56 protein-coding genes (2 of these 56 running past the window's edge) are annotated in these 55946 nt (G+C 72.6%); 22 read left to right on the top strand and 34 right to left on the bottom strand.

The window, feature by feature from the left end; genetic code table 11:
* The 7 genes from ADK67_RS13110 to ADK67_RS13080 all read right to left on the bottom strand — a co-directional run.
* Positions 1-913, bottom strand: partial view of a thioesterase family protein gene (locus ADK67_RS13110; RefSeq protein ID WP_053716683.1) — the 5' portion only. It extends 50 nt beyond the left edge of the window; only the first 913 of its 963 coding nucleotides appear in the window; the start codon lies at positions 911-913; the stop codon falls past the left edge of the window.
* Between the two features lies 1 nt (position 914).
* The gene (locus ADK67_RS13105; protein ID WP_053716682.1) at positions 915-1616 is read right to left on the bottom strand and encodes an alpha/beta fold hydrolase; all 702 of its coding nucleotides are present in this window, start codon (positions 1614-1616) and stop codon (positions 915-917) included.
* Positions 1616-2848, bottom strand: coding sequence for a beta-ketoacyl-[acyl-carrier-protein] synthase family protein (locus ADK67_RS13100; protein ID WP_053716750.1), 1233 nt, complete (start codon positions 2846-2848; stop codon positions 1616-1618). Before ADK67_RS13100 ends, ADK67_RS13105 begins: the two co-directional genes overlap by 1 nt.
* Positions 2849-2891: 43 nt before the next feature.
* Positions 2892-3155 (bottom strand): acyl carrier protein, encoded by a 264-nt coding sequence (locus tag ADK67_RS13095; protein ID WP_053716681.1) that lies wholly within the window; start codon positions 3153-3155, stop codon positions 2892-2894.
* 101 nt (positions 3156-3256) lie between these two features.
* The gene (locus ADK67_RS13090; protein WP_053716680.1) at positions 3257-4021 is read right to left on the bottom strand and encodes an AfsR/SARP family transcriptional regulator; all 765 of its coding nucleotides are present in this window, start codon (positions 4019-4021) and stop codon (positions 3257-3259) included.
* An 8-nt stretch (positions 4022-4029) separates the two neighbouring features.
* Positions 4030-4737, bottom strand: a complete 708-nt coding sequence (locus ADK67_RS13085; protein WP_231648160.1) for an AfsR/SARP family transcriptional regulator — start codon at positions 4735-4737, stop codon at positions 4030-4032.
* A gap of 279 nt (positions 4738-5016) precedes the next feature.
* Positions 5017-5394, bottom strand: a complete 378-nt coding sequence (locus ADK67_RS13080; protein ID WP_231648159.1) for a histone-like nucleoid-structuring protein Lsr2 — start codon at positions 5392-5394, stop codon at positions 5017-5019.
* A gap of 540 nt (positions 5395-5934) precedes the next feature.
* Here ADK67_RS13080 and ADK67_RS13075 point away from each other — a divergent pair.
* Positions 5935-7623, top strand: a complete 1689-nt coding sequence (locus tag ADK67_RS13075) for a DEAD/DEAH box helicase (protein ID WP_053716679.1) — start codon at positions 5935-5937, stop codon at positions 7621-7623.
* Between the two features lie 98 nt (positions 7624-7721).
* On the top strand, positions 7722-8822 hold the full coding sequence (locus ADK67_RS13070) for an NAD(P)/FAD-dependent oxidoreductase (RefSeq protein ID WP_053716678.1): 1101 nt from the start codon (positions 7722-7724) through the stop codon (positions 8820-8822).
* Positions 8823-8831: 9 nt separating this feature from the next.
* On the opposite strand, the gene ADK67_RS13065 is transcribed toward ADK67_RS13070, so the two are convergent.
* Positions 8832-9296 carry a MarR family winged helix-turn-helix transcriptional regulator gene (locus ADK67_RS13065; protein WP_197289422.1) on the bottom strand — a complete coding sequence of 155 codons (465 nt, stop codon included), beginning with the start codon at positions 9294-9296 and terminating at the stop codon, positions 8832-8834.
* Between the two features lie 56 nt (positions 9297-9352).
* On the opposite strand from ADK67_RS13065, the gene ADK67_RS13060 reads away from it, so the two are divergent.
* Positions 9353-10252 (top strand): LLM class flavin-dependent oxidoreductase, encoded by a 900-nt coding sequence (locus tag ADK67_RS13060; protein WP_053716677.1) that lies wholly within the window; start codon positions 9353-9355, stop codon positions 10250-10252.
* On the opposite strand, the gene ADK67_RS13055 is transcribed toward ADK67_RS13060, so the two are convergent.
* On the bottom strand, positions 10245-11519 hold the full coding sequence (locus ADK67_RS13055) for a carboxylesterase family protein (protein WP_082403433.1): 1275 nt from the start codon (positions 11517-11519) through the stop codon (positions 10245-10247). The genes ADK67_RS13060 and ADK67_RS13055 overlap by 8 nt on opposite strands.
* Positions 11520-11538: 19 nt before the next feature.
* Here ADK67_RS13055 and ADK67_RS13050 point away from each other — a divergent pair, with 19 nt between their 5' ends.
* From ADK67_RS13050 to ADK67_RS13040, 3 genes are all read left to right on the top strand, one after another.
* The gene (locus ADK67_RS13050) at positions 11539-12960 is read left to right on the top strand and encodes a pyridoxal phosphate-dependent decarboxylase family protein (protein WP_053716675.1); all 1422 of its coding nucleotides are present in this window, start codon (positions 11539-11541) and stop codon (positions 12958-12960) included.
* 175 nt (positions 12961-13135) lie between these two features.
* On the top strand, positions 13136-14077 hold the full coding sequence (locus ADK67_RS13045) for a P1 family peptidase (RefSeq protein ID WP_053716747.1): 942 nt from the start codon (positions 13136-13138) through the stop codon (positions 14075-14077).
* Positions 14078-14088: 11 nt separating this feature from the next.
* Entirely contained in the window at positions 14089-14652 is a 564-nt protein-coding gene (locus ADK67_RS13040) for a DUF4865 family protein (RefSeq protein WP_231648158.1), read from the top strand.
* On the opposite strand, the gene ADK67_RS13035 is transcribed toward ADK67_RS13040, so the two are convergent.
* The 4 genes from ADK67_RS13035 to ADK67_RS13020 form a co-directional block, all read right to left on the bottom strand.
* Positions 14630-17947: a tetratricopeptide repeat protein gene (locus tag ADK67_RS13035; protein ID WP_053716673.1), complete on the bottom strand. Its 3318-nt coding sequence runs from the start codon at positions 17945-17947 to the stop codon at positions 14630-14632. The two genes, ADK67_RS13040 and ADK67_RS13035, sit on opposite strands and share 23 nt — an antisense overlap.
* A gap of 109 nt (positions 17948-18056) precedes the next feature.
* Positions 18057-19382, bottom strand: coding sequence for a GGDEF domain-containing protein (locus ADK67_RS13030; protein ID WP_082403432.1), 1326 nt, complete (start codon positions 19380-19382; stop codon positions 18057-18059).
* Positions 19383-19749: 367 nt separating this feature from the next.
* Positions 19750-20904: an MFS transporter gene (locus ADK67_RS13025; protein ID WP_053716672.1), complete on the bottom strand. Its 1155-nt coding sequence runs from the start codon at positions 20902-20904 to the stop codon at positions 19750-19752.
* A 105-nt stretch (positions 20905-21009) separates the two neighbouring features.
* Complete coding sequence (locus tag ADK67_RS13020) at positions 21010-22206, bottom strand: MFS transporter (protein WP_157620242.1); 1197 nt, start codon at positions 22204-22206, stop codon at positions 21010-21012.
* 99 nt (positions 22207-22305) lie between these two features.
* Between ADK67_RS13020 and ADK67_RS13015 the strand changes: the two genes are divergently transcribed.
* Positions 22306-23250, top strand: coding sequence for an RNA polymerase subunit sigma-70 (locus ADK67_RS13015; RefSeq protein ID WP_269435994.1), 945 nt, complete (start codon positions 22306-22308; stop codon positions 23248-23250).
* Between the two features lie 209 nt (positions 23251-23459).
* Here ADK67_RS13015 and ADK67_RS13010 read toward each other — a convergent pair whose 3' ends face one another.
* Positions 23460-24086: a DJ-1/PfpI family protein gene (locus tag ADK67_RS13010; RefSeq protein WP_053716670.1), complete on the bottom strand. Its 627-nt coding sequence runs from the start codon at positions 24084-24086 to the stop codon at positions 23460-23462.
* 17 nt (positions 24087-24103) lie between these two features.
* On the bottom strand, positions 24104-25078 hold the full coding sequence (locus tag ADK67_RS13005; RefSeq protein ID WP_053716744.1) for a DJ-1/PfpI family protein: 975 nt from the start codon (positions 25076-25078) through the stop codon (positions 24104-24106).
* Positions 25079-25155: 77 nt separating this feature from the next.
* Here ADK67_RS13005 and ADK67_RS13000 point away from each other — a divergent pair, with 77 nt between their 5' ends.
* The gene (locus tag ADK67_RS13000) at positions 25156-25905 is read left to right on the top strand and encodes an aminotransferase class IV (protein WP_053716669.1); all 750 of its coding nucleotides are present in this window, start codon (positions 25156-25158) and stop codon (positions 25903-25905) included.
* 48 nt (positions 25906-25953) lie between these two features.
* Positions 25954-26841: a hypothetical protein gene (locus tag ADK67_RS12995; protein WP_157620240.1), complete on the top strand. Its 888-nt coding sequence runs from the start codon at positions 25954-25956 to the stop codon at positions 26839-26841.
* 10 nt (positions 26842-26851) lie between these two features.
* Here ADK67_RS12995 and ADK67_RS12990 read toward each other — a convergent pair whose 3' ends face one another.
* Together ADK67_RS12990 and ADK67_RS12985 are read right to left on the bottom strand one after the other, a co-directional pair.
* Positions 26852-27301 (bottom strand): Lrp/AsnC family transcriptional regulator, encoded by a 450-nt coding sequence (locus tag ADK67_RS12990; protein WP_197289421.1) that lies wholly within the window; start codon positions 27299-27301, stop codon positions 26852-26854.
* The gene (locus ADK67_RS12985) at positions 27298-28425 is read right to left on the bottom strand and encodes a M24 family metallopeptidase (protein ID WP_053716667.1); all 1128 of its coding nucleotides are present in this window, start codon (positions 28423-28425) and stop codon (positions 27298-27300) included. The genes ADK67_RS12990 and ADK67_RS12985 overlap by 4 nt, the downstream gene beginning before the upstream one ends.
* Positions 28426-28752: 327 nt before the next feature.
* On the opposite strand from ADK67_RS12985, the gene ADK67_RS12980 reads away from it, so the two are divergent.
* A complete protein-coding gene (locus ADK67_RS12980) occupies positions 28753-29694 on the top strand; it encodes a 5'-3' exonuclease (RefSeq protein WP_053716742.1) in 942 nt (313 codons plus the stop codon).
* Between the two features lie 244 nt (positions 29695-29938).
* Here the strand turns inward: ADK67_RS12980 and ADK67_RS12975 are convergent, their stop codons facing one another.
* The 3 genes from ADK67_RS12975 to ADK67_RS12965 form a co-directional block, all read right to left on the bottom strand.
* Positions 29939-31150 carry a GNAT family N-acetyltransferase gene (locus ADK67_RS12975; RefSeq protein ID WP_063797586.1) on the bottom strand — a complete coding sequence of 404 codons (1212 nt, stop codon included), beginning with the start codon at positions 31148-31150 and terminating at the stop codon, positions 29939-29941.
* Positions 31151-31262: 112 nt separating this feature from the next.
* Positions 31263-31958: a DUF4333 domain-containing protein gene (locus ADK67_RS12970; protein ID WP_053716665.1), complete on the bottom strand. Its 696-nt coding sequence runs from the start codon at positions 31956-31958 to the stop codon at positions 31263-31265.
* A gap of 127 nt (positions 31959-32085) precedes the next feature.
* Positions 32086-34851: a DEAD/DEAH box helicase gene (locus ADK67_RS12965; RefSeq protein ID WP_053716664.1), complete on the bottom strand. Its 2766-nt coding sequence runs from the start codon at positions 34849-34851 to the stop codon at positions 32086-32088.
* A 152-nt stretch (positions 34852-35003) separates the two neighbouring features.
* Here ADK67_RS12965 and ADK67_RS12960 point away from each other — a divergent pair, with 152 nt between their 5' ends.
* Positions 35004-35489 (top strand): hypothetical protein, encoded by a 486-nt coding sequence (locus ADK67_RS12960; protein ID WP_053716663.1) that lies wholly within the window; start codon positions 35004-35006, stop codon positions 35487-35489.
* Here ADK67_RS12960 and ADK67_RS12955 read toward each other — a convergent pair.
* From ADK67_RS12955 to ADK67_RS12925, 7 genes are all read right to left on the bottom strand, one after another.
* The gene (locus ADK67_RS12955; protein ID WP_053716662.1) at positions 35473-36357 is read right to left on the bottom strand and encodes a diacylglycerol/lipid kinase family protein; all 885 of its coding nucleotides are present in this window, start codon (positions 36355-36357) and stop codon (positions 35473-35475) included. The two genes, ADK67_RS12960 and ADK67_RS12955, sit on opposite strands and share 17 nt — an antisense overlap.
* A 44-nt stretch (positions 36358-36401) precedes the next feature.
* Positions 36402-37352, bottom strand: a complete 951-nt coding sequence (gene tatC, locus ADK67_RS12950; RefSeq protein ID WP_082403431.1) for a twin-arginine translocase subunit TatC — start codon at positions 37350-37352, stop codon at positions 36402-36404.
* A 120-nt stretch (positions 37353-37472) separates the two neighbouring features.
* Complete coding sequence (gene tatA, locus ADK67_RS12945; protein WP_053716661.1) at positions 37473-37820, bottom strand: Sec-independent protein translocase subunit TatA; 348 nt, start codon at positions 37818-37820, stop codon at positions 37473-37475.
* Positions 37813-38079, bottom strand: coding sequence for a bacteriophage holin (locus ADK67_RS12940; RefSeq protein WP_063797585.1), 267 nt, complete (start codon positions 38077-38079; stop codon positions 37813-37815). The genes tatA and ADK67_RS12940 overlap by 8 nt, the downstream gene beginning before the upstream one ends.
* A gap of 18 nt (positions 38080-38097) precedes the next feature.
* Positions 38098-39069, bottom strand: a complete 972-nt coding sequence (locus ADK67_RS12935) for a helix-turn-helix transcriptional regulator (protein WP_053716660.1) — start codon at positions 39067-39069, stop codon at positions 38098-38100.
* Complete coding sequence (locus tag ADK67_RS12930; protein WP_053716659.1) at positions 39066-40052, bottom strand: helix-turn-helix transcriptional regulator; 987 nt, start codon at positions 40050-40052, stop codon at positions 39066-39068. The genes ADK67_RS12935 and ADK67_RS12930 overlap by 4 nt, the downstream gene beginning before the upstream one ends.
* A gap of 173 nt (positions 40053-40225) precedes the next feature.
* A complete protein-coding gene (locus ADK67_RS12925; RefSeq protein ID WP_053716741.1) occupies positions 40226-40732 on the bottom strand; it encodes a GlcG/HbpS family heme-binding protein in 507 nt (168 codons plus the stop codon).
* 138 nt (positions 40733-40870) lie between these two features.
* Between ADK67_RS12925 and ADK67_RS12920 the strand changes: the two genes are divergently transcribed.
* On the top strand, positions 40871-41836 hold the full coding sequence (locus ADK67_RS12920) for a sensor histidine kinase (RefSeq protein ID WP_231648157.1): 966 nt from the start codon (positions 40871-40873) through the stop codon (positions 41834-41836).
* Complete coding sequence (locus tag ADK67_RS12915; RefSeq protein WP_053716658.1) at positions 41833-42462, top strand: response regulator; 630 nt, start codon at positions 41833-41835, stop codon at positions 42460-42462. The genes ADK67_RS12920 and ADK67_RS12915 overlap by 4 nt, the downstream gene beginning before the upstream one ends.
* Here ADK67_RS12915 and ADK67_RS12910 read toward each other — a convergent pair.
* The 3 genes from ADK67_RS12910 to pafA all read right to left on the bottom strand — a co-directional run bounded on the left by ADK67_RS12910 (position 42449) and on the right by pafA (position 45323).
* The gene (locus ADK67_RS12910) at positions 42449-43324 is read right to left on the bottom strand and encodes an SRPBCC family protein (protein WP_053716657.1); all 876 of its coding nucleotides are present in this window, start codon (positions 43322-43324) and stop codon (positions 42449-42451) included. The two genes, ADK67_RS12915 and ADK67_RS12910, sit on opposite strands and share 14 nt — an antisense overlap.
* Positions 43317-43874, bottom strand: a complete 558-nt coding sequence (locus tag ADK67_RS12905) for an ArsR/SmtB family transcription factor (RefSeq protein ID WP_053716656.1) — start codon at positions 43872-43874, stop codon at positions 43317-43319. The genes ADK67_RS12910 and ADK67_RS12905 overlap by 8 nt, the downstream gene beginning before the upstream one ends.
* Positions 43875-43964: 90 nt before the next feature.
* Positions 43965-45323 (bottom strand): Pup--protein ligase, encoded by a 1359-nt coding sequence (pafA, locus tag ADK67_RS12900; protein WP_053716655.1) that lies wholly within the window; start codon positions 45321-45323, stop codon positions 43965-43967.
* A gap of 80 nt (positions 45324-45403) precedes the next feature.
* Between pafA and ADK67_RS12895 the strand changes: the two genes are divergently transcribed.
* Together ADK67_RS12895 and ADK67_RS12890 are read left to right on the top strand one after the other, a co-directional pair.
* Positions 45404-46837, top strand: coding sequence for a diacylglycerol/lipid kinase family protein (locus ADK67_RS12895; protein ID WP_231648156.1), 1434 nt, complete (start codon positions 45404-45406; stop codon positions 46835-46837).
* Positions 46838-46875: 38 nt separating this feature from the next.
* Complete coding sequence (locus ADK67_RS12890) at positions 46876-47772, top strand: bifunctional helix-turn-helix transcriptional regulator/GNAT family N-acetyltransferase (RefSeq protein ID WP_053716738.1); 897 nt, start codon at positions 46876-46878, stop codon at positions 47770-47772.
* A 66-nt stretch (positions 47773-47838) separates the two neighbouring features.
* Here the strand turns inward: ADK67_RS12890 and ADK67_RS48905 are convergent, their stop codons facing one another.
* Positions 47839-48357: an RICIN domain-containing protein gene (locus ADK67_RS48905; RefSeq protein WP_053716654.1), complete on the bottom strand. Its 519-nt coding sequence runs from the start codon at positions 48355-48357 to the stop codon at positions 47839-47841.
* Positions 48358-48511: 154 nt separating this feature from the next.
* On the opposite strand from ADK67_RS48905, the gene ADK67_RS50770 reads away from it, so the two are divergent.
* The 6 genes from ADK67_RS50770 to ADK67_RS12855 all read left to right on the top strand — a co-directional run bounded on the left by ADK67_RS50770 (position 48512) and on the right by ADK67_RS12855 (position 53982).
* The gene (locus ADK67_RS50770; RefSeq protein WP_157620236.1) at positions 48512-48808 is read left to right on the top strand and encodes a helix-turn-helix domain-containing protein; all 297 of its coding nucleotides are present in this window, start codon (positions 48512-48514) and stop codon (positions 48806-48808) included.
* A gap of 60 nt (positions 48809-48868) precedes the next feature.
* Positions 48869-49636, top strand: a complete 768-nt coding sequence (locus tag ADK67_RS12875) for an IclR family transcriptional regulator (protein ID WP_053716652.1) — start codon at positions 48869-48871, stop codon at positions 49634-49636.
* A gap of 103 nt (positions 49637-49739) precedes the next feature.
* Positions 49740-50450, top strand: a complete 711-nt coding sequence (locus ADK67_RS12870; RefSeq protein ID WP_053716651.1) for an MIP/aquaporin family protein — start codon at positions 49740-49742, stop codon at positions 50448-50450.
* A 12-nt stretch (positions 50451-50462) separates the two neighbouring features.
* Entirely contained in the window at positions 50463-51953 is a 1491-nt protein-coding gene (gene glpK / locus ADK67_RS12865; RefSeq protein WP_053716650.1) for a glycerol kinase GlpK, read from the top strand.
* Positions 51946-53487, top strand: a complete 1542-nt coding sequence (locus tag ADK67_RS12860; protein WP_053716649.1) for a glycerol-3-phosphate dehydrogenase/oxidase — start codon at positions 51946-51948, stop codon at positions 53485-53487. Before glpK ends, ADK67_RS12860 begins: the two co-directional genes overlap by 8 nt.
* A gap of 42 nt (positions 53488-53529) precedes the next feature.
* Positions 53530-53982 (top strand): acyl-CoA thioesterase, encoded by a 453-nt coding sequence (locus tag ADK67_RS12855; protein WP_053716648.1) that lies wholly within the window; start codon positions 53530-53532, stop codon positions 53980-53982.
* Positions 53983-54025: 43 nt separating this feature from the next.
* On the opposite strand, the gene ADK67_RS12850 is transcribed toward ADK67_RS12855, so the two are convergent.
* A complete protein-coding gene (locus tag ADK67_RS12850) occupies positions 54026-54370 on the bottom strand; it encodes a hypothetical protein (RefSeq protein WP_053716647.1) in 345 nt (114 codons plus the stop codon).
* Positions 54371-54624: 254 nt separating this feature from the next.
* Here ADK67_RS12850 and ADK67_RS12845 point away from each other — a divergent pair, with 254 nt between their 5' ends.
* A complete protein-coding gene (locus tag ADK67_RS12845; RefSeq protein WP_197289420.1) occupies positions 54625-54870 on the top strand; it encodes a hypothetical protein in 246 nt (81 codons plus the stop codon).
* Between the two features lie 56 nt (positions 54871-54926).
* Here the strand turns inward: ADK67_RS12845 and prcA are convergent, their stop codons facing one another.
* On the bottom strand, positions 54927-55742 hold the full coding sequence (gene prcA, locus ADK67_RS12840) for a proteasome subunit alpha (protein ID WP_053716646.1): 816 nt from the start codon (positions 55740-55742) through the stop codon (positions 54927-54929).
* Positions 55743-55797: 55 nt separating this feature from the next.
* A protein-coding gene (gene prcB, locus ADK67_RS12835) for a proteasome subunit beta (RefSeq protein ID WP_053716645.1) crosses the window boundary here: on the bottom strand, positions 55798-55946 show its 3' portion. Its footprint extends 700 nt past the window's final position; the window shows 149 of its 849 coding nt (coding positions 701-849); its start codon lies beyond the right edge, outside the window; its stop codon occupies positions 55798-55800.

Below are 55946 nucleotides of genomic sequence, written 5' to 3'. Positions count from 1 at the left end.
CGATGAGGCGGTCGTCGAAGTCGACCAGGCTCCAGTCCTTGCGGTTCTCGATCACGGCCCAGCCGTGCGTGATGCGGCCGGTCGCGGTCGGCACCAGCTCGCCGTCGCGCAGCACGTAGCAGTCCATCCGGGCGGTGAAGGTGAACTTCTTGAAGACCTCCTCCACGGTGAACACCGTGTAGAGCGTCTCCTCCATGTTCGCCTCGCCGAGGAACGTGATCCGCGAGTGCGGCACGACCGGGATCCAGTTCTGCTCGTCCAGCAGCGTCTTGATCGACGCGCCGCGGTCCTCGACGAACAGGTCCAGGATCTCCTCCATCTGGCGGAGGTAGCCGGACATCTGCACGCGCTCGGTGAAGTGGCAGTAGAAGTACGGGATCCGCCACGCCCAGGCGAACGCGTTCTTGCCGGCCGTGAGCAGGTCCAGCGGGTCGGCGTCACCGACCGCGAGCGGCTCGAGCGCGCCGACCTTGTCCAGCACGGCCGCGTCGGGCGTGCCGATCGCGTCCACCACGTGCGGCAGCAGTGCCGCGGGCGCGGGCTCGGCGTCGAACCCGTGCGGGTCGAGCCGGAACGTCACCGACACCTTCGACTTGACCGCCTTCACCGTCTTGCCGTCCCGGTCCACGGTGAGCTCGACGAGGAGCTTGAGCGGCCCGTCGCCCTCGACCCGCTTGACCGTGGCCTGCGCGAGGTCGTCGATGTGGAACGCGGTGAGGATCTTGGTGTCGAGGTCGGTGATGTCGGTGCACAGCCCGTGCCGCTCGTAGAGCGCGCCGGCCGGGAACCCGCTCTGCCGCAGGTGGTCGAGCACCGCTTCCTCGACCATGTAGTTGACGTGCTTGAAGCCGATCCAGGTGCAGATGTTCGAGCCCTCGTAGCGGGGCCGCAGCGAGACGGTCGTCGTGGTCACGTCAGCTCCAGTGTTCGTCGAAGAAGTCGCGGACCAGGGCCGCGAGGCGGTCGGGCTGTTCGATCATCGGGAAGTGGCCGCACCCGTCCAGCAGCTCGAACCGGCCGCGGGGCAGGGCCTTGGCCAGGGCGCGGCCGTCGTCGGGTCGGGCGGCGATGTCGTCGACGCCGCTCACCACGAGCACCGGCGCGTCGACCCGGGACAGGTCCAGGAACGGGGTGCGCAGGTAGGTCTGGAACCACCGGGTCCAGCCGTACGGGCCGACCTGGTCGCGCAACGCCCGGGCCAGCCACTCGCGCTTGGCCTCGGGGAAGCGGGCGGTCTCGCCGACGCGCAGTGCCTCGGTGAACGTGCGGTGGAACTCGTTGAGGTAGAAGGAGATCGTGGGCCAGTCGAAGTCGGTGGGCTCGGGCCGGTAGAACGGGCACACCAGCACCGTGGGACGCGGCGGCACGCGGCCGTCGGCGTAGCACTCCAGCAGCAGGTTCGCGCCGAGCGAGTGCGCCACCACGACGTCGTGCCCGGTCGACACGGCGTCGACCACGAACCGACCGGGGTCGGGCTCGTGGCTCCACGCCTGGTCGGCCATGCCGTGCCACGGCAGTTCCGGCTTGTCGGCGGTCTGCGGCAGGTCCAGCGCGTCCCACACCGCCGCCTTGCCCGCCAGGCCGTGCAGGAACAGCGCCCGCTGGGCGTCGACCATCAGACCGTGTCCCGGTACCGGCCCAGGATCAGCACCGAGTTGTTGCCCGCGAACGCCAGCGCGTTGTTCTGCACCACGTTCAGCGTCGCCGGCCGCGCCTGGTTGGGCACGCAGTCCAGCCCGACCTCCGGGTCGGTCTCGGTGTGGTTGATGGTGGGCGGGATGAAGCCCTCGGTGATCGCCAGCGCGCACGCCGCCGACGCCAGCGCCGACGCCGCGCCCATCGAGTGGCCGAGCATCGACTTGATCGACACGGTGGGCGGCGGCGCGTCGAACACCTGCCGGATCGCGCCGGACTCGGTGACGTCGTTGGCCTTGGTGCCGGTGCCGTGCGCGGAGATGAAGTCGACGTCCTCGGGCTTGACGCCCGCGTTGCGGTGCGCCAGCTCGATGCACCGGGCCAGGCTGTCCCGGTCCGGCGCCACGGGGTGGTTGGCGTCGCAGTTGAGGCCGTAGCCCAGCACCTCGGCGTAGATCCGGGCGCCGCGGGCCAGCGCGGACTCCAGCGACTCCAGGACCAGGATGCCGCCGCCCTCGCCGGTGAGGATGCCCTTGCGGTCCTTGTCGAACGGCGCGCACACCTCCGGCGCGATCGTGCCGAGGCGGTAGAAGCCGGTGAACGTCTTGCGGCACACCGCGTCCGCGCCGCCGACCAGCGCGACGTCCACCTCGCCCTCGCGGATGGCGTCGAAGCCGTTGCCGATGGCGTAGTTGCCCGCGGCGCACGCGGTGGGGATGGTCACCGCCTCCACGTCGGTCAGCGCCAGCTCGCGCACGATGCTGGACGACAGGCGACCGGCCGTGGAGCGGCGCGCGACCACCGGGTTCCACGACTCGGGGCCGTGCTCGAGCTGCTGGGCGACGAGGTTGTCCAGGTCGCGCGACTCGGCGTCGGTCGTGCCGACGGACACCAGGGCCCGCTTGCCGCGCAGCTCGTCCAGCGTGAGGCCCGCGTCGCCGACGGCCATCCGCGCCGCGGCGGCGGAGAACTGCCCGGCCCGGCCGAGCTCGTCGGGGTCCACCCGCTCCAGCCACGCGGCCGGGTCGAAGTCGGTGACCTCGGCGCCGTTGGCGTGGCTGAAGCCGGTGGTGTCGAACGAGGTGATGGGCGTGATCCCGCTGCGACCCTCGCGCAGGCCCGCCAGGAACTCGGTGACGCCGATGCCGATGCTGGTGACCACGCCAAGTCCCGTGATCACCACCCGGCGCGGCTGCCGCCCTCCGTCGTGCATCGTGTCCTCCAAGTCCGGTGCCGGACCGCTCGACGGGAACCGGTTACTTGGCGGCTTGCGCTTCGGCGACGACCGCGATGACGCCCTCGAGGTTGACCATCCGGGTCAGCTCGGCCTGGTCGATCTCCACGCCGAACGTGCGCTCCAGCGCCGACAGGATCTCGATGGCGCCGAGCGAGTCGGCGTCGTGGTCCTCCTTGAAAAGGCTCGTGTCGGTCATCTCCTCGGCGTCGATCTCGAGGATTTCCGACACGATCTCCTTGATCTTCGCCTTGCCGTCCGCGTCGATCTGCACCGAACTGGTCACTGGGCACCTCCGGGAACACGGGTTTCTGCCTACCGGTTCCCAGAATGCTTTTCGGGGCTATATGCGGCCTATGCGGCGGGCTATACGGCCCCTCGCCCGCGCTACACCGCGACGCGGCGCGGCGAGGCCAGCACGGGGTCCGCGGTGAGGATCGCCAGGTGCACCTCGCGCAGCAGCGAGCCGGGGTCGATGCCCAGCTCGTCGGCGAGCATGCGGCGGCCCTCCTCGTACAGCACGAGCGCGTCGGCCTGCCGGTCGCAGCGGTAGAACGTGGTCATGAGCTGGGCGCGGAACCGCTCCTGCAGCGGGTGCCTGCGCACGAGCTTGGTCAGCTCGGGCAGCAGCTGGGCGTGCCTGCCCAACGCCAGGTCGGCCTCGATGCGGCTCTCCAGCGCGGCGATCCGCGCCTCCTCCAGCCGCGGCGCCTCGGCGTCCGCCAGGTGCTCCGACACCCCCGTCAGCGCGGGGCCGCGCCACAGCCGCAACGCCGCCCGCAGCAGCCGGGCCGCCTCCTCGTACTGGCCCGCGGCGAGCGCGGTCTGGCCCTGCGCCGCCTGCTCCTCGAATTCACGCAGGTCGAACGCGCACTCGGTGAGCCGCAATTCGTAGCCGCGGGAACGGCGGGTGATGCCGACCTCCCGCCGCAGCGTTTTGCGCAATCGCGAGACGTAGGTGTAGATCTGCGCGTTGAACGTGGCGGGCGGGTGGTCACCCCACAGGAAATCGCTCATCTGGGTGTCGGAGACAGCGCCGTTGTCGGCGAGCAGCAACGCGGTGAGGACGGTGCGCGGTTTCGACCCGTCCAGCGGCACCTCCTGCCCGTCGTGGAGCACTTCGACCGGCCCCAAGACCCGGAACTCGAGCACTTCGCCTCCTACAGCAGTACCTGGTCGTGGACGAGGATCGCCTGGTAGAGCCGTCGCATCGCGCGGCCGGGCTCCAACCCGAGCTCGCTCGCCAGGCGCCTGCGCGTGTGGTGGAAGACGTCCAGCGCCTCCGTCTGCCTGCCGTTGCGGTAGAGCGCGACCATCAGCTGCTCGCTGAACCGCTCCCGCTCCGGGTACTCGGCCGCGAGCTGCTTGAGCTCGGACACGACGCCGCGGTCCTCGCCGTTGGCGAGCTTGGCCGCGATGAGGTCCTCGCGGGCGCTGAGCCTGCGCTCGTCGAGCCGGGCGGCCTCGATGCGGAACCGCAGGCCGTCGCTCACGTCGAACAGCGCCGGTCCGTGCCACAGCCGCAGGGCGCGTTCCAGCAGGTCGATCGCTTCGTCGGGGCGTTGCAGCACGAGCGCCGAACCGCGGTCGGCCAGTTCGCGGAACAGGTGCGCGTCGACCGCCGCGGCGGGCAGGTCGAGCACGTAGCCGCTGCTCACCGTGCGGACCAGGCAGTCGCCCGGCACGTCGGCGAACTGCTCCAGCAGTTTGCGCAGCCGCACCACATTCGCCTGCAGCGCGTTGCGGGCGTTTCCCATCTGTTTACCCGCCCACAATTCCTCGACCAACTGGTCGAACGGAACGGGGGTGCCCGGTGAAAGCGCCAGCAGCGCGAGCAGGGTGCGCACCTGACGAGCGGCCACACCCATCCGACGATCCTCACGTGCGAGGGCGACAGCACCGAGAATCTGCACCTGCATGGTCACGACCCCCAGTCTCTAGACGACGCAGAGCGCGCTGTAGCCGGTCGCCGAACCCGAAATCTCCCGACTAAAGCGTTTGACATGTTGCCCAGCCCGCCTCGATGGGGGGAAATATCATTTGAACCACTCGGGAGGTGTCGTCGCGGTATGCCTCCGATCGGGGCAGCGCCGGACTCCGGCTGCTGTTACCGTGCTCGCCGAACTTGGGCCCGACGGCGGTCACGGTCACGGCGCGTCACGACGGCCTAGCCGCTTCGGGTGATCAGGTGTCCGGCGGGACCCGTCGGCTCCCCTTCGGCCGGGGTGGGCCCGCTCGTAGGCCTCCAGCACGATCTCGGACAGCCTGCCGCGGTCGGAGATCCGGTAGCCGTGCTCGCGCGCCCACTGCCGCACGACCTGCGCCAACAACGCATCGCCGCTGCGTGCGGGTGCCGGTGCGGTGCCGGGAACCCGCCGCGCGGCACGCACGAACCGGTCGAGGACGGCACGCAGCCTGGCCGCGTTCGCGGCGCCGAGTCGGATCTCGAACCACACGCCGTCGAGGCCGAACGAGACCGGCCGGACGTCGTGCCCGGTGTGCCCGTCCAAGTCGTCCACCGCCACGCGCACCACTCCCCCAGGGTCGAACACTCACGCTCGGTATCGATCTCGCGGCACGCTACCGGTGAGTTGACCATGAGGGGGATGCCGATCGCCAAGTATAGGAGAGGTATAGCGGACGGCCACCGCGTTGCCTTCGGGTAAATCCCCAGCACCGTCGTCGGCAGTCGGGTGCACCGACGTTACCCCGAGCGGTTGCCGCGCCTCACCCGGCAACGCCACCGAAAAATGTTTCACGTCCGCGCGCGGCACGATTCCCGCTTTCGCGACAGATCAACCGTCGTGCGGCAACCGTCAGTTAACCGTCAATTCCCGACAATCCCCGAGTCGACCTCGGATCTCGTCGTGTGGTGCGTTCGACCCTTGACGGCGTGTTCGCGTCGCGATCCCTCCACGACCGCCGCACCGCGCGGGTGGTCGCCATCCCGTCGCCCGATCCGGGCGGCCCGGCGCGGTGGGCGGTGGCTGCGGAATTCCGGAGCGGCCGCGGCGCGCGACCCCCCTCACCGAGCGGTTCAGGGGCGATCAGCGAGACTTGAGGGCATGAACGACGAGCCCGACGACCGGACCAGCTTCGCCGACCTCGGGTTGCGCCCCGAACTGCTCCGGGCGCTGTCCGGCCTCGGCTACGAGGAGCCCACCCCCATCCAACGTGAAGCCATCCCGCCGCTGAGCGCCGGCCGCGACCTGCTCGGCCAGGCCGCCACCGGCACCGGCAAGACGGCCGCGTTCGCGTTGCCCGTGCTGGAGCGCATGGCGGGCGGCGAACGCGACCGGCGCGCGCCGTTCGCGCTCGTGCTGGTGCCGACGCGGGAACTGGCGGTGCAGGTCTCCGAAGCGGTGCACCGGTACGGCCGGGAGCTGGGCGCGCGGGTGCTGCCGATCTACGGCGGCCAGCCCATCGGGCGGCAGCTGCGGGTGCTGGAGCAGGGCGTGGACGTCGTGGTGGCCACGCCGGGCCGCGCGGTCGACCACCTCAGCCGGGGCACGCTGAAGCTGGAGCACCTGGAAGTCGTCGTGCTCGACGAGGCCGACGAGATGCTCGACATGGGTTTCGCCGAGGACCTGGACACGATCCTGGCCGAGACGCCGTCGGAACGGCAGACCGTGCTGTTCTCCGCGACCATGCCGGGCCGCATCGACCGGCTCGCCCGCCAGCACCTGTCCGACCCGGTGCGCATCACCATCGGCCGCGAGCAGGCCGAGCCGGGCGAGGCGCCGAAGGTGCGGCAGAGCGCCTACGTCGTGCCGCGCGCGCACAAGCCCGCCGCGCTGGGCCGGGTGCTCGACGTCGAGGCGCCGACCGCGGCGATCGTGTTCTGCCGCACGCGCGACGAGGTCGACCAGCTCACCGAGACGCTGAACGGGCGCGGCTACCGCGCCGAGTCGCTGCACGGCGGCATCAGCCAGGAGCAGCGCGACCGCGTGATGGCACGGCTGCGCAACGGCACGGCCGACCTGCTGGTGGCCACCGACGTGGCGGCGCGCGGGCTGGACATCGAGCAGCTGACGCACGTCGTGAACTACAACGTGCCGTCCGCGCCGGAGTCCTACGTGCACCGCATCGGCCGGATCGGGCGGGCGGGCCGCGAGGGCGTGGCGATCACCCTGGCCGAGCCGCGCGAGCACGGCATGCTCAAGACCATCGAGCGCGTCACCAAGCAGCGCATCCACATGGAGAAGGTCCCGACGATCGCGGACCTGCGGGCGCGCAAGCTGGAGCTGACCCGCGCCGCGCTGCACGAGAGCCTGCTGGAGGACGACCTGGAGGGCTTCCGGGTCGTGGTGGAGACGCTGACCGACCAGTTCGACGTCATGGAGGTGGCGCTGGCGGCGGTCAAGCTCGCACACGAGGCCACCGGCGCGGCGGCGGACGAGGAGGAGATCCCGGAGTACGTGCCGAGGTCCGGGCCGTCCGGTGAGCGCCGTGGTCGCGAGGGTGGCGGCGAACGCCGTGAGCCGCGCAAGCCGCGCCGCCCGTCCGCGGGCATGACCAGGCTGTTCGTCGGCGCGGGCCGCAGCTCGGGCATCCGGCCGCAGGACCTGGTCGGCGCGATCGCGGGCGAGGCGCGGCTCAACGGCCGCGACATCGGCGCGATCGAGATCGCCGACCGGTTCTCGCTGGTCGAGGTGCCGGACGCGGCCGCGCAGCAGGTCATCGCGTCGTTGCGGGGCGCGACGATCAAGGGCCGCAAGGTCACCGTGCGGCGGGAGCGCGACGACCCGCGCTGACCATTCCCCGGGACGATCCCGGCAGTGATTTGTCAGTTCGTCCTACGAACTAGTATGGTTCGTGGGACGAACTACTGATCGCTGGGGAGAGTGCCGAGATGAGTCGTGTTGTCGTGGTCGTGGGTGGCGGGTACGGGGGCGCCGCGGTCGCCAAGGCGCTGGACGAGGACGCGGACGTGGTCCTGGTGGAGCCGAAGGACGCGTTCGTGCACGCCGCCGGGTCGCTGCGGGCGCTGGTGAAGCCCGACTGGGCGGGCAACATCTTCTTCCCGTACGACCGCCTGCTCACCCAGGGCCGGGTCGTCCGCGACCGGGCCGCGTCGGTCGACCCGGACGGCGTCACGCTGGCGTCCGGCGAGCGGATCGCCGCGGACTACGTCGTGCTGGCCACCGGTTCCGGCTACCCCTACCCGGCGAAGACGGACACCGATTCGTCCACCGAGGCGTTGGACCGGCTGCGGGCCACCCACAAGGAACTCGCCGACGCGCCGCGCGTGCTGATCGTCGGCGCCGGGCCCGTCGGCCTGGAGCTGTCGGGCGAGATCAAGGCGGTGTGGCCGGACAAGCAGGTGACCGTGGTCGACCCGGCCGAGCAGCTGGTGCCCGGGTTCCGGCCCGAGCTGCGCGAGGCGCTGCACCACCAGCTCGACGCGGTGGGCGTGGACGTGCGGCTGGGCACGGCGCTGACCGAGGAGCCGCCGACCGAGCCGGCGCGGGCCGGGACGTTCACCGTGGCGACGACCGACGGCGAGGTCACCGCCGACATCTGGTTCCGCTGCCACGGCGTGCGGGTGAACGGCGGCTACCTGGACGGCGCGCTGGCCGACGCGCGGACGCCGGAGGGCCGGGTCCGGGTGACCGGGACGCTCAACGTCGAGGGCCACCGCAACGTGTACGCGCTGGGCGACATCACCGACCTGGCCGAGGCGAAGATGGCCGGGTACGCGATGCAGCACGCCGAGGTGGTGGCGAAGAACATCGTCGCCCAGGTGCGCGGCGAGCAGCCCACCGCCACCTACCGCCCGTCCCCCGTGCCGTCGATCCTGCTGCCGCTCGGCCCGGAGCGCGGTGTGGGCCAGTTCCCGGGCCCGGACGGCACGACGCTCCTGTCGCCGGAGGCCGTCGCCCAGTACAAGGGCGCCGACCTGTTCACCGGGCGGTTCGTCGAGCTGTTCGGCGTCGACCCCGCGACTCGGTGACGCCGCCCGTCAACCCTGCTCGTCCAGCACCATGAACACCGGCGGCACCTCGTTGTCCCGCACCACGCGGGACAGGAGGTCCGCCAGGACCTCCCGCTCGGCGTCGGGCAGGCCCGAGGGCAGCCGCTCGATCCGGCGGCACGTCTCGGCGTAGAACTCGTCGGCGAGCCGGCTGCCCTCGGGCGTCAGCTCGACCCGGACCGCGCGGTTGTCCTGCGCGTCCGTCTCACGGCGGACCAGGCCGCGCCGCGCGGTCCGGTCGACCAGACCGCTCAGGCTCGACTTCGCCAGGCCGAGCACCCCGCCCAGCTCGCCCATGCCGTAGGACCGGGGCATCAGCACGCAGAGCAGCTGCCCTTGCTGCTGGGTCAGGCCGTACTCCCGCGCCGAGTCGGCGTACACGGCGTCCACCAGGAACGCGACGCGCACCAGCGCGGTGACGATGCCCATCTGCTCACCATCGGCCTTGGCCATGAGGCCACGATACTCGTTCGTAGCACGAACCATCCACCGGGAAGGACGTCACTCCGATGTCGACACGCCCACCGCTGTTCGGGGTCGGGATCAGCACCGCCGTCGATCGGGCCGCGGAGAGCCTCCGGCACGCCGTCGAAGCCGACCGCGCGGGCCTGGACCTGTTCAGCGCCTCCGACCACCCGTACTTCGCCGACCGGCTGGACGCCTACTCGCTGCTCGGGGTCGCCCTCGGCCGGACGACCGGCATCACCGGGCTGGTGAGCGTGACCAACCTGCCCAGCCGGCCCGCGCCGATGCTCGCCCGCGCGGTGACGTCGCTGTCCGCGTTGTCGGGAGGCCGGATCGTGCTCGGCATGGGCGCGGGAGGGCTGTGGGACGACATCGCCCGGTTGGGGGTGGAGCGGTTGACGCCCGGCGCCGCCATCCGCGCGTTCGAGGAGGCGATCACGCTCGTCCGCGCGTTGTCCGGCGGTGGCGAGCCGGTGACGTTCGAGGGCGAGTTCTACCGGGTGACCGCGCTGCGCCCGGCCGCGGCGCCCGCCGCTCCCGTGTGGACGGGCTCGGTGGGGCCGAAGTCGTTGGCGGTCACCGGGAAGCTCGCCGACGGGTGGATCCCCGGGCACGCGGCGGACTGGCTCAGCGAGCGGTACCGCACGTCCCGGCCCGTGATCGACGAGGCCGCGACGGCCGCCGGCCGGGATCCGCGCGACGTCGCCACGGTCTACAACCTGCCGGGCGCGATCACGGCGACGCCGCTCGCCGCGACCCGTGACGCGGACGGCCGGTGGGTCGGCGGCTCGGTCGGGCAGTGGGTCGAGGAGTTGACCGGCGCGGTGCTGGAGCACGACGCCGCCGGTGTCGTGTACTTCCCGGTGCGCGAGCCGTTGACCGACGTGGCGCTCGGGACGTGGGCGAACGAGATCGTGCCCGCGGTGCGCGAGGCCGTCAGGTGACGGGCTGCACGGGGTAGTCGACGGACGCGGGCAGGTCCACTCCGCGCCACGGCGCGCGCCGGGCCTCGACCTCGTCGCCCCAGTGGCGCACGCCGGTCCACCCGGGATCGCCGGTGGTGCAGAAGTCGACCCACGCCTGGAGCATCCGCCGGGACAGCGCGCGCTCGTCGTCGCCGGCCGGGCCGCCGATCAAGAAGTCGGCCCCGTCGAGGTTGCCGAACGAGAACGGCACGTCCGCGGTGTGCCAGGCGGGCGGCCGGGTGAACCGCGCCAGGAACGCCCGGCCGTGCGCCTCGGCCAGCCTGGTGGTGGGTTCGGCGAACACGAAGTCGCCCGCGAGCCGCACGTGGGCGTCCTCGAAGTGCTCGTACGCGGCCACGACGTGCTCCGGGATGCCCCAGGCGCGGCCGAACGCCCGCAGGTCCGCCGGCGGCCGGAACGTGCCCACGGCGTCGAACAGCGCGTACTCGACGTCCGCGTGGCACAGCAGCGCGTCGACCTCCAGGGCGGGCAGCGCGTCGGCGACGGGTCCGAACAGCACCGGGTCGTAGCTCAACGGCCCGGTGCGCTGCGCGGCGGCGAGAGCGTCGGCCGACGCGACCGTCGACTCCGGCGTGCCGGCGTCGATCCACTCCGCGACCCGGCGCGCGAACGCCACCGGGTAGACGCGGTTCGGCACGCTGTGCGCGATGACCCGCCGCACCGGCTCCCACGACGCCAGGAACAACGCCGACCCGGCTCCCGCCGACTGCCCGCCGACGGTGATGTTGCCGGGATCGCCGCCGAACACCGCGACGTGCTCCCGCACCCACCGCAGCGCGGCCCGCTGGTCGAGCAGCCCGCGGTTGGCCGGCCGACCGTCCACGTGCCCGAAGCCCTCGAACCCGAGCCGGTAGTTGCACGTCACCACGACCAGCCCGGCCCGGGCCAGCGCGGCGCCGTCGTAGTCGGGCTGGGCGGACGAGCCGAACGTGTAGGCGCCGCCGTGCACGTAGAACAGCACCGGCCACGGTCCGTCCGAAGTGGACGGCGCCCAGACGTTGAGGGTCAGCACGTCCTCGTCGCCCGGCCGCCACACCGGCGCACCGGGCAGCCGCGCGGACTGCGGCGCGATCGGCCCGAACTCCCGGCAGTCGCCCGCGAAGTCCGCCGGGACGGGCGCGGCGAACCGGCGCGGCCCGAACGGCGGCTCCGCGTACCGGATGCCGAGGAAGGCGTCCACTTCGGCGTCGACCGCCCGGCCGCGGAACTGTCCACGTCGTGTCATCAGCGCCTACTCTGCCATGATGGGTGATCCGCTGAACGCTAGAGAGGACGCCGCCGAGGCGTTGGGGATGGTGGCGCGGGCCGCCGGGACGTACCTCGACGCGCTGCCGCACCTGCCGGTGCGCGACGCGACGCACGCCCACCTGATCAAGGACCTGGACGGGCCGCTGCCGGACGGCGGTGACGGCACCATCGCCGCCGTCGCGGACCTGCTGCGGATCGGCACGCGGGCCGCCACGCACTCGTCCGGGCCCCGGTTCTTCCACTTCGTGGTCGGCGGCGCGACGCCCGCGGCGCAGGCGGCGGACTGGGTCACGTCGCTGCTGGACCAGGCCGGTGGCCTGTACCCGGCCTCGCCGCTCGCCGCGCACGCCGAGACGGTGGTGCTGCGGTGGTTGAAGGAGCTGCTCGGGCTGCCCGCGTCGCACGGCGGTGTGCTCACGCCGAGCGCGACGTTCGCGAACCTGACCGGGCTGGCGTGCGCGCGGCACTGGTGGGCGGAGCGGCACGGGGTGGACGTGACCGTCGACGGCCTGGCGGGGTTGCCGCGGATGCCGGTGTTCTCCAGCGGGTACGTGCACCCGAGCAGCCGGAAGGCGCTGCAGGTGCTGGGGCTGGGCCGGGACACCGTGCGGACGCTGACCCGTGACGACGCGGGCCGGCTCGACGTGGCCGCCCTGGACCGCGAGCTGGCGTCGTCGGGGCCGGCCGTGCTGATCGGCAACGCGGGTGAGGTCAACGGCGGCGACTTCGACCCGTTGGACGAGCTGGCGGACCTGGCCGAGCGGCACGAGGCGTGGCTGCACGTCGACGGGGCGTTCGGCCTGTTCGCCGCGGTGTCGCCGCGCACGGCCGGGTTGGTGCGCGGGGTGGAGCGGGCCGACTCGGTGGCCGCGGACGGCCACAAGTGGCTCAACGTGCCGTACGAGAGCGGCATGGCGTTCGTGCGGGACCGGACCCTGCTCGGGCGCGCGTTCGGCAGCTGGAACAGCGCGTACCTGCCGGAGCCGGACGACGAGTTCGTCAACTACAACAACCTGGGCCCGGAGTCGTCCCGCCGCGCCCGCGCGTTCCCGATCTGGGCGACCCTGCGCGCCTACGGCCGCGACGGCCACCGGGCCATGGTCGAACGCCACCAGGACCTGGCCCTGCGCCTCGGTCGCCGCATCGGGGAAGCCCCGGACCTCGAACTGCTGGCCCCGATCACCCTCTTCATCGTCTGCTTCCGCTACCGCCCGCCGGGCGTGCCCGAGGAGGACCTCGACGCCCTCAACCGCCGGCTGGGCGAGGAGCTGATCGAAGACGGCCGGGTGTACGCGGGCACCACGGTGTACCGGGGCATGGTGGCGCTGCGGCCGGCGATCGTGAACTGGCGCACCACGGAGGAGGACGTCGACCTGCTGGCCTCCGTGGTCCGCGAAATCGGCGCCCGCCTGCGGTGACGGGCGGTCGCGATTCACTTGCACCGCATCTTGGCCATCATCGACCGCCGCGCCCGGAACCTGCTGTGTTCCTCGCACGCCCATCGCGTCGTCGGGCAAGTCTTCCACGAGCGCGCGGAGCGGGCAGCCGGTGCCGACGGCGCCGCGGGAACGGGTCGGTCGTAGCATCGACGGCGTGCGGAACGCGATCACCGATGTGCCGGGCGTGCTGGTCGGGCACGCCACGCGGATCGGGGACGGCGCGTTGACCGGCGTCACGGCGGTGCTGTTCCCGCCCGGCTCGCTGTCCACTGTGGACGTCCGGGGTGGTGCGCCGGCGACCCGGGACACCGCGGCGCTCGACCCCCGCCACGGCGGCCGGGAAGTGCCTGGCGTCGTGCTCACGGGCGGCAGCGCGTACGGGCTCGCGGCGGCGGACGGGGCGGCGCGCGAGCTGGGGTCGTTCGTGCCCGCCGCCGCGTTGTTCGACCTCGGTCGGGGCGGGGACTTCCACGCCCGGCCCGGCCAAGACGAGGGCGCCGAGGCCGTGCGGAACGCGGGCGTCGAGGTGGCCCAGGGCAACGTCGGCGCGGGCACGGGCGCGCTCAACGCCACGCTGAAAGGCGGCCTGGGCACGGCGAGCGTCGCGCTGCCCAGCGGCGTGGTCGTCGGCGCGGTCGCCGTCCTCAACGCGGTCGGCCCGTCCGTCGACGTCGGCACCGGCCTACCGTTCGCCACGCGCCTCGGCCTGCCCGACGAGTTCCCCGCCTATCAGGGCGACGACCTCGACGCGGCCCGGACCACCGGCCACGCCCAGCCGTTCAACACCGTGATCGGCGCGATCGCCACGAACGCCCGCCTGCCGCACCTGTTCGCCCTGGCCAACGCCGCCCAGGACGGTCTCGCGACGGCCGTCCGCCCGGCTCACGGCCTGACCGACGGCGACACCGTGTTCGCCACCTCGACCGGCACCCACGACGCGGACACCGACGCCGTGCTCGCCGCCGCACGCGCGGTGTTCGCCCGGGCGCTGGTCCACGGCCTGTTCCGGGCGGAGTCCGTCACCACGCCCTGGGGCCACCTCGCGGCCTACCGCGAGCTCTACCCACGCACCGCAGCCACGTACCGGGGGAACTGACCATGCACGCGATGCACTACGAGATCACCCTGCCCGCCGACTACGACATGGACGTCATCCGCACCCGCGTCGCCACCAGGGGCTCCGCGCTGGACGCCTTCCCCGGCCTGGGCCTCAAGGCCTACTGCGTGCGGGAACGCGGTGTGGACGGCTCGCCGGTCAACCAGTACGCCCCGTTCTACCTGTGGCGCACCGCCGAGGGCATGAACAGCTTCCTGTGGGGTCCGGGTTTCCGGGGTCTGAGCGCCGACTTCGGCCGCCCGACCGTGCAGCACTGGGCGGGCCTCGCCTTCGAACGGGGAGCCGCCGACGTGCCCACCGCGGCGACCAAGCGCACGTGGCGGCTGCCCGCGGACGCCGACCCGGCCGAGGCCGTCGACCAGGCGCTCGACGACCTCAAGCGGCTCAAGGACGACCCCGCGCTGCACTCGACCGCGTTGGCGATCGACCCGAGGAACTGGGAGCTCGTGCACTTCAGCCTGTGGAGCACGGCGCCCGACGTCGAGGTCCGCTTCCAGGTGCTGCACCTGTCGCGGCCCGAGCTGGACGACCTCAGCGCGGGCCGACACTGGTAGGCCGCGACCGGCCCGTCCCGGGGTTGCGGGCGCGGTCGCCGTACGGCACGGACACGTAGCCGACCAGGTCGAACACGCCTCCGCTGGTGCGGTCCAGCTCGCGCGCGAACGCGACGATGCCGGTGTCGGCGCGGTCCATCAGCCACGCCAGCAGCACGACCACCACGTCCGCGAGCAGACCGACCTGGAACGGCATGTCCTCCCGGTTGCCCGCGGTCACCGCGCTGGCGAAGTCGGTCATGCCGCGTTCGGTCAGCTCCAGCGGCCCGGTCTCGATCGCCCGCTTCATCGAGTCGACCACCAGCGGCACGACCGACGCCCACACCTCGCGCGGCGCGACCTCGCAGATCAGGCCGCCGCTGAGGGCCGCGGTCCACAGCGCCTCCGGGTCGCCCGCCCGGACCGCGCCGACGGCCAGGTGCGGCAGCAGTTCCGCGCCGCGCTCCCACGCGCCGGTCGCGACCAGCTTCTCCACCGCGTGCCGGTAGTGCCCCAACGCCTGGCCGTGCTCGCCGCGCGCGGTCAGCACGCCGCCCAGGTCGTCGTGGAACGACGCCACCTCGGCCGCCGCGCCCACCTGCTCGGCCCGGGCCAGGCCGACGGCGGCGTAGTGCTGCGCGGTCTCCAGGTCGCCCCGGTCGCGGTGGCACGCGCCGAGCCGGCGCAACGCGGCCAGCTCCCGCCGGTCGTCGCCGAGGTCGCGGAACAGCTCCACGGCACGCGACCCGGCCTCGATCGCCTCGACGAGGTCGCCGCGGTCACGGCGCCGGTCGCACTCGGCGAGCGCGAACTCGGCCTGCCGGGCGCGGTCGCCCAGCTCCTCGGCCAGGTCGTGGCCCTCGACGGCGTACCGGAGGGCGGTCTCGGGGTCGGCGTCGCCGAGCCCGTCGAGCACCGTGATCGACTCCAACTGCCCCGGTCTGTCGTCCCGCACCCGCTGCTCCTCGTACGCCAGCCGGGCAGCCTGTCCGGCTTCGTCGGTTCTGCCTTCGCGCATCAGCAGCCTCGCCATCCGCAGCAGGACGTCCGCTCGGTCGCGGCACGCGTCGCCCAAGCCCACACACCGTTCGAAGTCCGCGAGCGCGGCCCCGTATTCCCCGCGCCGCTCGAAGCGGTCGCCGGTCAGCTCGAACCTGGTCGCCCACAGGGCTTCGAGCTCGTCCTCGGGGAGGTCCAGCCCGGACAGCAGGCCGTCGACCCGCTCGACGAGGACGGCGGCCCGCTCGTCGTCGTCCTCCAGTCCCAGCTCGGCCAGCAGCACCTCGGCGTAGGCCGGGGTCTCGGCCGCCTCACCGGCGCCGGCGACCTCGCGCAGCGCGGAGATCTCCCGGTGCAGCACGGGCGCCAGCGGGCCGGTGCGGTCGCGGGCGGCGGCGGCCAGCAGCTCGCAGCCCGTCAACGCGGCCTCGGCGTCGGTGGTGGACCGGTCGCGCCACTCGTCCAGCCGGCCGTTGACCGTGCCGACGTACAGGTAGGACCGCTCGATGCCGCCCGGCGTGCCGGTGTTGACGATGGCCCGCGCGGCGGGCGTCTCCTCGGCGGTGAGCCGCCGCACGACGGTGCGGGCGAACCCGGCGGCCAGGTTCGGCGGGATGGTCCACAGGGTGCCGATGTAGCCGCGGGCGCCGGCGCGGACGAACTCGCGGCCCAGCCGCGTCCACGACCGGCACGAGTTGTTGAACACGATGGGCCGGTGCCGCAGCGTCACCGGGATGTCGTCGTCCGGCAGCGCGTGCCCGCCGAGCACGATGGCGTCGTCGGCGTCGTGGCAGTTGAAGAACACCAGCTCGACCGGCAGGTCCACGACCAGACCGCGCAGCACGTCCGGCGAGGAGTCCTGCTCGGACAGCACGATCGGATGGGTGTGGTGCCTGAGCTGTCCCACGGACGTCTCGGGCGCCGCGGTCCGGTTCCCGTCTCCGCCGAGCGTGAACGCGCCCGAGTCGAACACCAGGCTGAACGCGCCGGGCTCGCGCGCCACGCCCGCCCGGTGCAGCTCGGTGAGCACGACCAGCGCCGGGTCGGCGACCACGTGCCCGATCGGCTTGCGCGCCCAGTTCACGTCCTCGGTGTGCACGAACGAGTAGGGCAGGCCGGTGGTGAACGCGGTGAGCGCGCGGTCGCCCACCTCCGCGATCACCTCGGCGGGCACCTGCGCGGTGACCACGGCCTCGACCGCCGCGTACGGGTCGTGCCCGCCGCTGGACAGGTACCGCCACAGCGCCTCGACGAACCCGATGCCCTTGACCGCGTCGCCGATCGCGCCGGCCGCCGCGGTGACGCGCTCCTGCTCCTCGGCCACCACCGCGCACACCGCGGCCAGGTCGGGTTTCGGCGTGATCACCAGCCGTGCGCCGCGGTGGTGCGCGTACACGGCGGCCATCAGGTCGTCCACCTCGCCGGTTCCTTCGACCAGCACGGCTTCGTCGCCGTCGGCCGGGTTGTGCTCGGCGAACGGCACGGGCGGCGCGTCGTCGTCCACGCGCAGCGCCGCGCCCGTGCGGAGGGCGGTGAACAGTGCGGCGACGAAATCGGCGTCCGGCGCCACGTCGAGCGTGCGGTCGGGCTCGCCGCCGCCGCGCAGCAGCTCCCAGGCCTTGGTGGCCAACGCCGCGAGGTCTGCGGCCCGGGGCTGGTCGTCGCACGGCAGGTGCAGGCGTTCGGGCAGGTCGCCGAACAGCTCCTCGTCCGGTTCCGGCTCGGCGAGGAACACCGCGCGGCGCACGCCCGTCGTGTCGAGCAGGTGGGCCACCAGCCGGTCGTGCCGGTGCGACGACGCGTCCCCGGGTCTCAGCGCGACGACGGGCGTGACGCGGTCCGCGGGCAGGCACGACACCACGACCGCGGCCTCGCGCAGCTGGTCGGGGCGGCACACCACGACCGTGTCGCCGACCTCGAACACCGGCTCGCTGATCACCGTGACGTCCAGGGCGGACTCGCCCGCGGGCAACCGCACGCGCACCCCGCCGTCCACGACCTCGCACGGCGCCGAGCCGGACACCCGCAGCGCCACGGAGTCCGGCAGGGCGAACGACACCCCGTCGGCGGTCACGGTGGCCGGCGCGTCCACGGCGAGCTGCCAGCGCGCGGGCACGGGCAGGTCGAACCGCTGCCGCAGCACCGCGCGCACGTGCCCGTCCCGGGTCTCCTCGACCAGCAGGTCGCGGGCGCCCGCCTCGGCGGTCAGCTCCTCGCCGGCGTCGACGGGCGGTTTGCGGTGCACGTCGAGCAGGACGGCACGCAGCAGCCCCGCTTCGAAGCGGAAGCGGATGCCGTGCGGGGCACCGAGGTCCACTGGCTCACGACCCTTGCAAGCGAGGAAGTCCACCGTGTCGGAGGTGGCGGGCAGAAACTACGCCACCGGAGGCCCGACCTGTAGCAGATCCGCCGGGTAGTCGCGGTTGTTACACCCCGGGACGTTCGGACCGGGCCGCCGGCGTCCACCGGGCCCGGCGGTGCCTGCCCGCCGCCTGCACCTGGTCGCGGCCGAGCCGCTTCGCCTCGTACAGCGCCGCGTCCGCCGCCGCGAGCAGCCCGGACACCGTGTCCTCGGCGACCTCCGGCCACACCGCGATGCCGATGCTGACCGTGAGACCGGCCACCACGCCGCCGTTGCCGTCGTCGACGAGCACCCGGTGGACCTCCGACCGCACCCGCTCGGCGACCGCCATCGCTTCCTCGTGGTCCACGCCCGGCAGCAGCACGGCGAACTCCTCGCCGCCGAAGCGGCCCACCGCGTCACCGCGCCGCACCGCGCTCTCCAGCGCCGCCGCGATGCGCCGCAGCACGAGGTCGCCGGTCTGGTGGCCGTGCGTGTCGTTGATGTCCTTGAAGTGGTCGACGTCGATCATGAACAGGCCGACGCGCGCGCCGGGCGGCTGCTGGCGGGTGCGCTGCAGCTCCAGCGTCGCCTGCAGGTGCCACGCCTCGGCGTTGAGCAGGCCGGTCTTGGTGTCGGTGCGGGCGGCCAGCTCCAGCTGGTGGATGAGCACGGTGCGGTGCAGGGCGACGGCCGCGACGACCATCGGCAGCGCGAGCCCGGGCCACCAGGCCACGGCGAGCGCGACGAAGCCGCCCAGCGCGAGCTGGCCCGCTTCGAGCAGGTTGTCCGCGCCGCTGCCGAGGGCGTCCTTCACCGAGCGTGGCCGGACGGTCAGCAGGATCACCGCGGCCACCAGGACCGTGTTGACCAGCCACTGGGCGGCGCCCGCGCCGACCAGGCCGACGAGGTCGAGCGCGCCGCCCGGCTGCCCGGCGAGCAGGTGGTCGCGCAGGCCGGTGAGGCCCGCCACGGTGCTCGCGGCGAGCGTGGCCAACACCATCATCGACGTGGTGAACACGTTGCGGTGCGGCGGGCGTGAGGCGTCCCAGCGGCCGACGACCCACCAGCGGTGCGCGTACATCAGCACGACTAGCGCGACGGCGAGCGCGGGCGGCAGCACGAGGGCGCCGGCCAGGATCCAGATGCTGCACAGGTCGACGTGCGGCAGGTGGCTGTGGTCGCGGCGGATGCGCTCGATCCAGCGCGAGCAGTGCAGGTGCAGCGCGGCGCAGCCGGCCAGGACGGCGAACGTGGTCCACGAGTCGGCGGGCACCGGCCACGCGGTGGTCGCGGCGATCGCGAGAACGGCGAGCAGATCCACCGACAGCACGTACACCAGGGCCCGTCCGGGCAGGGACCATAGTGACCAGCGTCGATCGCCCGGCGACGTCGAACGCGCTCTGCCCATGGTTCCTCACGACTGTCTACCCCGGACCGTCATGGCGTCCGGACGGAGGGTCACAGTAATGGTGACCTGTGTCGCTGTCAGCCGCTACCGGGGTGACGCAAACCACTGGAGGTGACTGCGTTGCGCGACAAGATCTGGTGAAACCGCTGGTCGGAAGCCGTGTCGAGACGAGAGCGAGGTGTGGTTGTGCGCGACAAGATCTGGTGAATCCCTGATGCGGGTGTTCCTGCCGAGAACAACGTCGAGGGGAGGTGCGCCGCCATGCGCGACAAGATCTGGTGAAGACGTGTTCCCACGACCGTGAACGACACCACCCGAGGCCACGCGCGGGCCGCGGCGAGCACTCCGGCTCCCGCGGCCGGCGCGCTCAGCCGACGCGTGCGCGGACCAGCCACAGGCACGCCGTCGCGGCGCCGAGACCGCTGAGCACGAGCGTCGCCCGCAGGCCCACGGCGTCGCCCAGCAGACCGCCCACCAGCGCGCCCGCGGGCGCGGTGCCCCAGACCGCCGTGCGGATCGTCGCGTTGACGCGGCCGTGCAGGGCGGCGGGCGTCGCCTCGTACCGCACCGGCACCTGGTGCACGTTGTAGACCTGGAGCGCGAACCACATCACCGCCACCGCGCCGATCACCAGCTGGTCCACCGCGACCAACGCCTGCCCCGCGCCGGTGGCCAGGATCGCGGCGGTCATCGTCCGCCGCCGGCCCCACCGCTCGCCCAACCGGGCCGCGACGAGTGCGCCGAACAGCCCGCCGACGGCTCCGACGGACAGCGTCAACCCGACGCGTGCGGCGGACAGCCCCAACGCCGACACCAGGTGCAGCAGCACCACGACGGTGAAGGCGTTGAACCAGAACACGTGCGTCGCGGTGCACAACGTGACCCGCCGCAACCCCTGGTGACCGAAGACGGCCCGCACACCGGCCCACATCCCGGCGCCCGCCTGCGGCCGTTCGACCACCCGCACCCACAGCAACGTCACCGCCGCGACCAGGAAGCTGGCCGCGTCGGCCACCAGCGCGCCCGCCGCCGTGATCGCGCCGACCAGCCACCCGCCCAACGCGGGCCCGGCGACCTGCGCCGTCGCCTGCCCCACCTCCACCACGCCCTGGGCGCGCGTCAACTGCCCGGCGGGCACCACCATCGGCACCAACGCCAACCCGGCGATGTCACCGAACACCGCGAACGTCCCCGCCACCGCCGCCACCACGGCCAACAACCCCACCGACAACAACCCGAGCCCCGCCGCGACCGGCACGACACCCAGTGCCACCGCCTGCCCGACCGCGCACACCCCGGCCACCACCCGCCGCGGCAACCGGTCGACCCACACCCCCGCCGGCAGGCCGAACACCAAGTACGGCAACCGCCCGCACGCGGTCACCACCCCGATCTCCCACGCACCCGCCCCCAACTCCCACGCCGCCACCAACGGCACCGCGACCACCGTCACCTGCGACCCGACGAGGGAAACGGCCTGCCCCACCCACAACAACAGGAACGACCGGTTCCGCCACAGCACCCGAGCCCCACCCCCACTTCCGCGCGTGTCCTACCTTCAGAACGCGCGTGTCCTACGTTCAGAACACCCGAGTTCAACGCTCAGGTCGGCCGACCCCGGTGAACGTCAGGCCACCGCGGCCGGTGCCACGCGGGACCACGCGGACGTCACGGTGAGCGCCAGGACGGTGCCGGCGATGCCCGCCACGGCGATCGCGGTGGTCGCCGAGCCCGTCGCGGACGCCAGCAGGCCGCCCGCGGCCACGCCGATGCCCTGCGCGGCGACCAGGCCGCTGCGGGCGAAGCCCAACGCCTGCCCGCGCTGCTCGTTCGGCACGAGGCGGACGAACGTCGCGCCCGCCGTCACCTGGTACGCGCTGAACACGCCGCTCAACGCCAGCAACGCCACCGCGCCGACGAGATTCGGCGCGAACAGGTACCCGACCAGCGGCACCGCGGTCGCCACCGCGAGCAGCCCCAGCAGCCGCACACGCGTCGACGCGGGCAGGAAGCGCAGCAGCACCGTCCCCAGCACCATCCCGGCCGGGTCTGCGGCCAGCAGCAGGCCGACACCCGCCGCGCCCGCGCCGACCTCCGCCGAGAACGGCGCGGCCAGCCCCTCGGGCACCACGGTGAACAGCGCCAGCCACCCCAGGCCGACCAGCAGCCGCAACCGCCGGTCGCGCCACACCAGTGCGGCGCCCGCCCGGATCCGCACGCGCGCGGCGGGCACGAACGCCGGCGCCGGGCGGTGCCGCAGGCCGAACCGCAGCAGCAACGCCGACAACGCGAACGTCACCCCGTCGGCGAGCAGCGCACCGGACGTGCCCAGCCACGCCACCACCAGCCCGCCACCGACGAACCCCAGCAGCAGCCCCGCCTGGTGGGTGATCAGGTGCACGGACTGCCCGGCCTCGTACTTCTCGCCCAGCACGGACGGCAGCAGCGCGCCCTGCGCGGCGGCGAACGGCGGCTCGGCCAGCTGCGACAGCACCAGCAGCGCCGCCACCACCGGCAGCGGCACGCCCGGCACCGCCATCACGGCCAGCAGCACGGCCCGCACCGCGTCGGCGACCACCATCACGGTCCGCCGCGGGTACCGGTCGGCGAGACCCGTCAGCAGCACCCCCGACACCAGCGCGGGCAGCATCGTCAACGCGTAGGTCAACGCCGTCCACGCCGCGGACCCGGTGCGCTGGAACACCAGCACCGACAACGCCACCCGGGCCAACTGGTCGCCGACGGTCGACAGCACCGCGGCCGACCACAACACCCGGAACTCCGGCACCGCGAACACCGCGCGGAACCCCGTGCCCCCGACCAACTGCTCCCCCGATCCCGCTGCGACCGATGAGTTTCCCGGGCCTGCCCAGTCACAACTTGTGCGGCGTGCGACCGGCACGTCACCGTACAAGCCCGGAGGGTGACCATGAGCGAGGTTGCGCAGATGACGGTGGACTTCACGCGGGAAGCGGAGCGGTACCGGCACGAGCTGCGGGTGCACTGCTACCGGCTGCTCGGCTCGTTCGACGAGGCCGAGGACCTGGTGCAGGAGACGTTCCTCAAGGCGTGGCGCGCCCGGGACACCTTCGAGGGTCGGTCGTCGTTCCGCGCGTGGCTGTACCGGATCGCCACGAACGCGTGCCTCGACGTGATCAACCGCCGTCCCGCGCACGGCGTCACCGACGAGATGCCCGCGGCCGACGTGCCGTGGCTGCAGCCGTTCCCGGACGCCCTGCTGGACGCCGAGCCGGACGTGGAGGTGGTGGCGCGGGAGACGATCGAGCTGGCGTTCCTGGCCGCGGTGCAGCACCTGCCCGCCAAGCAGCGCGCGGTGCTGGTGCTGCGGGACGTGCTGGGCTGGCCGGCGAGCGAGACGGCGGCGTTGCTGGAGGACAGCGTGCCCGCGGTGAACAGCGCGCTGCAACGCGCCCGCGTCACCATGCGCAAGCACCTGCCGCCACGGCGTGCCGACTGGACGGGCGAGCCGAACCCGCGGGAGAAGGCGGTGGTCCGCAAGCTCGTGGAGGCCACCGAGCGCTGCGACCTGGAGCTGATGGCGTCGGCGTTGCGGGAGGACGTCACCTGGACGATGCCGCCGCAGCCCGAGTGGCACGTCGGCCGCGACACCATGATCGACATCTGGACGCCGGTGATGGTGGGCCCGGAGGCGTTCGGCGAGTGGAAGGTGCTGGAAACGCGGGCCAACCGGCAGCCCGCGCTCGCCAACTACGCCCGCAAGCCCGGCGAGGAGCACTTCCGGCCGGTGGCGCTGGACGTGCTGCGGATCGAGGACGGGGAGATCGCGGAGATCATCACGTTCGGGTCCGACCGGTTCCCGCTCTTCGGCCTCCCGGCGACGCTGTGAGCTTCGACGTCCGGCTGGTGACGGTGGCGGCCGACCGCCCCTACGACCCGCGGGAGTGGCACGACGCGCTGGTGATCGTGCTCAGCGGCACGCTCGACCTGGACGGCGAGCTGTTCGGGGAGGGGTCGGTGCTGGCGCTGGCCGGGTTGCCGCTGGAAGTCCTGCGCCGGCACGGCGGGCAGCCCGCCGTGCTGGCCGCGGTGACCCGGTCAACGCCCGGCGAACACGCCTCGGGCGAAGGCGACGAGCTCGGCGGGCGCCGACTCGGGGGAACCGGCCCGGTAGGGCGGCTCGGGGTCGTACTCGATGAACAGCTGCGTGAACCGGGCCCGCTCGTCGCCCCAGATCCGGCCGACGAGGGTGAGCGCCATGTCGATCCCGGCGGACACCCCGGCGCCGGTGACCACGGACCCGTCGACCACCACCCGTTCGGTGCTGACCACCGCGCCGCGGGCGGCCAGCTCGTCGCGCAACGCCCAGTGCGTGGTCGCCGGGCGGCCGTCGAGGATCCCGGCCTGCGCCAGCAACGTCGACCCGCTGCACACCGACGTGGTCCAGGTCGCGGTCGGGTGCGCCGTGCGCAGCCACGCCGCGACGACGCCCTCCGCCAACACCTCCGCCCAACCGCCGCCGCCGGGCACCACGATCACGTCGGCGCGGTCCAGCTCGGCGAACGTGGTCGTCGGCACGATCGTCAGCCCGGCGTCGGTGATCACCGGTTCGAGCGAGGCGGCGACGAAGTGCGCGGTCACCTCCGGCTGGTGGCCGAGCACCTCGTACGGCCCCACCAGGTCCAGCGCGGTCATCCGCGGGTAGAGCACGAAAGCCACGTCCATGGCGATTCCCCCTGTTCTCATGCCGCACCGGTGGTGCGGAACCTGTCCCGGTAGCCGCCCGGCGGCACGCCGAGCACCCGCAGGAACGCCCGGCGCAGCGTCTCCGCCGAGCCGAAACCCGCGCGCCTGGCGACGACGTCCAACCCCTCGTCACCGGACTCCAACAACCCCGCCGCCGCCTCCACCCGGACCCGTTCGACGTACCGGGCGGGTGACACGCCGACCCGGCGCGGGAACACGCGGGCGAAGTGCCGCGGGCTCATCGCGGCGCGGCGGGCCATGCCCTCGACCGTCCAGCCGGCCGCCGGGTCGTCGGCGATCGCGTCGAGCACCGCCCGCAGCCCCGGTTCCCGCACCGGCGGCACCTGTGAGCGCACGCTGAACTGCGACTGGCCGCCGGGGCGTTGCAGGAACACCACCATCCAGCGGGCGACCAGGCGGGCGAGGGCGGCGTCGTGGTCGCGTTCCACCAGCGCCAGCGCGAGGTCGATGCCCGCGGTGACGCCGGCGGACGTGACCAGCCGCCCGTCCCGCACGTAGATCGCGTCCGGCACCACGTCCACCGACGGGTGGTCGGCCGCGAGCCGGTCGCAGTAGGCCCAGTGCGTGGTGGCGCGGGCGCCGTCCAGCAGTCCCGCCGCCGCCAGCACGAACGCGCCGGTGCACACGCTGGCCACCCGCCGCGCGCCGCCCGCGACCCGCCGCAGGTGGTGCAGCAGTTCGGCGTCACGGGCCGCGTCGGCGAACGTGAAGCCGCCGACCACGAGCACGGTGTCCACCCCGCCGGACACCTCCCGCAGGTCCTCGGCCTCCATCCGCAACCCGCCGGTCACCTCGAACCCGCCGCCGACCCCCGCCAACCGCACCCGGTAGCCGCCACCCGCCCGTTCGGCCTCGCACGCCCGGTTCGCGCCGGCGAACACGTCCGCCGGGCCCGCGATGTCGGTCAGCGCCGCACCGTCGTACCCGACCACCAGGACCTCGCGTTCCACACCGCCCACCCTCTCCGCCTCCCGGGACGGCGGCAACGACCGGCGACCCTCGATTCCCGCCACGCTACGTTCGTGCCGTGCTCAGGATCGAGATCGAGGGCGGACCGCCGACCGTCGACCACTTCGTGCCCGGCCTGCTCGCCAACTACGGCCACTTCACGGCCATGCAGGTCCGCGACCGCCGGGTGAAGGGCCTCGACCTGCACCTGCGCCGGCTCGACCAGGCCAACCGGGAGCTGTACGGCGCGCCGCTGCACGGCGACCGCGTCCGCGCCCTCCTCTCGCACGCGCTCGCCGACGACGTCCGTGACGCGGCCGTGCGGGTCGTCGTGTTCGGCTTGGACGCGCCGTCGGTGATGGTCGTGGTGCGCCCGCCCGTCACTCCCCCGGCGACGCCGCGGCGCTTGATGTCCGTCGACTACACGCGCCCGTTGCCGCACGTGAAGCACATCGGCGGCTTCGGCCAGCTCCACCACGGCCGCCGCGCCGAGCGGGCCGGGTACGACGACGCGCTGCTCACCGCCGGCGGTGTCGTGGTGGAGGGCGCGATCGCCAACATCGCGTTCTTCGACAACGATGACGACGTCGTGTGGCCGCAGGCGGACTGGCTGCACGGCACCACCATGCAGCTGCTGGAACGACGGCTGCCGTCGCGTCGCGAGGTGGTGCGGCTGGCCGACGTGGGCCGCTACCGCGGTGCGTTCCTGTGCAACTCGATCGGCGTCGTCGCGGTGTCGCGCATCGACGACGTGGGCTTCGCCGTGGACGCCGAGGCACTCGCACGTGTCCAGGCCGCCTACGACGCGATTCCCGCCGACGTGGTTTGAGTAGATCCACCGATGCCCGCCGCGCCCGGATCACGAGAGCGTGTGCACGTGATCGACTACCGGGTTCCCCTGCAGATCGCCGTGGTGTGGCTCGTCATGGGACTGTCCACGGCGTTCGTCGGCTGGCTGGTGCTGTTCGGCTTCTTCGTCCAGAGCGCCCTGCTGGTCCTGATCGGCATGGTCGGCCCGTTCGCGGTGGTGTACCTGGTCGGCACGTTCACCACCCGCGGCAGCCCGCTGACGGCCAAGCCGCTGCCCCGGCTCGGCTGGGCGGCGCTCGTCACCGTGCTCGGGCTCGTCGGCGCCGTGTTCTACAACGCGGTGGTGGAGTCGAGCGGGCCCGGCAAGCCGCCGTCGTGGCTCGCGCTGCCCGCGCTCGGCGCGTCGTTCGCGCTGGTCGCGGCGATGCTGGCGCACGGTCTGGTGGTCCGGCTCGTGGCCGGCGCGGTGACCGTGGCCGCCGTGGCCTTCGGCGTCTGGCTGCCCACCACGATGCCCGACGACGACGCCGCGTCCCGCATCGCGCACGCCGACCTGCCCGGTGGCGTGCTGCTGATCGCCACGCCCGAGGGCTACGAGTTCCCGCGGCTGCACGTCTCCGACGGTCGGGCCACGCTGGACTACAGCACGTCCGAGCAGGGCGGCGGCGAGTTGAAGGCGTTCCCCCGGCTGGTGCTGCTGCCCGGCTCCGACGGGACGGCGGAACCCGAGTACCGGCCGGACCGGGTCAACCACGTGTTCGTGCGGCGGATCGGCGACGTGGACGCGGTCGCCGTGGTGACGAAGATGGCCGACGTCGAGGCCGTGCGGGAGTTCGTGCTGTCCGTGCGGCCCGCGACCGACGACGAGGTCAAGCGCCTCCTGCCGGTGGCGCCCGACCGGCGCAACCGCGACGTGCTCCGGCGCTTCGCGAACACGTGGGCCCGGCTGTTCTGACCCGTCCCGCTCAGACCGCCGGCGGCCGGTCCTCGTACGGCGTGGACAGCACGACCGTGGTGCGGGTGGACACGTTCGCCACCTCGCGGATCTGCCTCAGCAGCTCCTCCAGCGCGTGCGGCGACGCTACCCGCACCCGCAGCACGTAGGAGGCGTCACCGGCGACGGAGTAGCACGCCTCGATCTGCGGCAGGTGCTCCAGCCGTTTCGGGTAGTCGTCCGGAGCCGCCGGGTCGATCGGGGTCAGCGAGATGAACGCGGTCAGCGGCAGGCCGACCTCGTCGCCGTCCAGCCGCGCCGCGTAGCCGCGCACCACGCCACGCTGCTCCAGCCGCCGCACCCGCTGGTGCACGGCGGACACGCTCAGCCCGACCCGTTCGGCGAGGTCGGTGAAGCTGCACCGGCCGTCGGCCGCCAGTTCGCGCAGGATCGCCCGGTCGATCGGCTCCAGGTTCGTCACGCGGGCAACACCACCAGCGCGTGCGGCCGGGTGTTGACGCTCTCCACGCCGTCGGCGGTGGCGATCACGATGTCCTCGATCCGCGCGCCCCACCGTCCGGGCAGGTAGATGCCGGGTTCGACGCTGAACGCCATGCCCGGCTCCAGCGGCAGGTCGTTGCCGCCGACGATGTAGGGGTCCTCGTGCACGTCCAGCCCGATGCCGTGGCCCGTGCGGTGGACGAAGTACTCGCCGAAACCCGCGTCGGCGATGATCTCGCGCGCGGCGGCGTCCACGGCGGCGCAGGTGACGCCCGGCCGCACCGCGTCGACGGCGGCCTGCTGCGCGGCCTGCAGGACCGCGTAGGTCGGCCAGACGTCGGCGTCACGGGGCTCGCCGAGCACGTAGGTGCGGGTGGAGTCGGAGTTGTAGCCCTCGGCCACCGGCCCGCCGATGTCGACCACCACCACGTCACCGGCCTCGATCACCCGGTCGGACACGTCGTGGTGCGGCGAGGCGCCGTTCGGGCCCGAGGCGACGATGACGAACTCCGCCAGGGTGTGGCCTTCGGCGACGATCGCGGCGGCGATGTCGGCGCCCACCTCGGCCTCCGTGCGGCCGGGGCGGAGCCACTCGGCCATGCGCGCGTGCACCCGGTCGATCGCCGCGCCCGCCTTGCGCAACGCGGCCACCTCGGCGTCGTCCTTGCGCATCCGCAGCTCGCGCAGGACCGGCCCGGCGAGCACCTGGTCGTCGCCGACGACGTCCCGCAACCGCAACGTGTGCAGCGCGGGCATCATGTCGGAGACCGCGGTCCGGTTCCCCTTCAACGCCCTCTTGACCAGCGCGTACGGGTCCTCGCCGTCCACCCAGGTGGCGACTTCGACCCCCAGTTCGTCGGTGGGGACGCCGGCGTACCCGGGGTGCTCCAGCTTGGGCACCACCAACACCGGTTTCCCGCCGACGGGCAGCACGAGACAAGTCAACCGCTCGAACGACGTGCCGCCCGCTCCGAGGAGGTAGCGCAAATCCGAACCGGGCGCGATGAGCAACGCGTCAACGCCCGCGATGGAGGCGGCAGCGGTAGCCCGGTCGAGGCGCGCGCGCAGGGCGTCCACGTCGACGGGCCCAACTTGGGTCGACATGCGGGAAAGCCTAGTGGTGCAACCCCCGTCCCACGCCACACGCCACCGTGCCGCCGGCAGTGTCGCTCGATCGGGGCAGCACCCAGCCCTACCTGCCGTTTCCCGCCAACCTCTTCCACGACCGAGTGAACCTGGAAAATCCGATGAACAAAAACGCCGTTATCCGCCCACTGAAACGTCGGTTGAAACAATGAGGCCCGCCGCAACCACCCCCATGCCTCAGCCCCACACCCACCCGCCCTCTCCCTCCCACCGGACCCATTGGGTTATCCACAGGAACGAGCGGAGCAGTCGGCGATGTCGGTGGTCTCTGGCAAGCTGTCCCAGGTGAGCAATCCGCTGGTCCTGATGGACGCCGCCAGCCTGTACTTCCGGGCGTTCTACGCGTTGCCCGAGTCCATGACCGCCCCGGACGGCACACCGGTCAACGCGGTGCGCGGGTTCGTCGACACGATCGCGAGGGTCATCACCGAGCGGAAGGCGAGCCGCCTGGTCGCCTGCCTGGACGCCGACTGGCGCCCGGCGTTCCGCGTCGCCGCACTCCCGTCGTACAAGGCGCACCGCGTCGCCGAGGGCGCCGCCGACGGCGAGGAAGAGGTGCCCGACACCCTCACCCCGCAGGTGCCGATCATCCTCGACGTGCTGGACGCGGTGGGCATCGCGACCGCCGAAGCCGACGGCTACGAGGCCGACGACGTCATCGGCACCCTCGCCGCCCGCGAGAACATCGACCCCGTCGAGGTCATCACCGGCGACCGCGACCTGTTCCAGGTCGTGCGCGACGAGCCGACCGAGGTGCGCGTCCTCTACCTCGGCCGCGGGTGGGCGAAGGCCGAGTTGCTCGGGCCGGAGGAGCTGGCCGCCAAGTACGCGCTGCCGGTGCACGACGCCGGGCGCGCGTACGCCGGCATGGCCGTGCTGCGCGGCGACCCGTCGGACGGCCTGCCCGGCGTGGCCGGCATCGGCGAGAAGACGGCGGCGAAGCTGATCAGCGAGTTCGGTTCGCTGCAAGCCGTCCTCGACGCCGTCCATGACGGCCGCGACCGCAAACTCACCACCCGCGCCCGCACCGCGCTGCTCAACGCCCAGGACTACCTCGCCGTCGCACCGACCGTGGTCAACGTGGCGACCGACGCCAAGATCGTCATGGACCGCCCGGACGTCGTGCCCGCGGCCCCCGCCGACCCGGACCGCGTCGCCGAGCTGACCCGGCGTTGGGGCCTGGGCAGCTCGCTGCCCAGGCTGCTGTCCGCGATGGAACGCCGCTAGCCACGCCAGGCCGCCGGCCGCCTGCGGTGCCACGCCAGGCCGTAGCCGCCTGCGGCGGGATCACGAACGCGGTTCACGACAGCGATTCGCAACCGCGGTTCGCAACCGCGGTTCGCGACCGCAGGCCGCAAGCGGGACCGGGGCGGGTGGAAGGACCGACGACGGAGGCGGGCGCCGGGGCGCGAGGCAGGGGCAGGAGCGCGGTCGAGGCAGAAGCGCGGCGCGGCTGGAAGCGTGGCCGGGGTTAGAAGTAGGTGCCGCTCCACGGGGGCTCGGAGACCTCGAACAGGGCATCGGCGCGGACGAGGGCGGTTGGGTCGACGACGTCCAGGCGGCGCGTGGCGGCCAGGGTGGAGAACGACACGTCGCCCAGGTACGTCGAGGCGAGGACATCCACGTCCAGCACCAGTTCGGGCGCCTCGTCGACCCGGGTCACGCCGTCCGCGGAGACGCGGTACGAGCCCGAGTTCTCCGGCAGGTACGCGTCGCGCACGCCGAGCACCACCGGCTCGGCGTGGCGGTACGTTCGCGCCGACAGGGCGGCCGGGACGTCGAGCAGGCGCAGCCACGTCTCGTCGACCTCCTCGGCGATCCGGCACGCGCGACGGTCGCCCAGGAGCCACTGCACCGGCTCGTCCACCGGCCTGCCGTACGCCGCCACCTCCGCCACGAGGTCGACGCCGAGCACGAACAGCCACAGGTCGGCCCACGCCTCGGCGTCCCGAGCCCACAGGTCCATGACCATCAACGTGGTCGGCTTGTGGTCGCCCGATCCGTGCTCGCCGGGCACGACCTTGAACACCACGTAGCCGTCGTCGTCACCGGACGCGCCCGAGCGCACCGCGATCTTGATGTTCTCCTCGGCCGCCACGCGCCGGATGCTCAGGCCCCACCACGCGGGCCACCGGGAGATCGTGCCCGCGCGCACCGGCGACAGCTCCTCGAACAGCCCGTGCGCGATCCGCTCCCCCGCCTCGCCCTCGACCAGCCGCACCCGGCCGACGGGACGTGTGCGCGGGGCGGCCTGACGTCGGTCGATGCGCACGAACCGGTGCCTGGTGGCGACGCCGTAGCCGTAACGGCCGTAGATGGCGGTCTCAGAGGCGCGCAGGGTGGCGGCCACGTCGCCAGCCGACCGCAGCGCCCGAAGCTGCGCCCGCTGCAACGCGCTCAGCACGCCGCGGCGCGTCCAGTCCGCCCGCACCCCGACCCGGCTCACGGCCGCGTGCGGCACCACGGCGCCGCCCGGCACGGCCAGCTGTGACGGGAACGACTGGACCGTTCCGACCATCTCGCCGTCGGCGAACGCGCCGATCGCCCGTCCCGGGTAGTACGACTCCTGCACGAACTTCCACTGGTCGTCCGGTGCGGGAGTGTGGTGGAGCGTGCCGCGGAACAGGGTGTGGGCGGTCCGGTACTGGGAGTCGTCCAGCACGCGGATGTCGTGGTCGGTCACGCCAGCATGGTGCCCCAAGGTCGCTCGCATTGCTAACCAGATTCACCGCCCGGAAACCGCGAGGCCACCCCCGCGATGACGAGCGGGAGTGGCCTCGGGCACGAACGGGAGATCAGCCGGCGGGCTGGCCGACCTCGTACTCGCCGTCCTCGGTCTTCACGGTGATCTTGACCGTCTTGTCCTTGCCGCCGACCTTCACCGTGCACTCGAAGGTCGTGTTCGGCTTGACCTCCTGCTCGGCCGGGCAGGTCGCGCTCTCCACGTCGGAGATCTTGTAGTCGTCCTTCAGCACGCCGACGACACCGCTCTGCACGGCCGCCTGGTCGAAGACCTTGGTGTTGAAGAACCCCGGCGCGACGAATCCGGTGATGCCGACGGCCGCGACCACCAGCACGACCAGCGCGACGACGACCCACAGCACGGCGCTGGACTTCTTCGGCGGCGGCTGCTGGCCGTACTGCCCCGGCTGCCCGAACTGGCCGGGCTGCTGGCCGTACTGACCAGGCTGCCCCGGCTGGCCGAACTGCCCCGGCTGCTGCCCGAACTGGCCCTGCTGCGGCTGCCCGTACGGGTTCGACTGCGGGTTGTTCGGGTCGTACCCGGCCGGGTACTGCTGCGTGTACGGCTGCTGGCCCGGCTGCTGCCCCCACTGCTGCTGCGACGGATCCGGCTGCCCGTAGGGGTTGGGCTGCTGAGCGGGGAAACCACCCGACGGCGTGCCGGGGTACCCACCACCGTAGGGCTGTTGCTGCTGGCCCCACTGCGGCTGCGGGTCGTTCCCTCCGGACGGTCCGTACGGACTGGTCATGCTCGGCCTCCGACGGTCGGTCTGGACAAGGTCGGTCTGAAAACGATCTGGACAAGCTGTTCAAGGCTTGCGGGCGCGATCAAACCACAGGTGTGCTGATGACACCCACCCGCCCCGCAAAGCTTTGTCAAACGGTGGCCATCGCCACCACCCCGCGGCGCAGCGCGTCGACGGCCTTCCGGGCGGCGGCGCCCACCGGATCGCCGCCGCCGACGACGTCCCGGATCTGGTCGAGGAAGTCGATCACCTGCCGGCACCACCGGACGAAGTCGCCCGCGCCGAGCTCGGCGCCGTTCTCCTCGGCGGCGGACAGCACCTTCTCCAGCGACTCGCCGCGCGCCCACCGGTACACGGCCCACGCGAACCCCGGGTCGGGCTGCCGGGTCCGGTCGAGCCGGTGCCGGCGCTCGTCGTCCTCCAGTTCCGCCCACAGCCGCGCGGTCGCGGTCAACGCGTCGGCCACCTTGCCCGGTGGCAGCCGCGCTTCCAGCGGACCGTCCCGGCGCGCCTCGTACACCAGCGCCGACACGACCGCGGCGAGTTCCGCCGGATCGAGGTCACGCCACACGCCGTGCCGCAGGCATTCCGCGGCGAGCAGGTCGGATTCGCTGTAGAGCCTGGTCAACCGCTTGCCGTGCTCGGTGACCTCTTCGCCGGGTCCGCTTTCCTCGACGTGCAGGTAGCCGCGTTCGCGGAGCAGGCCGCGGATCCGGTCGAACTCGCGGGCCAGCGAGTGCGTGGTGGCGGCGACCTTGCGCTCCACCTGTTCGGTCTCGGCCAGCAGCCGGTGGTAGCGCTCGCCCCAGCGGGCGTGCTCCTCGCGCTTCTCGCAGCCGTGGCACGGGTGGGCGCGCAACGCCCGCCGCAACGTGTTCAGTTCGGCGTCGTCGTCCGCCGTCGACCGGCGTTTCCGCATCACCGGCGCGGTGATCCCGGTGGCGCGCAACGACGCCGCCAGGTCGCGCCGCGACTTCGGCGACCGCGTGTCGACCTGCTTCGGCAGCCGCATCTTGCCGAGCACCTCGACGGGCATGGGGAAGTCCGCCGACGACAGCCGACCGGCCCACCGGTCTTCGGTGACGACGAACGGGCGCGCCTCGCCGAGCGGTTCCAGACCCGGGTCGATCACGACGGCCAGCCCGGACCGGCGCCCGGACGGCACCGCGATCACGTCGCCCTTGCGCAGCCGTTCCAACGACTGCGCCGCCTCGGCCCGCTTCGCCGAGGTGTTCTGCCGCGCCAACGCCTTCTCGCGCTCGGCGACGCGGCGGCGCAGTGACGCGTACTCCGTGAAATCGCCGAGGTGGCACGTCATCGCCTCGGCGTAGCCGCCGAGCGCCTCGCGGTTGCGCTCGATCCGCCGGGCGAGTCCGACCACCGACCGGTCGGCCTGGAACTGGGCGAACGACTGCTCCAGGATTTCCCGGGCCGCCGCCGCGCCGAGCTGGTTGACGAGGTTGACGGCCATGTTGTAGCCGGGCCGGAACGACGACCGCAGCGGGTAGGTGCGGGTGGACGCGAGGCCGCCGACGGCTTTCGGGTCGACCCCGGGCTGCCACACCACGACCGCGTGGCCTTCGACGTCGATGCCGCGCCGCCCGGCGCGGCCGGTGAGCTGCGTGTACTCGCCGGGCGTGAGGTCGACGTGCGCTTCGCCGTTGTACTTGACCAGCTTCTCCAGCACGACGGTGCGCGCGGGCATGTTGATGCCGAGCGCCAGCGTCTCGGTGGCGAACACGACTTTCACCAGGCCGCGGACGAACAGTTCCTCCACGGTTTCCTTGAACGCGGGCAGCAGGCCGGCGTGGTGGCTGGCGATGCCGCGTTCGAGCGCTTCGCGCCACTCCCAGTAGCCGAGCACCATCAGGTCGCCCTGGGGCAGGTCCTTGGTCTTCTCCTCGATGACCTCGCGGATCTGCTCGACCTCGGCTTCGGAGTTGAGCCGCAGCCCGGCTCGCACGCACTGCAGCACGGCCGCGTCGCAGCCGGCGCGGCTGAACACGAAGTCGATGGCGGGCAGCAGGCCCGCGCCGTCGAGCCGCTGCACGATGTCGACCCGTGACGGCGGCTTGAACCCGGAGCCGCGCGGCGGGCGGCCGCGCTGGTCCTTGTTGTTGCGGTTGCGGCTCCACGGCACGTGGAAGCGGGACAGGTCTTCGGTGTGGCGCAGCAGCTGCGGGTTGATGCGGGTGTGCCCGTCGGGGGCGTCGCCGGCGAACAGGTCCATCATCCGGCCGCCCGCCATCATGTGCTGCCACAGCGGCACGGGCCGGTGCTCGTCGACCACGACGGTGGTGTCGCCGCGCACCTCGACCAGCCACTCGCCGAACTCCTCGGCGTTGCTGACGGTGGCGGACAGGCCGACGAGCCGCACGGACTCGGGCAGGTGCAGGATCACTTCTTCCCACACGGGGCCGCGGAACCGGTCGGCGAGGTAGTGGATCTCGTCCATCACGACGTAGGCGAGTGTGTTCAGCGTGTGCGAGCCCGCGTACAGCATGTTGCGCAGGACTTCGGTGGTCATCACGACGATCGGCGCGTCGCCGTTGACCGACGTGTCGCCGGTGAGCAGGCCGACCTTGTTCGCGCCGTAGCGGGCGACGAGGTCGGCGTACTTCTGGTTCGACAGTGCCTTGATCGGCGTCGTGTAGAAGCACTTGCGGCCCTCGGAGAGGGCCAGGTGGACGGCGAACTCGCCGACGACCGTCTTGCCGGCGCCGGTGGGTGCGCAGACCAGCACGCCGTGCCCGTCTTCCAGCGCCTCGCAGGCGCGTTCCTGGAACGGGTCGAGTTCGAACGAGATGACCCCCAGGAAGTCGGCCAGCTTGGGCCGGGAGGAGCGGCGGCGGAAGTCCGCGTACGAGTCGGCTGGAGACCGCGGAGTGCTTGACACCTGTCCAGGCTGTCATACGGGACCGACAAAATCGCTTCAGATCCGCGGCGGACCCCGGAACCTGCCCGCGCGGGCGCTCCCGAACACTTCTTTTGGTCAACACTGAAGCTATAGAGACCATAGGGGCGGACCATGGGGCACACTCGGGAGCCGTGGCCGCGATTCCGTTGGTGGAGGGCGATCTCCGGTGGGTATTCCCCGACCTGGTCGAGGTCGAGGCGGTGCTCACCGTGCTGAGGCTGGCCGAGGCACGGGTCGAGCGGCTGGCCGGCCGCCTCGGCAGACCGGGCGCCGGCCTGGTGTTCGACCACCTGCCCGGCGCGCCCTACGCGGGGTTGTCGGCTCTCGCCGAGTTCGAGGAAGTGGCCTTCCACGTGCACGTCTCACTGCCCCGCGACCCGCACCGCAACGTGCTGAGACCGCCTCCGCCGTGGCAGGTGGAGGGCGAGATCTCGGTCCGCTGCGACGCGATCCGGGACTGCGGCAGGCACGAGATCGAGAGCGTCGGGTCGGCGCACGACACGCCGTTGGACGCGGCCGACGGCGTGCTGACGGTCGCCGGTTGGCTGCTCGACCGGGGCACGGCGCAGCCGCACGCCTCGTGGCGCAAGCGGGACGTGCTCAGCCGGCACCGGTGACGGCGGTGAGGGCGCCCGGGACGCAGGTGGTCGTCAACGGCACACCGCTGAGCCGCTCACCGTCCGCGTAGGCCACCCAGGACGGCCCGGACAGCCGCGCGGAACGGGCCCGGAGGGTGCGCACGGCCGGGTGGTCCACGTGCCGCCCGGTGCGCAGCGTGGGCAGCATCCGCAGCAGGGTGCGCCGCGGCGCGGCCCGCACCACGGTCAGGTCGAACAGGCCGTCGGTCGTCGAGGCGTCCGGGCACACCGGGATGCCGCCGCCGTAGCTGGTCGTGTTGCCGACCGCGACCAGCAGCGCGTCCAGTTCCAGCACGTCGTCCTCGGTCTCGACCACCAGCCGCTGCGGCCTCAGCGCCGCGAGCTCGGCCAGGATCGCCAGGTCGTAGCGGCGGGGTCCGGCGGGCCAGCGCATCGCGTTCGCGCGCTCGTTGACCGCCGAGTCGAAGCCCGCGCACAGGACGGTGGCGAACCAGGGGCCGTGCTCCACGCGCCCCAGGTCGAACGGGGTGCGGTTGCCCTCGCGCAACGCGGTCACCACGTCGTCCACCGAGGTGGTGCCCAGGGCGGTGGCCAGGTCGTTCCCGGTGCCGGCGGGCACCACGGCCAGCGCGGTCGAGGACTCCGCGCACGCCTGCAGCGCCAGGTGGGCGCCGCCGTCGCCACCGAGGACCACCAGGACGTCGACGCCTTCGGCCACCGCCCGGCGCGCGGCTTCGGTGGTGCCCTCCGCGGTCCGCGCCACGTGCAGGTCGAGCCGGTCGACCACGCCGCGCAGCCGTTCCGCGACGGTGCCTGCCATGCGGGCGGCCCTGCCCTTGCCCGAGGCGGTGCACACCAGCAGGGCCGCTCGCGTTGACGTCGACATGGTCGGGAAGCCTACAAAGGCTTCACCGGATCAGGTGATCTCACTCAGGTCACGTCGTCGTAGCGCACCCGGCCGGGAGGCTCCGGCGTCGGGGGGTCGAGCGTGGGCCCCAGCTTCGGTGGCGGCCCCGGGTCCGGTGTCGGCACCGGCTCGGGTGACGGTTCCTCGACCGCCTCCGGCGTGTAGTCGAACGGCGCGGCCTCGTCGTCCGGGATGTCGTCCAGGCCCTCGGCCTTGCGCCTGCGCTCGACCCGCCGGTCGTGCACCCGGGCGATCTGGATGGCCACCTCGAACAGCAGCACGAGCGCCACGGCCAGCGCGACCATGGAGATCGGGTCGGTGCCCGGTGTGGCGATCGCGGCGAAGACGAACAGGCCGAAGATGATGCCGCGCCGCCACTTGTTCAGCTTCTCGTAGCTGACCACGCCGACCTGGTTGAGCATCACCACGATCAGCGGCAGCTCGAAGCTCACGCCGAAGATCAGCAGCAGCGTCATGACGAAGCTGACGTACTCACCGGCGGTGAGGGCGGTGATGAAGCGGTCGTCACCGAAGCCGACCAGGACCGCCAAGCCCTGCGGCACGACGTAGAACGCGAGCGTGGCGCCCGCGACGAACAGCACCGACGCGAACGCCACGAACACGACGGCGAAGCGCCGCTCCTTGGCGTACAGGCCCGGCGAGATGAACCGCCACACCTGGTAGAGCCAGAAGGGCGCGGTCACCGCCATGCCCGCACCGGCGCCGACCTTCAGCCGGATCATGAAGACCTCGAACGGCTTGGTCTGCAGCAGCTGGCAGCCCTTGCCCTCCTGCGTGAGCCGCATGGTCTCCGGGATGCCGCAGTACGGGTCGATGACGATCTGGCCGAGGCTGGGCAGGCCGAAGGGTTGCCAGCTCCACCAGATGAAGCCGAAGACCGCGCCGCACGCGATGAAGACCAGCGCCAACCCCAGCCGGTGCCGGAGGTCGTAGAGGTGGTGCTTCAACGACATGGTGCCGTCCGGGTTCGCCCGACGACTCGTGATCTTGCGGCGCTCCCTGCGCTGGGCCCACCACCGGACCGGACTTGCCCCCACCGTGCGGACCGTCCTTAGGCTCTAGTTGACGCGGCTCTAGTTGGTGTTCTGCTTGTTCTGCAGGTTCTGCGCGGACTGCTCGATGGGCTGGGCCACCTGCGGCTGCGGCACGGGCTGGGCCGCCTGCTGGGGCTGCGCGACCGGCTGCTGGGCCACCTGCGGCTGGGCGGCAGGCAGCTGCTGCGGCGCGGGCACCTGCTGCGCCGTCGTCGTGCCCGGCTGCTGCTGCGGCTCGTCCTCGCTGCGCAGGCCCTTGGTCTCGGCCTTGAGGATCTTCGCCGAACGGCCGATGGAGCGCGCCATGTCGGGCAGCTTCTTCGCGCCGAAGAGCAGGATGATCACCACGGCGATGATGATCAGTTCGGTTGGTCCGAGGCTAGGCACGGTTGTCCTCCTGTCTCCCCCGGTCCACCGATGGTACGCGGGGCTTGCCCTCACGGGCGTGATCCGGACGCCGTTCGGCGAGGGCCACCCCGAGCGCGGCGGACCGCGCTCGCAGCAGACCGACGCCATCGCCGACCCTGTCACCCACCAGAGTGCTTGCGACGCGGAAGCGACGCAAGGATCGGATGACTCGGATCGTGATCGGGACAAGCACGACCACCCCGAGGACGATCAGCGCCAGGCTCGGCAAGTACGGCACGGCACTACCGTACTTGCCCTAGGTTGCCGGGAGGTGATCCGCCCGGCGCAACGCCGCCTCCGCCTGCCGGGCGACCTCGGCCACCAGGTCGGGCGGCTGCTCCACGTGCGCTTCACCGCCCAACCCGAGCAGCAGGCGCACCATCCAGGCCGTGTCGGCGTACCGCATGAGCACCCTGGCGCGGCCCTCGGGCAGCTCGACCAGGCCGTCGGTCGGGTAGTACTCGGCGACCCAGCGGGCGTCCGGTTCGAGCACGAGCACGGCCGTGCGCTGCGACGGGTCGGGCTGGAACAACCCCTCCGACGTGTCGGTGGGCGTGGCGTGCGGCGGCGGGGCGGCGGGCTCGTCCAGCACGTCGACGGCGTCGATCCGGTCGAGGCGGAACAGCCGCACGCCGTCGGCCGCGCGGCACCAGGCCTCCAGGTAGCCGCGGCCTTCGACGAGCAGCATCCGCATCGGGTCGACGACCCGGCCGGTGATCTCGTCGCGTGACGGCGTGTAGTAGCGCAGGTGCAGGGCTCGACCTCGGCGCACGCCGTCCGACACCGCGTCACGCACGCGTGCCGTCTCCGGCGCTTCCCGCAGGGCCAGCCCCACGGCCACGCCGGCGGGCTGCGCCTGGCCCACGGCGGCCTCGATCTTGGCCACCGCGCGCTGCACGGCGGCCTGGTCGGCCACGCCGGGCGTCTCGGCCAACGCGCGCAGCGCCACCAGCAGCGACGTCGCCTCGGCCGCGGTGAGCCGCAGCGGGCGGCTCATGCCCGCGTCGAACGTGACGGTGACCGTCTCGCCCTCGAACGACAGGTCGATCAGGTCGCCGGGGCCGTAGCCGGGCAGGCCGCACATCCACAGCAGTTCGAGGTCCTTGCGGATCTGCTTGGGCGTGACCTCGAAGTCGGCGGCGACCTCGTCGATCGGGATGCCGGGCCGGGCCAGCAGGTAGGGCACGAGGGCGAGCAGCCGGGGCAGCCGGTCGGTGGCGGCGTTCACGCGCGCACCCCCGCACCGCGCAGCGCGCCGAGCAGCTTCTCCCGCACGGTCTTGGCCAGCACTTCCGGTTCGAGCACCACCACGTCCGGGCCGAAGCCCGCGATCCACCCGGCGGCCGAGTCGGGGAACCTCAGCTCGATCTCCAGCACGTCGCCGGGCTCGCCGTCGAAGTCCCGGGCGCCGACGACCTTCGCCCGCCTGCGCACGCCCTGGGCCCGGCCGCGCGCGACCCACAGCTTGGCGGTGGCGGGCGGCTGGTCGGCGGCGGGCTGGTTGCGGACCACGAACGACAGCAGGTCGAACTGGTCGGGCCGGCGGACCGCGCCCGCCTTGCCGACCGCGCGGACGTCGCCGACGATGCGGGAGAGCCGGAAGCAGCGGGGCGCGTCGCGGTCGCGGTCGTGCCCGACGAGGTACCACCGGCCGCGCCAGGCGACCACGCCCCACGGCTCGACGGTGCGGGTGCGCACCTCGACCGGCACCGGGCGGCGGTAGTCGAACTCGACGACGCGCCCCTCCTGCACGGCCGCGAGCAGCGGCGGGAACGCGGGTTCGCTGGTGCGGACCTTCGGCTCGACCGGCACGTGCACGTCCTGGTCGACGTCCACGCCCGCGGCGCGGAGCTTGATGAGGGCGCCGTGCGCGGCGCCGGTGAACTGGGGGGAGTCCCACAGCCGGGCGGCGAGCGCCACGGCGGCGGCCTCGTCCGGTTCCAGGTCGATGTCGCCGAGCTCGTAGTCCCGGCGGGCGATGCGGTACCCGTCGATCGCGTCGAAGCCGGCGCTGCGGCCGGTCTCCAGCGGCACGCCGAGGTCGCGCAGCTCGGTCTTGTCGCGTTCGAACATGCGGAAGAACGCCTCGTCCGTCGGGGCGTCGGCATAGCCGGGGACGATGGCGCGGATGCGCTCCGCGGTCAGGTACTGACGGGTCGACAGCAGGCACAGCACCAGGTTGACGAGCCGTTCGGCACGTGCGATGGCCACACCGGAACCCTAACCCCGGACGAACACCCGGTGACGCCATCCCCGCCCGGAACGCGGATGAATGGTCCATTCAGCCGATTGCCGGGACGGACGCCGCGCCGCGGCGGGGTGCTTCCCGGGCGGCACACAGCCCGGGAAGCACCCCGTTCGCACAGGTCACGGCCCCGAGTCGGTCAGCCGCCGATGGCGTCGAGGCCGGCGCGGGCGAAGCGCTCGTCCAGGTCGCCGCTCGGCGCGCCGCCGACACCGATGCCCGCGACCGGCGCGCCGTCCGACACCACGGGCACGCCCCCGGCGAGGAACAGGGTGCCGGGGATGTCGCGCAGGGTCGCCCCGGCGCCGGTCACGCGGCCCGCCAGCACCGATGTCGGCGCGTTGAACGACACCGAGGTGAACGCCTTGCGGCGTGCCGACTCCTCGCTCTGCGGCCCGGCGCCGTCGCCGTGCAGCAGCACGACCAGGTCGCCGCCGCGGTCGACCACGGCGACCGTGACCCGCTGCCCCTCCTTCTCGGCCGCGTCCAACGCCGCCTGGGCCGCCTGGACGGCCGCGTCGACCGTGATCGTCGTCGCGGTCCGCACCGCGACACCGCTGCGCCCGTGCTGCTGGTCGGCCACCGCGTACCCGCCGGCGCCCGCCACGGACAACGCCACCAGCACCGCGATCGTGGTCTTGCGCATCGCCACACCCTCCTCGTCCGGTTCGTGTCGTGCTCCAGGCTCGCCGCGCCGGGACGTCCCGACCTGGTGGTTCCGGTCGAGCCCCGTTCAACCCATCGGTTGACCCCACGGGCCGGAACCTGGCCTAGGGTCGGCCCCGTGTGGCTGCACCGGGCGATGCACGCGGGCTTCTACGTGCTGCTGACGGCGTCGGCGGCGCGGTACGTCGCGTACCACGGCGTCGCGCCCGCCGTGCTGGTCACCGCCGCCGTGCTGGGCGCGGCCTACCCGTCCGGGGTGCGGTGGACCGGCGCGCTGCCCGCCGTGCTCGCGTTGTGGCTGGTGCTGGTGTGGTTGGCGCCGAGCTTCGGCTGGTGCGCGATCCCGCTGTTCTTCCAGTGCCTGCGGCAGCTGCGCCCGCGCGTGGCCGTGCCGCTGGCGGCCGTGCTCACCGCGGCGGTGGTGCTGGCGCAGGTGCGGCTGGCCGAGACGGTGGAGCCGAGTCTGGTGCTCGGCCCGGTCGGGGTCGCGGTGATCACCGCCGCGGTGTTCTTCGACCGCCGTCGGCTGCTGCAGCAGGCCGGTGCGCTGCGGGAACGGCAGCGGCTGGCCCGGGAGATCCACGACACGCTCGCGCAGGGCCTGTCCAGCATCACCCTGCTCTTGGAGCTCGGCGACACCGCGCGTGCCCGTGAGGTGGCCAAGGAGAACCTCGCCGAGGCACGCCGGTTCGTCCGCGACCTCTCGCCGTTGCAGGACCGCACGCTGACCGACGCGCTGCGCGCCCTGTGCGACCGGGTGGAGGTGGAGGGCGAGCCGTACCCGCTGCCGGTGCCGGTGGAGGTGGCGTTGCTGCGGGTCGCGCAGGGCGCGCTGGCCAACGTCCGCGAGCACGCCGACGCCACCACCGCGGTCATCACGCTCACGTACCTGGGTGACGCGGTGACGCTCGACGTGTGCGACGACGGCCGCGGGTTCGACCCGGCCGCGCTCCGCCCGGAGCCCGGTCGCGGCTACGGGCTGGAGGCGATCCGCGACCGGGTCGCCGAGCTGGGCGGCACCGTGACGGTGGAGAGCAGGCCGGGCGAGGGCACGGCGCTGGCCGTGAGCGTGCCGACGCCGTGAGCGGGCCGTTGCGGGTGCTGGTGGTGGACGACCACCCGGTCGTGCGGTTCGGCCTGGCCGGCCTGCTGGCCCGCGACTTCGAGGTGGTCGCCGAGGCCGCCACCGGGGAGGACGCGGTCCGCGTCGCCGCGACCCGGGACGTGGACGTGGTGCTGATGGACCTGCAGCTCGGCGCCGGCATCGACGGCGTGGAGGCCACCCGGCGGCTCCGCGCCCTGCCCGACCCGCCGCAGGTCGTGGTGCTGACCACGTACGACTCGGACGCGGACGTGGTGCGCGCGGTCGAGGCGGGCGCGACCGGCTACCTGCTCAAGGACTGCCCGCCCGACGAACTGGCCGCCGCGGTCCGGCAGGCCTCGACGGGCCGCACCGTGCTGTCCCCCGACATCGCGCGACGCCTGCTGCGCCCCGCGGCCACCCCCGCGGTCACCAAGCGCGAGGTGCAGATCCTCGACCACCTCGCCCGCGGCCTGTCGAACCGCGAGATCGCCAAGGCACTGTTCATCAGCGAGGCGACGGTGAAGACGCACCTGGTGCGGATCTTCGACAAGCTGGGCGTGGACACCAGGACGGCGGCCGTGCGGACCGCCGTCGAGCTGAAGCTGATCCGCCTCAGCCCTCGGTGAGCATGCCCTCGGGCAGACCGGGCACGTCCGGCTGCAGCCAGATCGGTCGCCAGTCGGGCAGCTCGTGGAACCGGCGCAGCTCCGCCACGCCCGACAGCCAGCCCGCCCACGCGCCGTACGGCGGCTGACCGGTGTCGAACCCGCTCTGCACGAACGTCAGCCGCGTGCCGCCGTCGGACTCGGCCAGTTCCCAGGTCGACACCATGCCGCCCCAGTCGACGCCCATCCGCCTGCCGGGCTCGAAGTCGACGACCTTGGCGGGCTGCGGGTTCATCTCGAACCCGCCCATGGCGACCCGGCCGCCCTCCCACGCCTCGATGTCGATCTTCGCGCCGAACCACCGCGAGTACTCCTCGGCGTCGACCAGGGAGTGGGCCACCGCGGCGACCGGGGCGCCGATCAGCACCTCACCGCGCATCTCGGTCGTGGCGAAGTCCACCATCGGGGTCAGCGGGCGGCCTTCGACGTGGTCAACCAGGTTCGCCAGCGACAGGCACCAGTACGTGTACAGGTAGCCGAGGACGCTGGTCTCCGCGACGGCCACGCCCCAGCCCGGGAAGTGGCTCTGCGACAGCGTGACCACGGTGTCGCCGCCCTCCTCGGCCCAGCCGATCTCGACGGTCGTGTCCTCGCCGCCGACCCTCCAGCCGAACCGCAGCGAGTCCTCGTCCACGTGCCGCAACGTCTGGTGCGGCGCGTCGCCCTCGGGCGTGAACCGGCCCCAGAACTCGAAGCGGTCGGGCAGCTCCACGGCCGCGTGCTCGGCCAGCCACGTGCCCAGCTCGCCGGCGTCGGTCACGGCCCGGCGCACCCGGTCGACGGGCGCGGTGGTGCGGGCGCGAAGGACCACGGTCTCACTCATCGGTCTCCTCCTTCGGGTAGCACGCCACGGCCAGCCGGAAGGCGTCGCCCTCCGCGCCGCCGTAGCGGGCGAACAGGTCCTGCAAAGTCGTCTTCAGGTCGTCGAAGAACTGCTGCCGCTGGTCGGGCCGCACCCGGATGTCGCCGGACACGCCGAGCGACGGCAGCTCGGGCCGGGTCCGGTCCAGGCCCGCGATGTCCGACTGCACCTGTTCCACCAGGTCCAGCAGGTACCCCAGGCTCAGCTCGTCCTGCGCGCGGCGCAGCCCGAGCCGGCCGACCAGGCCCGGCGACAGCCAGTACGAGCGCGCGCTCGCCTGGTACACGCCCTCGTTGATGCCGCGCACGCGCCGCTCGTTCACCTGCGTCACGAGACCGGCTTCGACCAGGCGTTTCACGTGGTAGTAGACCCGCTGCGGGGTCTGGTCGAGCGCGGCGGCCACCTCGGTGCACGACCGCGGCTCGGCCAGTTGCCGCAGCACCTCGATGCGCTGCGGCTTGAGCAGTGCCTCGGCCTGCTCGATCTGCTCCAGGTACAGGACGTCTCTCATCGCAAAAATCATCTTGTACGTAAAAAACTATTTTGTCAATCGGGCCGAAGAAGACCCCGGGCCACGCGGCCCGGGGTCGTCGTCAGCCGGCTAGAGGGACGAGATCAGCCGCTCCACGCGCTCGTCCACCGCGCGGAACGGGTCCTTGCACAGCACGGTGCGCTGCGCCTGGTCGTTGAGCTTCAGGTGCACCCAGTCGACGGTGAAGTCGCGGCCCGCGGCCTGCGCGGCGGCGATGAAGTCACCGCGCAGCTTGGCCCGCGTGGTCTGCGGCGGGGTGTCCTTGGCGGCCTCGATCTCGCCGTCGTCGGTCACCCGTTCCACCTGGTCCTTGCGCTGGAGCAGGTCGAAGATGCCCCGGCCGCGCCGGATGTCGTGGTAGGCGAGGTCGAGCTGGGCGATGCGCGGGTTGGACAGGTCCATGTCGTGCTTGGCCTGGTAGCGCTCCATCAGCCGGTACTTGATGGCCCAGTCGATCTCGCGGTCGATCTTGGACAGGTCCTCCGACGCGACCGCGTCCAACGTGCGGCCCCACAGCTCCAGCACCCGTTCCGCCATGGGGTCCGGCGCGCGCTTGGCCACGTGCTCCACCGCGCGCTCGTAGTACTCGCGCTGGATGTCCAGCGCCGAGGCCTCCTTGCCGCCCGCCAGCCGCACGGTGCGCCTGCCGGTCAGGTCGTGGCTGATCTCGCGGATGGCGCGGATCGGGTTGTCCAGGCTGAAGTCGCGGAACTGGACGCCCTGCTCGATCATCTCGAGCACCAGGTTGGCGCTGCCCACCTTGAGCAGCGTCGTCACCTCGGACATGTTCGAGTCGCCGACGATGACGTGGAGCCTGCGGTAGCGCTCGGCGTCGGCGTGCGGCTCGTCGCGGGTGTTGATGATCGGGCGGGACCGGGTGGTGGCGCTGGACACGCCCTCCCAGATGTGCTCGGCCCGCTGCGACAGGCAGTAGACCGCTCCGCGCGGCGTCTGGAGCACCTTGCCCGCGCCGCAGATGAGCTGCCTGGTCACCAGGAACGGCAGCAGGACGTCGGCGATGCGGGAGAACTCCCCCGCCCGCGCGACCAGGTAGTTCTCGTGGCAACCATAGGAGTTGCCCGCGGAGTCGGTGTTGTTCTTGAACAGGAAGATGTCTCCCCCGATGCCCTCGTCGGCGAGCCTGCGCTCGGCGTCGACGAGCAGGTCTTCGAGGATCCGCTCACCAGCCTTGTCATGCGTCACGAGCTGGGCGAGGTCGTCGCATTCCGCCGTCGCGTACTCGGGGTGCGAGCCCACGTCCAGGTAGAGCCGAGAGCCGTTGCGCAGGAAGACGTTCGACGAGCGTCCCCACGAGACGACCCGGCGGAACAGATAACGCGCGACCTCATCCGGGGACAGCCTGCGCTGCCCGTGGAAGGTGCAGGTCACCCCGAACTCAGTCTCAATGCCGAAGATCCGCCGCTGCATCCCTCAACAGTAGGCGCATTCGGAGCTTTCCTCAGTGATCCAATCGGGCGGCGCACCGATTTCGCGGATAACGTTCTTGTGTGCTCCGACGAGTGAACCGCCTGGACCTGGCCCTGATGAGGCGTTCCGGGGAGCTGCGCGCCTCGCCCGTCGACGACGGCATGAAGAGATTGTCACGCGCTGCTAACCACAGTGTGTTGTGGCTCGCCGTGGCGGGCGTCCTGGCCGTGCGCAAAGGGGTGACGCGGCGTGCGGGGTTGCGCGGAGTGGCGGCCATCGGGGGCGCGAGCTTCAGCGCGAGCCTGATCGCGAAGCGCCTGTTCCCGCGCCGCCGGCCCGCCGCCGACCTGCTGCACGTGCCCAGGCGGCTGACCAGGCGGCCCAGCTCGTCGTCGTTCCCGTCCGGGCACGCGGCGTCGGCGGCGGCGTTCACCACGGCCGTGGCGATGGAGTCGCCCGCGCTGGCGGCGGCGGTCGCCCCGGTCGCCGCGGCGGTGGCGTACTCGCGGGTGCACACGGGCGTGCACTGGCCGTCCGACGTGGCCGCGGGCGCCGCGATCGGGGTCGGCGCGGCCCTGCTGACCAGGCGTTGGTGGCCGTTGGGGCGGACCGAGCCCGCGTCGGCGCGCGAGCACCGGGCGTTGGCGGCGCTGGTCGACGGCGAGGGTCTCGCGGTCGTGGTGAACCCGAGCGCGGGCGTGGGCGCGGACGACCCGACGGACGACATCCTGCGGGAATGGCCGAAAGCCACGATCGTGGGAATCGAGGATCTCGACACGGTGATCGCCGATCACGCTCCGCAGGCGCTGGGGGTGGCGGGCGGTGACGGGTCGGTGGCGGCGGTCGCCGCGCTGGCCGCGGCGCACAGGCTGCCGCTGGTCCTGGTGCCCGCCGGGACGTTGAACCACTTCGCGCGCGACGTGGGCGTCCAGGGGCTGGACGACACCGCGCGGGCGGTCGCGGACGGCGACGGCGTGCTGGTGGACCTCGCGGCGGTGTCCGTGGACGGCGCCGGGCCGCGCTGGTTCGTCAACACCGCGAGCCTCGGCGGCTACCCGGACATGGTGCGACTGAGGGAGCAGTTGCAGGACAAGTGGGGCAAGTGGCCGGCGGCGGCCATCGCGCTGGCCCGGGTGCTGCGCACGTCCCGGCCGTTGCGGGTGGAGCTGAACGGCGAGCCGCAGCTGGTGTGGATGCTGTTCGTCGGCAACGGCCCGTACCGGCCGAAGGGCTTCGCGCCCACCATGCGGCCCGCCCTGGACGCGGGCCTGATGGACGTCCGGTACATCCGCGCCGACACCCGGTTCTCGCGGGCGCGGTTCTTCGCCGGCGCGGTGCTCGGCTCCCTGCACCGCAGCCGCACCTACCGGCACCTGGAGGCGCGGTGGCTGGACGTGCGGCTGCTCGACGGCGCGGTGGCGATCGCGACGGACGGCGAGGTCGGCCCGACCGGGTCCACGTTCGAGTTCCGCTCCCGTCCGGCGGCCCTGGCCGTCTACCGGCCGCAGGGATAAGCTTGACTCCGTCAACGGTTGAGTTGAGGGAGTCAATGATGACGGTCGCGGACGTCCGCGCGTTCAACCGCTTCTACACCGGCGTGATCGGCGTGCTGGACCGCGGCTACCTGGCCTCGCCGTACTCGCTGACCGAGGTGCGGGTGCTGTTCGAACTGGCCGCGGGCCCCCGCGAGGCGCCCGACCTGCGCACCGCGCTGTCCTTGGACGCCGGCTACCTCAGCCGCATCCTGACCGCCTTCGAGCGCGACGGCCTCGTCACCCGCACGGCGTCCGAACGCGACTCGCGCCGCCACGTCGTCACCCTCACCCCGCACGGCGAGTCGGTGTTCGCCGAGCTGAACGCGCGGTCGGACGCCGAGATCGGCGCGCTGCTGGACCCCGTGCCGCCGTCCGACCGGGTCGAGCTGGTGGCGGCGATGCGGAAGGTCGAACGCCTGCTCACCGGCGTGCCGCGGGCGTACCTGCTGCGGCCGTTGCGGCCGGGCGACCTCGGGTGGGTGGTGAACCGGCACGGCGTGCGGTACGCGGAGGAGTGCGGCTTCGACCGGACCTTCGAGGCCCTGGTGGCGCGGGTCGTGGGCGAGTACGGGGAGGACCACTCCCCCGACCACGAGGCGGCGTGGATCGCCGAGGTCGACGGCGAGCCGGTCGGGTCGATCTTCTGCGTGCGGGTGGACGACCGCACCGCCAAGCTGCGCCTGCTGCTGGTCGAACCCGCCGCGCGCGGCCTGGGCATCGGCGCGCGGCTGGTCGACGAGTGCCTCCGCTTCGCCCGCCGGGCCGGGTACGAGCGGATGGTGCTGTGGACCGTGGCCGGGCTGGCGGCGTCGCGGCACATCTACGAGAAAGTCGGCTTCACCCTCGAGAAGAGCACGCCGGAACGCCTGTTCGGCCGGGACGTGGAGGCGCAGACCTGGGCGCTGGACCTGTGACGCGCGCACGCGGGGTCGTCCCGCACGGCGGCGGAACGACCCCGCGTGATCACGGGAGCCGTGGTGTCACGGCTTGTACCAGGCCTGGTTGAGCCAGCCGTTGCAGTCCCAGAGCTGCACCTTGCTGCCGTTGTGCGTGGTCGACGAGACGTCCAGGTCGAGGCACCGGCCGTCGTGCCGGCTCACGATCTCCCCGTTGGTGTAGATCGTCCACTTCTGGTTGTTCCACCCGTTGCAGTCCCACACCTGGATCTTGGTGCCGTTGTGGGTGGTCGACGAGACGTCCGCGTCGAGGCAACGGCCGTCGTGCGTGCTGCGGATGGTGTTGTCGTCGTAGTAGGTCCACTGCTGGTTCGTCCAGCCGTTGCAGTCCCAGATCTGCACCTTGGTGCCGTTGTGCGTCGGCGACGAGACGTCCGAGTCCAGGCAGCGCCAGTCGTGCTGGTTGTAGATGGGACCGTCCGGCGTCAGCGCGGCGACCGACGCGACCGGCGCGGCCGAGGCGGCCGAGGCGGCCGACGGCGCGACGACCAGGGCGGTGAGCAGCAGGCCCACCACCGCGAGCAGCTTGGTCAGGTACTTCATCCCGATTCCCCCCTCAAGGTTGCGGACCTGGAACGGTCGCAGGGCGGGACGCGGGTCGGGCAGCACAAGGTGAGATATCACCGTGTGATGGCGTGGTGCCTGCGCGTAACGTCCCCCTCGGGCCCGGGCGATTCCCAGGTGGGGGGAATTCGTCATGGAACGCAGAGCTGGGTGGGTTTCGCGCGTGCCGGAGAGCCTGTGGTCGCGCCCGGACGTCGTGGCCGCGCTGCGGTGCCGGGACATCGCGGGCCTGCTGGTGCTGATCAGGCGGTACGCCGGCTGCAGCCAGAACGACCTGGCGGGCGTCACCGGCATCGCGCAGGGGCGGATCAGCGAGTACATGCGCGGGCGGCGGCTGCCCACGCTGGACACGATCGAGCGGATCGCGGACGGCGTGGCCATGCCGCCCCAGTGCCGTCGCCTGCTCGGACTGGCCCCGGAACGCCGCTGACCCCGGTCGCTGGAGCCGTGGGTTCGACATGGTCGAACGGTCAAGCGCTACAGTGATCGTGTGCCCGGTCCCATCCAGTCCATCGAACGGGCAGCCGCGGTGTTGCGGCTGCTGGCCAGCGGCGCGCGGCGGATGGGTGTCGCGGAGCTGGCCCGCGCCCTCGAGCTGCCCAAACCCACCGTGCACGGCATCCTCCGGACGCTGCAGCTGGTCGGGTTCGTCGAGCAGTCGCCGGACACGGGCAAGTACCAGCTCGGCGCGGCGCTGTTCCACATCGGCAGCAGCTACCTCGACGGCAACGAGCTGCGCACCCGTGCGCTGAACTGGTCGGACTCGCTGGCCTCGCGCAGCATGGAGAGCGTCCGCATCGGCACCCTGCACGAGAACCAGGTGCTGGTAGTGCACCACGTCTTCCGGCCGGACAACTCACGCCAGGTGCTCGAGGTCGGCGCGCTGCTGCCCTCGCACGCCAGCGCGTTGGGCAAGGTGCTGCTGGCCGACGACCCCGTCGGGCTGAGCCTCGCCGACGACGAGCCGCTCAAGGCGTACACGCCCGCCACGATCACCGACCTCGACGCGCTCAGCGACACGTTGGAGCAGGTCAGGCAGCGCGGCTGGGCGTCGGACGTGGAAGAGCTGGTCGACGGCGAGGTGTCGCTGGCGGCGCCCATCCGGGACCGGCGGGCGGTGACCGTGGGCGCGGTCGGCATCTCCGGGCCGGTCGAGCGGCTGTGCGACGAGAAGAAGCAGCCGCGCACGGACCTCGTGTCCTACGTGCGTGAGGCCGCGCGGTCGATATCGCGCGAGCTCGGCGCCATCCCGTGGTGACGTAGGCATTTCGGAAGGGTTGACATCTTGTGAGCGTCGGCACAGGATTCACGCGCACCGTACGACATTGTCGAACGGCATTCAGGCCAGAGAGGGCGCGTGGATGACCAACCAGTCGATCTTCATCGGTGAGTTCCTCGGCACCGCACTGCTGTTGCTGCTGGGCAACGGCGTCGTCGCGGGCGTCGTGTTGGCGAAGTCCAAGTCGAACGGCGCGGGATGGGTGGTGATCACGTTCGGCTGGGGCTTCGCGGTGCTCGCGGGCGCCTACGCGGTCGCACCGCTGTCCGGCGCGCACCTCAACCCGGCCGTCACCGTCGGCCTGGCCATCCACAACGGCGACTGGAGCACCGTCCCGCTGTACGTGGGCGCCCAGCTCCTCGGCGCGTTCACCGGCGCCGTCCTGTGCTACTTCGCCTACCTGGGCCAGTTCCGCGCCAACACCGGCGAGGTGCTCGGCATCTTCGCCACCGGGCCGGAGGTCCGCCACCGCGCGCAGAACCTCACCACCGAGGTCATCGCCACGTTCGTGCTGGTGTTCGTCATCCTGGCGACCGGTCAGACCAAGGGCCTGGAGACCTCCGGCACCGGCGTGCTGATCGTCGCCCTGCTGGTCGTCGGCATCGGCATGTCCCTCGGCGGGCCGACGGGCTACGCCATCAACCCCGCGCGCGACCTCGGTCCGCGCCTCGCGCACGCCGTGCTGCCGATCCCCGGAAAGGGTGGATCGGACTGGGGATACGCCTGGATCCCCGTGGTGGGTCCGCTGATCGGCGGAGCATTGGCCGGGCTCGTCGACATCGCCGTCTACTGAGGAGCGTCACACGTGAGCACCTACATCGCAGCCATCGACCAGGGCACGACCTCCTCGCGCTGCATCGTCTTCGACCACGGCGGCGCGATCGTGTCCGTGGCGCAGAAGGAGCACCGGCAGATCTTCCCCAAGCCCGGCTGGGTCGAGCACGACGCCGAGGAGATCTGGGCCAACGTGCTCGACGTCGTGCACGGCGCCCTGCAGAAGGCGTCGCTGACCGTGCACGACCTGGCCGCCGTCGGCATCACCAACCAGCGCGAGACCACGCTGGTGTGGGACAAGGCCACCGGCAAGCCCGTGCACAACGCGATCGTCTGGCAGGACACCCGCACCGACCAGCTGGTCAAGGAGCTCGGCGAGCAGAACCGGTTCCGGGAGAAGTGCGGCCTGCCGCTGGCCACCTACTTCTCCGGGCCCAAGGTCCGCTGGCTGCTCGACCACGTCGACGGCCTGCGCGAGCGCGGCGAACGCGGCGAGGTGCTGTTCGGCACCATGGACACCTGGCTGATCTGGAAGCTCACCGGCCGCCACGTCACCGACGTCACCAACGCCAGCCGCACCATGCTGATGAACCTGGAGACCCTGGACTGGGACGACGAGCTGGTCGACGCGATCGGCGTGCCCAAGGCGATGCTGCCGGAGATCCGCTCGTCCGCCGAGGTCTACGGCACCGCGACCGGCACGCTGGAGGGCGTCCCGGTGGCGTCCGCGCTCGGCGACCAGCAGGCCGCCCTGTTCGGCCAGACCTGCTACTCGCCCGGCGAGGGCAAGTGCACCTACGGCACCGGCAGCTTCCTGCTGGTCAACACCGGCGACAAGCCGGTGGTCTCGGAGAACGGCCTGCTCACCACGGTCGGCTACAAGATCGGCGACCAGCCGGCCGCGTACGCGCTGGAGGGCGCCATCGCGGTGACCGGCGCGCTGGTGCAGTGGTTCCGCGACAAGATGGGCCTGATCGGCAGCGCCCCCGAGATCGAGACCCTGGCACGGTCGGTGGAGGACAACGGCGGCGCGTACTTCGTGCCCGCGTTCTCCGGCCTGTTCGCGCCCCACTGGCGGTCCGACGCGCGCGGCATCATCGCGGGCCTCACCGGCTACATCGACAAGGGCCACATCGCCCGCGCGGTGCTGGAGGCGACCGCGTGGCAGACCCGTGAGGTCGTGGACGCGATGAACGCCGACTCCGGCGTCGAACTGGTCGCGTTGAAGGTCGACGGCGGCATGACGGCCAACAACCTGCTCATGGGCTTCCTGTCCGACGTGCTGGACGTGCCCGTGGTGCGGCCGATCGTCGCCGAGACCACGTGCCTGGGCGCGGCCTACGCGGCGGGTCTCGCGGTCGGCTACTGGTCGGACACCGAGACCCTGCGGGAGAACTGGCACAAGGCCGCCGAGTGGCTGCCGACGATGGACGCGAAGACGCGCGACAAGGGCTACCGCAAGTGGAAGAAGGCGGTCGAGCGGACCGTCGGCTGGATCGACGAGGACGACAACGATGAGTGAACAACGGGCCAGGGCGCGCGAGTCGCTGGGACACGGCGCCTTCGACCTGGTCGTGATCGGCGGCGGCGCGCTGGGCATCGCCACCACGTGGGCGGCGGCACGGTCGGGCCTGCGGGTCGCGCTGGTCGAGGCGGGCGACTTCGCGGGCGCCACGTCCAGCGCGTCGTCCAAGCTCGTGCACGGCGGCCTGCGGTACCTGGCGATGGGTCCGGGCGCGGTGCCGATGGTGCGGGAGAACCACGCGGAGCGGCGCGCGTTGGGCGACCGGCTGGCGCCGCACCTGGTCCGGCCGCTGCCGTTCCTGGTGCCGGTGTACCGGGGCGGGCCGCACTCGCGGCCGGTGCTCGGCGCGGGCGTGGTGCTGTACTCGGCGCTGTCCGGGTTCGGCGACGGCGTGGGCAAGGTGCTGTCGGCGCGGCGGGCCGTGGAGTACGTGCCGCACCTGCGGACCGACGGTCTGCGCGGCGCGGCGCTGTACTACGACCACCAGATGAACGACGCGCGCGTGGCCATCACGGCGGCGCGTGCGGCGGCCGAGGCGGGCGCCGTGCTGCTCAACCACGTCGAGGTCGTGGGGCTGCGCAAGCGGGGCTCGGTGGTGACCGGGGTCGAGCTGCGGGACAAGGTGGACGGCGGCGGGTTCGGGCTGGACGCGTCGGTGGTGGTCAACGCGACCGGGCCGTGGCTGGACTCGGTGCGGCGGATGGAGGACGCGGCGGCCGCGCCGAGCATCCGGCTGTCCAAGGGCGCCCACCTGGTGCTGAAGACGGACACGCCGTGGCGTGCGGCGATGACCATCCCGGTGGACGACGTGCGGGTGTCGTTCGCCATCCCGTGGGAGGGCCAGCTCCTGCTGGGCACGACCGACGAGGTCTACGAGGGCGACCCGGCCGACGTGCGGTGCTCGCAGGCCGACATCGACCAGATCCTCGGCGAGGCGTCGGTGGGCATCTCGTCCGAGGCGCTGGACCGGTCACGGCTGGCGTACACGTTCGCCGGGCTGCGCGTGCTGCCCGGCGGGTCCGGCGACACCAGCCACGCCAAGCGCGAGACCGTGATCACCCGCGGGCGCGGCGGGATGATCAGCGTGGCGGGCGGCAAGTGGACCACGTTCCGGCGCATCGGCGCTTCGGTGCTGGCGCGGGTCGGCGACGCGCTCGGCCGGGACCTGTCGCGGGCGTTCGACGGGGTGCCCGCGGCGTTGCCGGGCGCCGCGCCGCCCGAGCGGGTGTGGGCGCAGCTGGGGCGGGAGCTGCCGCTGGTGCCGGACGACGTGCTGCGGCACCTGGCCACGCACTACGGGACGGTGAGCCACGAGGTGCTGGCGTTGGCGTCGGACGACCCGTCGCTGCTGGACCGCGTCCACCCGGACGGGCCCGACATCTGGGCGCAGGTGGCGCACGCGCAGCGGTACGAGTGGGCGACCGAGGTCGACGACGTGCTGCGGCGGCGGACCACCGTGGTGGTGCGCGGGCTGGACACGCCGTCGGTGCGCGAGCGCACGGGCCGGTTGCTGGCCAAGGCGATCGCGTAAGTCGGGCGGGGTGGTGTCGGTGGGGTTGCGCATACTCGGCGCATGCCCTTCACCAGCACCACCCACGTGCGCTGGCCGGACGTCGACCAGAACGGCCACATGCGCACCACCGCGTACCTGGACGCGGCCGAGGACAACCGGATGCAGTACTTCGCCTCGGCGGGCTTCCCGGTCGCCGAGTTCGCCGCCCGCCGCATCGGCCCGGTCTCCCACGGCGACGACATCCGGTACCGCGCCGAGCTGCGCCTGCTCGACCCGGTCGTGGTCGAACTGCGCCTGGCCGGCCTCGCGTCGGACGGCGCCCGGTTCCGCCTGCACAACAGGATCGTCAGGGCCGACGGCCGCACCGCCGCCACCATCGTGACCACGGCCGGCTGGCTGGACCTGGACGCCCGCAAGCTCGTCACGCCCTCGGACGACCTGCTCGCCGTGCTCACGGGCTTGGAGCGCACCCAGGACTTCGCCGAGCTGCCGTCACCGCTGGCACGCGCCTGATTCACGCGAAAGGGGCACTCACGACGAGTGCCCCTTTCGCGGGTCAGCCCCGCCTCCGGGTCCTCTCTCCCGACCAGGAGGCCCGTCGCGCGATCAACGCGACCAGCCCGAACAGGCCGATCTGACCGGCGATCAAGCCGACCGTCGCCCACACCGGGAAGTCCACCGGGACCGCCCTGAGCGTCAGCACGGGGCCGAGGAGCACCCCGCTCATCACCAGTGCGAGCACGGCCGCGTGCAGCAGGCGGGGCGCTTGGCTGGAGGGCACGGCCACTTCAACCTTGAGACCCGACTTCTCCACGCGCACTCGCGCTTCGCGGGTCGGGTCGCCCCAGCCCGCCGGGTTGTCGGCTCCGGACGTGCCCGGAACCGGCGTTGCGATACTCATGCGAGGTGCCTTTCTTCACCCCTCGAGCCCTTTCCACCCTGGTGGGCGAAAGGGCTCGAGGGTCCGGGGTGGAACGACGGGTCGACATTTCCCCCGAACGCCGCCCGTCCTTCCCCGTGTCTGGCACCCACGTGAGCACGCACTCCGATCGTGCCACCCCGACATCACGATGTCCACACTTTCCCCACCGATTCTGTGGCGAATCGGCACCGGAAGTGCGATGCTGGGCAGAGCAACGAGGAGCGAGGTGCGCCATGTCGTCGGTCGAGCGGGACACGTCGGACAAGCCTGCCGTGGTGGACCGCGTCAACGTCGCGCTCATCGCGGAGGCGGTCGAGGCGTTGGGCAAGCTGCAGGACCGGACCGGGTTGAAGAAGGTCGACCTGGTCAACCGGGCGTTGCTGATCTACGAGTTCGTCGACTCGGAGCTGCGCGCGGGCAACCAGGTGGTGCTGCGCGACCCCGAGGGGCGCGACCAGCTGGTCAAGATCTTCCTGTAGGCACGGCGAAGGCCCCCGGCACGGTCGCCGGGGGCCTTCGCGGTCGCGTGCGGAACCTACGCCTTGTCGTCGTTCGGCGGGAGGTTCACGTCCGTCACCGGCTTCTTCTTGCCGCCCTTGGCGGGTGGCGCCTCGGGCTCCGGCTCGGCCTCGGCCGGCGCCGGGTCGTCGCCGGGGAGCAGGGCCGCCAGTGCGGCGCCCGTGATGCGGCGGAACGCCCGTCGCGGCCGGGCGCGTTCCAGGACCGCCACTTCCAGCTTGCCGCGGTCGAGGAGGTCCGGCTTGCCGTTGCCCGTGGTGGTGCTGCCGGAGCTGAGGGCCCCGACGGCGGTGCGGACGGCGTCGGCCAGGGGCTGGCCCTCGGTGTAGGCGTCCTTGAGGGCGGTGCCCGTCGCCTCGGCCTGGCCGCCCATCACGACGTACTGCGGCTCTTCCACGATCGAGCCGTCGTAGGTCAGGCGGTACAGCGTGTCCTGCTCCGGGTCGGCGCCGACCTCGGCGACGCAGATCTCCACCTCGAGCGGCTTGATCTGCTCGGCGAAGATCGAGCCCAGGGTCTGGGCGTAGACGTTCGCCAGCGAGCGGCCCGTCACGTCGCGCGGGTCGTTCTGGTACCCGCGGATGTCGGCGAACCGGATGCCCGCCTGGCGCAGGTTCTCGAACTCGCTGTAGCGGCCGACCGCGGCGAACGCGATCCGGTCGTAGATCTCGGACACCTTGTGCAGGGTCGCGGACGGGTTCTCCGCCACGAACAGCACGCCGTCGGCGTACCGGAGCACGACGACGCTCCGGCCTCGGGCGATGCCCTTCCGGGCGTACTCCGCGCGATCGCGGAGGATCTGCTCGGGTGAGGCGTACAACGGCATCGTCACTGCTGCGGCTCCCGGGCTCGGCGGATGAGGGTGGGGATGGGGGTCGACACGGCGCTCAGCCCGCCGGCTTGGCCTTGCGGCCCTCGACGACCGACTCGGCCAACGTGGCGGTGTCCGCGTCGGACAGGTGGGCCGCGCCGTCGGCGGTGATCGTCACGACGACCGGGTAGATCTTGCGGATCACGTCCGGACCGCCGGTGCCCG

The sequence above is a fragment of the Saccharothrix sp. NRRL B-16348 genome (assembly GCF_001280085.1).
Lineage (GTDB): Bacteria > Actinomycetota > Actinomycetes > Mycobacteriales > Pseudonocardiaceae > Actinosynnema.
This window is presented reverse-complemented; position numbering and strand designations above follow the sequence as displayed.

What these genes read in the sequence shown, in the direction of transcription:
- ADK67_RS12955 (WP_053716662.1), bottom strand. Translation starts at nt 36,357, where the DNA reads ATGTCGACGTCAACGCGAGCGGCCCTGCTGGTGTGCACCGCCTCGGGC.
- ADK67_RS12910 (WP_053716657.1), bottom strand. Translation starts at nt 43,324, where the DNA reads ATGAGTGAGACCGTGGTCCTTCGCGCCCGCACCACCGCGCCCGTCGAC.
- ADK67_RS13030 (WP_082403432.1), bottom strand. Translation starts at nt 19,382, where the DNA reads ATGGGCAGAGCGCGTTCGACGTCGCCGGGCGATCGACGCTGGTCACTA.
- tatC (WP_082403431.1), bottom strand. Translation starts at nt 37,352, where the DNA reads ATGTCGTTGAAGCACCACCTCTACGACCTCCGGCACCGGCTGGGGTTG.
- ADK67_RS12850 (WP_053716647.1), bottom strand. Translation starts at nt 54,370, where the DNA reads ATGAGTATCGCAACGCCGGTTCCGGGCACGTCCGGAGCCGACAACCCG.
- ADK67_RS12925 (WP_053716741.1), bottom strand. Translation starts at nt 40,732, where the DNA reads ATGCGCAAGACCACGATCGCGGTGCTGGTGGCGTTGTCCGTGGCGGGC.
- ADK67_RS50770 (WP_157620236.1), top strand. Translation starts at nt 48,512, where the DNA reads ATGGAACGCAGAGCTGGGTGGGTTTCGCGCGTGCCGGAGAGCCTGTGG.
- ADK67_RS13070 (WP_053716678.1), top strand. Translation starts at nt 7,722, where the DNA reads ATGAGTCGTGTTGTCGTGGTCGTGGGTGGCGGGTACGGGGGCGCCGCG.
- ADK67_RS12860 (WP_053716649.1), top strand. Translation starts at nt 51,946, where the DNA reads ATGAGTGAACAACGGGCCAGGGCGCGCGAGTCGCTGGGACACGGCGCC.
- ADK67_RS12985 (WP_053716667.1), bottom strand. Translation starts at nt 28,425, where the DNA reads ATGTCGACCCAAGTTGGGCCCGTCGACGTGGACGCCCTGCGCGCGCGC.
- ADK67_RS13085 (WP_231648160.1), bottom strand. Translation starts at nt 4,737, where the DNA reads ATGGGTGTGGCCGCTCGTCAGGTGCGCACCCTGCTCGCGCTGCTGGCG.
- ADK67_RS12970 (WP_053716665.1), bottom strand. Translation starts at nt 31,958, where the DNA reads ATGACCAGTCCGTACGGACCGTCCGGAGGGAACGACCCGCAGCCGCAG.
- pafA (WP_053716655.1), bottom strand. Translation starts at nt 45,323, where the DNA reads ATGCAGCGGCGGATCTTCGGCATTGAGACTGAGTTCGGGGTGACCTGC.
- ADK67_RS13075 (WP_053716679.1), top strand. Translation starts at nt 5,935, where the DNA reads ATGAACGACGAGCCCGACGACCGGACCAGCTTCGCCGACCTCGGGTTG.
- ADK67_RS13100 (WP_053716750.1), bottom strand. Translation starts at nt 2,848, where the DNA reads ATGCACGACGGAGGGCGGCAGCCGCGCCGGGTGGTGATCACGGGACTT.
- ADK67_RS12870 (WP_053716651.1), top strand. Translation starts at nt 49,740, where the DNA reads ATGACCAACCAGTCGATCTTCATCGGTGAGTTCCTCGGCACCGCACTG.
- ADK67_RS13065 (WP_197289422.1), bottom strand. Translation starts at nt 9,296, where the DNA reads ATGGCCAAGGCCGATGGTGAGCAGATGGGCATCGTCACCGCGCTGGTG.
- ADK67_RS13050 (WP_053716675.1), top strand. Translation starts at nt 11,539, where the DNA reads ATGGGTGATCCGCTGAACGCTAGAGAGGACGCCGCCGAGGCGTTGGGG.
- ADK67_RS12905 (WP_053716656.1), bottom strand. Translation starts at nt 43,874, where the DNA reads ATGAGAGACGTCCTGTACCTGGAGCAGATCGAGCAGGCCGAGGCACTG.
- ADK67_RS13060 (WP_053716677.1), top strand. Translation starts at nt 9,353, where the DNA reads ATGTCGACACGCCCACCGCTGTTCGGGGTCGGGATCAGCACCGCCGTC.
- ADK67_RS48905 (WP_053716654.1), bottom strand. Translation starts at nt 48,357, where the DNA reads ATGAAGTACCTGACCAAGCTGCTCGCGGTGGTGGGCCTGCTGCTCACC.
- ADK67_RS12855 (WP_053716648.1), top strand. Translation starts at nt 53,530, where the DNA reads ATGCCCTTCACCAGCACCACCCACGTGCGCTGGCCGGACGTCGACCAG.
- ADK67_RS13055 (WP_082403433.1), bottom strand. Translation starts at nt 11,519, where the DNA reads ATGACACGACGTGGACAGTTCCGCGGCCGGGCGGTCGACGCCGAAGTG.
- ADK67_RS12845 (WP_197289420.1), top strand. Translation starts at nt 54,625, where the DNA reads ATGTCGTCGGTCGAGCGGGACACGTCGGACAAGCCTGCCGTGGTGGAC.
- ADK67_RS13105 (WP_053716682.1), bottom strand. Translation starts at nt 1,616, where the DNA reads ATGGTCGACGCCCAGCGGGCGCTGTTCCTGCACGGCCTGGCGGGCAAG.
- ADK67_RS13040 (WP_231648158.1), top strand. Translation starts at nt 14,089, where the DNA reads ATGCACTACGAGATCACCCTGCCCGCCGACTACGACATGGACGTCATC.
- ADK67_RS13010 (WP_053716670.1), bottom strand. Translation starts at nt 24,086, where the DNA reads ATGGACGTGGCTTTCGTGCTCTACCCGCGGATGACCGCGCTGGACCTG.
- ADK67_RS12890 (WP_053716738.1), top strand. Translation starts at nt 46,876, where the DNA reads ATGACGGTCGCGGACGTCCGCGCGTTCAACCGCTTCTACACCGGCGTG.